Below are 47,978 nucleotides of genomic sequence, written 5' to 3'. Positions count from 1 at the left end.
GAGTATACTTAAGCATAGAAAAACAGAAAAGAAATATGGCATTCCATCAGCTACTGGTGCGCATGCAGCTAAGATTTATCAAACGATGGGACTGTCTTTAGCAAGCACACCTTTTGTTATTGTGGATAACTCAATGTAGTGCCCTGGGTTTTGAAGGAATCCTTATAAAATAAGGCTTTCACATTCAAAAGTGTCAAAGTCGGGAAAACTACTCCAATGATAAATCCGCTAGTACTGCATTGGTTTGCTGTTGCCGATATGCTTTAATCGCCTTTTTATATTCAGGATGATGATTACCAAGCAGACTTGCGGCAAAAAGGGCTGCATTTATTGCACCTGATCGCCCAATGGCAAAAGTCGCCACTGGCACACCTGCTGGCATCTGTACGATAGACAAGAGTGAGTCCTGCCCTGATAATGCTTTTGACTGTATTGGCACACCTAATACCGGAATTTCGGTTTTCGCTGCCAGCATTCCTGGCAAGTGTGCCGCACCACCGGCACCGGCAATAATTGCCTCTAAGCCTTTTGCTGCTGCTTTTTCTGCATATTCAAATAATAAATCAGGTGTTCGATGTGCTGATACCACCTGCACTTCATAGGGAATGTTTAATGCTTTTAACGTTTGTGTTGTATGCTGCATCGTTGGCCAATCAGATTTTGAGCCCATCACCACACCAATTAATGCTGTCATCGTTTTACCTCTTTTTCTAACAATCTCAATATCTGCGCACAAACCCACTCATAGACAAACTCAAAGGTTTGCTCACCCTTGGTGCTACAGTTTATATCGCATTGCTGTTCAATTTTATGATCAGTTTTTATATTGATAAGCTTTATTGTCAAAAAAAGCTTATCAGCAACCGCCGTACTATTCTGCCAAAAATTATCCAAGCCTTCCGTAGCGATTTCAACATCAAAAGACGGCTCACGCAAAGATGTCTGCATGTGTGCTAATTTTGCGTGAATATAGCCTTTTGTAATGTCTTTTTGCACCTTTAAGCGCACGATTGAAGAGCGGATATAATGTTGTAATGTTTGGCTGGCAACCTCTTTACTACGCGTTGCAATAAAATCAGCAATCGCTGTGTCAATCTCATCCACTAATGGTTGAATCTTCTCTTTTGCACTGAAAGTGTGTAATTTAATCTCTAAATAAGGATAAGCTGCTCGATAACCCAGGGTTTCATTATATTTATCTGCCAATGGTTTAATCTTTTGGGCAATATGCGCTTCTGAGGCACCTAACAACTGCCAATGATAACTATGCCTTAACGTGCGCTGATAAAGCATAAGCCTTTGTTTTACATCCTTTTCATACATGGCCATACACTCATTTGGTGGCCCTGGTAACATAAATAAATGTTTATCTTTAATACGAAGATAACAGCCATCAGCCGTGCCTAATGTGTTTGGCAAAACCAAAGCGCCTTGTGGGAAAAATGCCTGTTTCTTATTATTCTCTGGCACCTGTTGAAAACGCTTAGAGATCCTGTCATAAATACGCTGCCATGATGCTTCATTAAACACTAATGGTTTATCAGCAACCAAAGCAATCGCCTCAGCCGTTTTATCATCCTCTGTTGGCCCTAAACCACCTACTGTTATAACAACATCATGCTGTTGTAGTAAAAATGTTAATGCAGCAACAATATTATCCAGCTCATCAAAGCTTGTTACATGCATGCCTGTCTGAAGCCCAAGGCCATAGATTTCTCTGGCAAGGTGCGGGGTATTACTGTTGATGATATCCCCTGTGGTAATCTCATCGCCTGTTGCAAGAAATCCAACTGACAATGGCGTTTGGTCATTATTATTAAGTGGTTTAAGCGCGTCAACAAAAACACTGTCAGCACCCATTTCAATCAACTCATCTGCTTGTTTTTGTGTCATGATATCACTCCCATAGACAAGAATTCTCGAAAAATACTGTTTTAAAAATGCAACACGCTCTGGATTGAGAATATCGTTATTTATACCAAGCGCATAACAGTTTAATTGAGCATAGTGTTTTTTTTGTTGTGATAAAGAGCGCTTTTTATATGCATCAAAGTCCTTAATCTCTAATAGCATTGCTTGCGCGATTGGTAAATGATGTTTCGCTACTTCTTGTAAAACCGTCATAGAAAAACTAGAAAGCAAGAGCCTTGGAAAAAGCGCAGGATAGTCTTTTAATAAAGTGACTAGTGCCTTGGCAAGTTTTATTTCATAAGCCTTATCACAAAAAGCCTTTGCTTTAATCTCAAGGTTACTATAAAGCCAAGGTGTACTTTGCATCCAGTCAAGATAACGCTTAAGCGTTGGAATAGAATATTTTTTTTGTGCGACAGGCTGACTATCTAATACAGACATCTGATTAATTTCAGACCAGTTAAGATCTGTTAAATCAACATCAACATTGCTTAAGCGTTTTGCATTATTATCATGGAAAATAAACAACACACCATCACGGCTTAATTGTACATCAAGCTCAATCCAGGTATAACCAAGCTTTACGGCTTCTTGAAAGGCTGCCATTGTATTTTCTGGATAACATTTATTCGCGCCTCGATGCGCAATGTATCTATCAAGCTTCATTGCTATTCAATCTCAGATTGTTCAATAATGCTTTGTGGTAAGTCTTTTTTCATCTGTACACCCAGTGCTTTTAGCTGGCTTGCCTGCGCAATCAGGTTTCCACGGCCTTTGGTTAGTTTGTTTAGACTATTATCATATAAATCCTGTGTTTTGTGGATATGCTTTCCAAGGTTTTCAATATCCTCTATAAATCCACGAAACTTATCAAGCATCTTGCCAGCACGATCTGAAATCTCTTCAGCATTTTTATTAATCTGTTCATATTTCCATGTATTTCGAATCGTACCCAAGGTTGCCAAAAGTGTTGTTGGTGTGACGATAATAATACGCTTTTTAAATGCTTCTTGAAACAGCCTGTCATCGTGTTGGAACGCCAAGACAAAAGCTGCTTCAATTGGAATAAACATAAGCACAAAGTCAAGTGAATTAATACCTGATAAGTTTTCATAGCCTTTTTCTGATAGTAAACTTACATGCTGACGCACCGCTTCAATATGCTTTTTCAAACATTGCTGCTTTTGCATTTCACCATCAGCTTTTGTATAAGCATCATAGCTTACCAATGATACTTTAGCATCAACAATAACATCTTTACCATCAGGCAAATGCACAATCACATCCGGGCGGAATGTCTTTTGCTCATCATTTTTAAAAGACAATTGTGTATCATACTCATACCCCTTACGAAGTCCAGAGGTCTCTAATACACGCTCTAATACGACCTCACCCCAGTCACCTTGCAACTTTTTATCACCCTTTAATGCTTTGGTAAGATTCTGCGCCTCTTGATTCATCACCTGATTCAGCTCAAAAAGTTTATTAACTTCTTGCTTTAAAGAAGCACGCTCTTTTGCCTCATGAATATAGACATCATCAACTTTCTTCTTAAACTCGCTCATCTGCTGCTTAAACGGCTGCAAGACTTCTGAGAGGTTTACTTTATTTTGATTTGTAAATTTCTCGCCTTTTTCTTCAAAGATACGATTGGCCAGATTCTCAAACTGCACGCTTAAGCTCTGCTTTGCTTCTTCTAACAAAGCAAGTTTTTCTTTCGCACTTTTTTCATATTCACCTATATACTTTTTAAGCTCGGCAATTTCAACCTGCTGATTGGCATTTTTTTGTTGCAGTTGCTGTCTTTGTGCTTCAGCATTTGATTGATAGGACTCAAATCTCTCTTTTAGTGCATTTTGATCACTTACCAATCGTTCATTATCCTTTTCTAACGATTTAATATATTGCTGCTGTGTCGCATTGTCACTGTTAAGCTTTTGTGATTCTTTGTTATAAATCTCCAGTTTTTGCTTATCGAGGCTAATCTCCTGAGAAAGGCTTTCAACCTGGGCACATGTGTTTTTATGCTCTGTTTTTAATACCAAATAATCATCACTTTGTTGATGAAATTGCGCATTAAGTGCTTGATAATCTGTATTAAGCTTTGCGCAATGCGCTTGACTATCAGCTAGCTGCTGCGCTAACGCCTTATTGTGTATTGTTAATCTTGCAAGCTTACCTTTCAAGGTAAAAAAGCCCAAGAAAAAGCCCACAACACCAACGATCACAAGGTAAATAAAAATCATTGTCACTTCCCTATAAAAATATTCGTATCAAAAATGATATCTTGCGGCCTATACCTTATGCGCTTTGTTTTGCATTTTGCAGCATTGGGAAACCCAAGGCTCCACGCGTTTGATAATAAACCTGCGCCACACCACGAGATAACGCTCGCACTCTTAAGATATAACGCTGTCTTTCTGTTACTGATATTGCATGACGTGCGTCCAGTAAATTAAAGACATGTGAGGCTTTAAGCATCATTTCATAAGCAGGAAGTGCCAGATTTTTTTCTAAAAGCCTTACACTTTCCTTTTCTAAAAAATCAAACTCTTTCAGTAAATGTGGGACATCTGCCTCTTCAAAGTTAAAGTGCGACATCTCCACTTCATTCTGGTGAAAGACATCACGATAGTATACAGGTCCTGTGGCACTATTTGCCCATAAAAGATCATACATACTGTCAACATTTTGCAAATACATTGCCAAGCGTTCTAACCCATAAGTAATCTCACCTGTAACAGGCTTACACTCTAAGCCACCGACTTGTTGAAAATAAGTAAATTGTGTAATCTCCATTCCATTGGCCCATACTTCCCAGCCAAGCCCCCAGGCGCCAAGTGTTGGCGACTCCCAATTATCTTCAACAAAACGAATATCATACTCTAAAGGATCGATCCCCAAGGCTTTCAATGAGCCTAAATAAAGTTCCTGAAATTCTTTTGGTGAAGGCTTCATCACTACCTGAAACTGGTAATAGTGCTGGCCTCGGTTAGGGTTTTCGCCATACCGGCCATCTGTTGGTCTTCTTGAAGGTTGTACATAGGCTGCATTCCAGTGCTCAGGACCAATCGCACGCAAAAAAGTTGCCGGGTGAAAAGTACCAGCACCAACCTCCATATCCAGAGGTTGAACAATCACACAACCTTTGTCTGACCAGTATTGCTGCAACTTTAAAATAATCTCTTGGAAGCTTATCATCAATCATCCTAACGTTTTACTACTTTACTCCTTGGCAAGTATACCAAAAACAAAGCACCAGCAATACGTCCAATACTAAAAACGAATAAAAAATTTAGCCGTAAACACAACCCCGATATATGAAAGCTCAGCACCAAAATTTTTATAGGCAAAATCCATATAAAGCTCGGGGATTGGCAAAACCGGTGAATATTTAGCAAATTCAGACATGCGTTCATCATAGCCTGTAATAAGTCCTAAACGATAGCCAATATTCATCTGCATATTCTGAGATAGTTGATCAGTATAAACATTGCGTTGAATTCCGAAAACAAAGGCTCTATCACTAAAAGAATTTAACAGGGTTCCCACAAAGATGCTTTTATAAAGCCCGCCAATTAAATTATTAGACCATCGATCATCTTGCCTGCTTTGTGGGTTAAAATGCCAGGTAAACATACCAAGATATACCGCATTATCCGGTTGTGTGCCTTTAAGAAACTGCCAGAAATCTTTATAGTTCACTCCCAGTATCTGATCATCTTGCGATTTTGTGCTTTCACCATTTTTTTCTAGTGAAGTATTATCATTTTGGTTTACACTGTTGTCACTTGCAATCACCCATTGTGGAGAAACAAGTATGAATAGCAAAGCATATAAATAAAATCTTTTCATTACTTTTTACTTTATATTGTATGATACTAACTCTTAAAAAGTGCCCAATGGTCGCAAAAATTTTGATAAAAAACAACTATTTTGGTAACCTTTATTTTGATACAACAGGAAGTGACACCGTTGTGCTCAAGCTGTTAGATTGACTCAAGCTTGCATAAATTTTGGCAGAATTATAAACATGTATAAACCACAGGAGGTGCTTACCATGCGTGATAATAAACAATCTACAAATAAAAACGCAACGCTTTACCGAATGGTTACAAGTAAACATATTTGCCCCTATGGTATAAAATCTAAAGATCTTTTGAAAAGAAAAGGCTATGAAGTGGATGACAATCATCTAAAAACCAGGGAAGAAACCGATAAATTTAAAGAAGAACATAATGTAAAAACGACGCCACAAACTTTTATAGATGGTAAACGAATCGGTGGATATGATGATCTACTAATATTTTTTGGAGAAAATAAGCCTAAAAAAGAAAAATCATATACACCTGTTATAGCTGTTTTTGCTATCGCATTTTTATTAGCCTGTGCGACTAGTTATACATATAGATTAAGTTTGACATCTATAGTTAAACTATTTATGGGATTTAGTATATCTATTTTAGCCATGTTAAAACTTCAAGATATTGAAAGCTTTTTGAATCAATTCATCACTTATGATTTACTCGCCATGAGATGGCTGCGTTATGCATATATTTACCCCTTTGCAGAAGCGCTTGTTGGCATAGGGATAGTAGCAAGTATTTTGACTTCACTCATTGGTGTAATTGCAATCGTAATAGGTTTAATAGGAGCTGTCTCAGTCTATTATGCAGTATATATACAAAAACGTGAACTTAAATGTGCTTGTGTTGGTGGAAACAGTAAAGTGCCTCTTGGCTTTTTATCATTAACTGAAAATATAATGATGATAATTATGGGAATCTGGATGTTATTTATATAAATAAAACAAGCTTAGCGCTTGGCAAGAAACTGACGTTGAAAGAAACTTTCGACATCATCAACAAAATAATCAATTTCAGGGTGCGCAATAAATCGTGCATGCGCTGTATCATCAGCATTAACCAAGACTGTTTTCATGCCAAAGGCTTTAGCCGTAATAAGATTATGCGAAGAGTCCTCGAAAAATACTGCTTGCTGGGGATCAATTTTTAAATGCTCAAAGCAATATAAAAAGGCTTCTTCCTTGGGCTTGGGAATAAGCCCTGTACATTCCAAAGTAACCACATCTTCAAATATTGTATCTAATTTTAGTTTTTTCATCACACGGTGCGCATGAAAGCGCGAGCCATTAGTGAAAATAGATAAGTGCTTGCCTTGATTTTGTAAATAAGAAAGCTTTTCTAAAAGCGGATTATCCGGCTGCAAACGATCCAGAGGCAAATCATCGATTGCCGCAAGAAATTCATTTGCATCAATCCCATGATTTGCCATTAAACCATGCATCGTTGTTCCAAAACTATGATAATAATCTTCACGCAAAAAATCTGCTTCATGCCTTGAAATATCAAGCTTTTGTTGAATAAAATCAGACATATTCTCTAATTGCAAATCAAAAAAAGAACAACTTGATGGATAAAGTGTATTATCTAAGTCAAAAACATAGTGTTGAAAAGAAAAAGGCATTAGCGCACCTGATAGTTTATAATACCGACAATCATAACGTATTTCCCTTTATTTCCCAAGCCCGCATATCACTTTAATATCTCTATGCTATACAAGTTGGCTAATTGCCTGTGAAAACTTTTCCAAATAACGCTCAACAACTGTTTCAGAGCGCTGAAGCAGTACAATAAGCTCTTTTGCAAACCCTTCAATTAAAAGCTCAATTGATTTTGCATGTGGAATCCCTCGGCTTAAAAGATAGAACAAGGCTTGCTGATCTAACTGACCAATTGTCGCACCATGTGAACATATAACATCATCTGAATAAATCTCAAGCTCAGGCTTGGTATTGATTTCAGCTGTGTTTGTCAATTGAATATTTCGATTGTTCTGTAGCGCTTTAATACCATGAATACCTGGTGCAACATAGGCTTTGGCATTAAATGTTGCTTTTGCCTGAGCACCAACGATTCCTCTAAAATTCACATTACTGGTCGTATTTGAGGCTAAGTGATTGACATAGAAATGGTAATCTGTATGTGCATTATCAGACAAGGTATAGATCCCTTGTGCATCGAACAATGCTTGTTCACTATTGAGATTGACGATAAAGTCATAGCGTGTTAACGCACTGTTCGCTGACAACTGAAATGTTTTAAACTGCGCATTATTCTGTAGATCAATATTTACCGTATTGGTTAACAACACGCGCATCTGCGCTGGATCTGAGATCATATCATAAGTACATGAAGCATGTGCTTTTAACACATAATCAGTACATATATTTAATGCGGCATCTTTATCACTCAGGCTGATAAAACACTCATTAATCACACAACTTGAGGCTTTTGATAAGGTGATTTTATTGCGATAATTAATCACCTTATGATCACAGGCCTTTGTCTGCACATAATTTATTTGAATAGGTTTATCCAGTATGATATTTTCCTGAACCTTTATCTCTACGCCTGAAATGGCTAGCGCCTGATTCAACAGTATTGTCGTATGAAGCGGGCGTGTTTGGGCAATATCCAACAATGCGCTTTTCACCTCAACGCCATCTGGTGTCTTATCAAAAGCGATTTCACCATCCATAATAACAATATGATAAGCATCATGGGATAACGCTAATGTATCAAGATAATGATCAGCCTGGTTTTTTTCCGTTGTAAGCTTTACCATGTCGATATTATGCTTTTGATAAAGGCGTTGTAAATCTGTATATTTCCAATGCTCTTGTTTTCTCGTTGGCAGCCCTTGTGTGATAAAATCATCCCATAAGCTTTGACGCAATACCATCGCATCAGCAATATCATGGAAAACATCTTGTAGCGATTTTTCTAAATTTAGCATTTTAGACGCCCTTATTCATTAATCCAGGCATAGCCTTTTTCTTCTAATTCAAGCGCTAATGACTTATCACCTGATTTTACAATTTTCCCATCAAACAAAACGTGAACAAAATCTGGTTGAATGTAATTTAACAAGCGCTGATAGTGTGTGATCACAATAAATCCTCTTTGACTGCTGCGCATATGATTTGCTCCCTTTGATACGATTTGCAGCGCATCGATATCCAATCCTGAATCAGTTTCATCCAACACGCAAAGTGAAGGCGCCAGCATCATCATTTGCAGCATTTCATTGCGCTTTTTTTCACCGCCTGAGAAGCCTTCATTCACACCACGTTTCATGTATTTATTATCCATTTTTAAAATTTCCATATTCTCACGCAATTGCTTCATAAACTGCATCGCATCAAGCTCACTCTCACCCTTTGCTTTACGCACACTATTAACGGCAGTTTTCAAAAATTGCGTGTTACTGACCCCTGGAATTTCAACAGGATATTGGAAACCCAAAAAAACACCTAATGCTGCACGTTCAGATGCATCCAACGCCAAAAGATCTTTCCCATTAAACAAAACCTGACCTTGAGTAATACTATAGCCTTCTTTGCCAGCTAAAACATTACCCAACGTACTTTTTCCTGCACCATTTGGCCCCATAATTGCATGGATTTCACCGGATTTAACCGTCAAATCAATCCCTTTTAAAATCTTTTTACCTTCAACACTTACGTGTAAATTTTTAATTTCTAATAACATGTATCTTCACCGTTTTGATTAATTAACCAATCGCCCCTTCCAAACTGACTTCCATTAGCTTCTGCGCTTCTACTGCAAACTCAAGTGGTAGCTTCTTGAAAACATCTTTACAAAACCCATTGACAATCATCGCCACAGCATCCTCTTCAGACATCCCACGTTGACGACAATAAAAAAGCTGTTCATCAGAGATTTTTGAAGTTGTCGCTTCATGTTCTAATTGCGCCGTTTTATTTTTATTTTCAATATAAGGGTACGTGTGCGCCCCACAATCATGCCCAATTAACAAGGAGTCACATTGTGAAAAGTTACGCGCATTATCCGCAGTCGGTAAAATACGCACCAAACCACGATAAGCATTTTGTGCATGGCCTGCTGAAATCCCTTTAGAGATAATCGTACTTTTCGTATTTTTACCCATATGGATCATCTTAGTACCGGTATCAGCTTGTTGTGCATGTCGTGTTAATGCAACAGAATAAAACTCACCAACACTATTATCACCACGCAAGATCACCGATGGATATTTCCAGGTAATCGCCGAGCCTGTTTCAATCTGTGTCCAGGAAATCTTGGCATTATCACCCTTACACAAGCCGCGCTTGGTGACAAAATTATAAATACCACCCTTACCTTCTTTATCTCCTGGGTACCAGTTTTGCACCGTTGAATATTTGATTTCAGCATCTTTTAATGCAACCAGTTCTACAACGGCTGCATGCAGTTGATTTTCATCACGCATTGGTGCTGTACAGCCCTCAAGATAACTCACATAGCTGCCTTCATCGGCAACAATCAAGGTACGTTCAAATTGCCCCGTGTTAGATGCATTGATACGAAAATAGGTTGATAACTCCATCGGACAGCGAACACCTTTTGGAATATAAACAAATGAGCCATCACTGAAAACAGCTGAGTTTAGTGCGGCAAAATAATTGTCAGCTTGCGGGACAACCGAGCCTAGATATTTTTGTACTAATTCTGGGTACTTTTGCACGGCCTCTGAGATTGGGCAAAAAATCACACCGGCCTCTGCAAGCTTTTCTTTAAAAGTCGTGACCACAGAAACCGAGTCAAAAACGGCATCAACGGCAACCCCTGCTAACATTTCCTGTTCATGTAGCGGAATACCAAGCTTGTTATATGTATCCAAAAGCTCAGGATCAACTTCATCCAAAGATTTTGGTCTGTCTTTATCTGACTTTGGCGCAGAATAATAACTAATTGTTTGATAATCAATCGGTTCATATTTAACGTGTGCCCAGGTTGGCTCTTTCATCTCAAGCCATTTCTGATAGGCTTCAAGCCGCCATTTAAGCATAAATTCCGGTTCATTTTTTTTCGCCGAAATCTGTGCAATTACTGCCTCATTAAGTCCAACAGGAAAAGTTTCCTGCTCGATATCTGTCGTAAAACCGTGTTTGTATTCCTGATCGATTAATTTATTTATTTTCTCATCAGCCATTGTGATTAATCTCTTGATTTCTTTGCGTATCAGCCAGCGCTTTTAGTGAAAAATCACCAAGCGCTGCTCTTACCTTGTGGTTAATTAACAGCCAGTGGCTATGCATCTGACAGTGAATCATTCGACAACGATTTTCATCATCGACACAACATTCTGTAAAAGCAATGGGACCATCGATTGCTTCGATAATATCCACCATTGAAATATTCTCTGCCTGCCGTGCCAGCACATAACCGCCTTCTGCACCACGTTTTGCTTTTAACACCGCCTTTATGCTTAATAGCTTTAAGAGCTTGCGAACAGTCGGCAGATTTAATCGTGTCATCGCCACTAATTCAGTTGCACTAAAAAGCCTTTGTGGATCATTTGCCATTTTCACCACAATCATCACGGCATAATCAGCAAGTTTACTGACTCTTAGCATAAAATAGTACCGCTTTGGTATCATATGCGCTAAGGTTAATTTCTTTTAATGGTTATGTCAATCAATAAAACCAAAGGATTCCGTGATTTTATTTACGATCAAAATTCATAATCAATGGACATCAACAACGTTTTTTAATATCATTCGCTTTAGGTTATTTTTAAAACAATTTAAAAGAATAGAAAATGATGCAATATCCACAACGTTTTGATGTTATCGTCGTCGGTGGCGGTCATGCCGGCACTGAAGCGGCAGCAGCTGCAGCACGCATGGGGGCTAAAACGCTGCTTTTAACCCATAATATCGACACATTAGGACAGATGTCTTGTAACCCTGCAATTGGCGGTATTGGTAAAGGTCATCTTGTCAAAGAAATTGACGCTTTAGGTGGCATTATGGCTAAAGCGATTGACAAGGCCGGAATTCAATTTCGCACCTTAAATGCCAGAAAAGGCCCCGCTGTGCGCGCAACACGTGCACAAGCTGATCGCACGCTTTATAAAACAGCTGTACGAAATATGCTTGAAAACCAGGATAATTTATCTATTTTCCAGCAAGCCGTTGATGACTTAATTATTGAAAATGAGACGGTTAAAGGTGTTATCACACAAATGGGGCTTGCCTTTTATGCTAAAACTGTAATCCTAACTGTTGGCACTTTTTTAGGTGGCAAAATTCATATTGGTTTCAACAACTATCAAGGTGGCCGTGCTGGGGATCAACCTGCAAACGCTTTGGCAGAAAAACTGCGTAAGCTTCCTTTTAACGTTGCCAGGCTAAAAACAGGAACACCACCTAGAATCGATAAACGAACGGTTAATTTTGCTGTGATGTCCGTACAACCTGGTGATGATCCCGTACCTTGTTTTTCATTTTTCAGCAAGCCAGATCAGCACCCACAGCAGCTACCATGTCATATCACCTATACCAATACAAAAACCCATGAGATCATTGTGAACAACCTTAATCGCTCGGCAATGTATGGCGGTGTGATCGATGGTATTGGCCCAAGGTATTGCCCCTCTATTGAAGATAAAATAGTACGTTTTGCGGATAAGGACCGTCATCAGATCTTTGTTGAACCTGAAGGCTTAGACAGTATTGAATTGTATCCAAATGGGATGTCTACATCTTTACCTTTTGATGTACAGATTGAATTTATTCAAAGCATTGAAGGTTTTGAAAACGCATTTATTACACGCCCAGGTTATGCCATTGAATATGATTTTTTTGATCCACGTGGATTAAATGCAACGCTTGAGACAAAATATGTTAAAAACTTATTTTTTGCCGGACAGATCAATGGTACAACAGGTTATGAAGAAGCTGGCGCACAAGGCATTATTGCTGGGATTAATGCGGCATTAATCATCCAGGGAAAACCTGCCTGGTCACCTAAACGAAGCCAGGCATATATTGGGGTATTAATTGATGATTTAATTACCAAAGGCACACAAGAGCCTTATCGGATGTTTACCTCACGCGCGGAGTATCGCTTAATTTTAAGAGAAGACAACGCTGATGCACGTTTATGCCCGATAGCAATTGAATTTGGCTTGTTAAACGATGCGGATACGAAAGCTTTTTTACATAAGCAAAAACTAATAGAAGAAGAGACTTCCCGTCTTAAAGCAAACTGGGTGGTACCTGGTAGCGAAAAGTCTCATAAGTTAGCCCCAGTACTTGGCCAACAAATCACACGCGAGAATTCATTATTTGATCTTTTAAAACGTCCAGGTACTTTTTACAAGGATCTGGCAAATATTGATGCATTAGGGCAATTTATCGACCATGCTGCGGCGATTGAACAAATTGAAATTTCAGCCAAATACGCAGGCTATATCGATCGACAAAGCCAGGAAATCGCCTCAGTACTTGCACTTGAAAACAGTATTATCCCTGAAAATTTCGACTATAATAAAGTGTCAGGCTTATCCAATGAAGTTCGCCAAAAATTGATTGAACAAAAGCCTCACACACTTGGACAGGCATCAAGAATTTCAGGGGTGACACCTGCTGCGATTTCTTTATTGACCGTATATATGAAAAAGCTTGGGTTTATTAAGGCGCAGAAGCTTACAGGGTAAGGGAAAAGGATGAAAAAACATTACTATGCAACCTTGACATTAACCGGTATTTTACTGCTGGCAGGTTGTGCCACCACAGCAAAATATCGAGCAAATCTTGATAAATGGCGTGGACAATCGATTGAAACCTTTGTCAAAGTCTGGGGATATCCAGATAAAACCTTAGAGCTTCAAAACGATCAAACGGCTTATGTTTATTCGGATCGTGAGATTGTCAGCACCCCTATTACACAAATGCCAAGTAACCTTACCACGGTACAAAATGGTGATAAGACAACCGTTATCACAACACCCGGTACAATCGTCGGCGGGCAAACCTATTCTTTATCTTGTGTCACCTGGATTGTGTTTAATAACAAAACAAAAAAAATTATTGATACAACGTTCCGTGGTAATAATTGCGTATCTTATTAAAAACCAACACTGGGCCCGGTAATAAAATCATCCAGACTTTGCAATGGCCCAAGTGGTCTTATTTCATCAACATAGGCTTTTTTATTTGGCTGACCAGACCAAAGTTTATAAACGACTGTATCCTCTTCAATCACGAAAACCGCCTGAAAAGACCAGCCTGTTGTCAGTATTTCCTTACGAAATCCAGTTAAATCCAAAAACGCATTACCAACGCGCTTTTCATAATCGTAGCTGACATCCACAACATAAGCATAGCATCGATCAAATTTTTTCAGACATTTCTCAACGGTTGGTGGAATGTTTTTGCCCGTACTAAAAGGATCAAAGCGTGTACGTGTATCTAAATAGCTTTCAATTTTTACATTGTTCTCAACATAAGGGTCAAACCCAAGCTGCTTTAGCTGCACTACCGTGGTTTTATCCGGCGTGATTTTTTCATAAAGTGTTTGCACTTGATCAAATGAATGCCATTGGTCATTTTTTTGTGTTTCTTTCGAGGGAAGTAAAAAGCTGCAACCTGCCAGCAATACCAGCATGGAACTAAGCATTATAAAGCGACTGATGTTAGCAGCAAAAGATATTTTCATCTTAATAATCATCTATTTGTTCTTATATCCAAGTATAGATGTATTCTCTAATTTTGTAATTTCTGCTTAATTTGAAATGTATGGTCTAACACAACGAAACCTGCATCCATCCCAACTTGAATATCGCCCATTTTATGTGCCAGGCCAAGTGATTTTGCTGCATTGGTGCTGGTCATTTTCACCAGTTCAGGCAAGCTGCACGCACTAAATTTTAACATCGTTGCTAAAGCTTTATTCATCGTTAATACACTGCCAGCCAAAACACCATTTTCAAGTCGCGCCTGATTACCTTTTACAAGTACTTTTTGCCCGCCAAGCTCAAACACACCTTCACCCACACCTTGCGCTGAAATTGCATCAGTAATCAAGATGATATGATCAGCCCCTTTAATCTCATAAACCATCCTTACCGTATCATCGGCTAAATGCACACCATCAACAATAAGCTCAACAGCAACATCTTTAGCCATCAAAAGCGCCATGGCAGCACCAGGATGACGATGATCGATACCAGACATGGCATTAAATAAGTGTGTTGCCTGCAAACAGCCTTGATCAATTGCATTTTTTGCCTGTTTTGCCGTACAATTCGTATGCCCAATTGAAGCGATGACTTGATTATTCTTACACCAGCTGGTCAAGCTTTCAGCGCCCTCAATTTCAGGTGCTAACGTCAGTTTTCTAATTTGGCCTTTTGCAGCATACTGCCATCTTTCAAGCTTTTCAAGTGAAAAGCGTTGTAAATAATCCGGGTTTTGTGCACCAATTTTATCTGGTGAAATAAAAGGGCCCTCCAGGTGAACCCCAAGTATTTTTGCAGCGTCTTTAGTGCTGTTAGTTACTGTCTGATATTGTGCAACAGCCTGTAAAGCATTAAATATTGCATCCTCACTTTGTGTCATTGTCGTGGCTAAAAAACCCAAAACACCTTGTTTTTTCAATGCTTGTGCGATCACATCAAGCGCATCCACTTTTGCATCCATGACATCACAGCCGTTTGAGCCATGAATATGAATATCAATAAACCCAGGCATAATAAGATCAGTACTCTGGCAATGATGTACAGGTAAATGTTTATATTCTTTTTCAATATCACCAATCGCTGCTATTTTGCCTTTTTCAACAGCAATAGCACCGGCTATCACACCTTTTGTTGTGATGATACGCTCACTGGTTATCACATAATCTCGCATTTTACACCGTCTGTGTTACTTTATTAAGATTATCAGGCTGATCCGGGTTAAGTCCCCGGGCTAAAGAGAGCTTTGCGGCCATCATATAAAAACTTTGAATACAAATAATCGGATCAAGTATCGGATGAAGCGATGCTGGCATTGGTAAATGATAGCTTACCTGTGCTGTATTAATATTCCCAGGCATGGCCAACATAACATCAGCGCCCATCGCACTCATACGTTGCGCAAGCTCAATGACTCGCCTGGCAGTTGCATCATTTTGCGCAAATACAAGCGTTGGGAATGCTTTTTTAACCAAGGCAAAAGGGCCATGCAAGACTTCAGCACTACTAAAAGGCTCCGCATGTAAGCTTGAGGTCTCTTTTAATTTTAATGCAGCTTCTTGCGCAATGGCATAACCATAACCTCGTGCGATCACATAGGCATCTTGTGCTTTTAAAAAAGCATCAATTGCATAAGACCAGTCTACCTGTACTGCTTTATCCAGATAATCAGGCAAATCAGCCAAAGCCCTTATCAATAGATCATCGTTGGTATAAAGCGCGATAAATTGCGCTAAAGCGGTTAAGCTTGTGATATAACTTTTGGTTGCCGCCACGGCTTTTTCATCTGCTGCATGTAAGGGTACAACAAATTTTGCCGCTTGAGCCAATGGGGAATCAACAACATTAACAAGTGCAATCGTTGTCGCCTGTTGTCTAACACTTTCAAAGCTTTGTACCAGATCAGGGCTTTTACCTGATTGAGAGATACCAATAAAAAGGCTGTTATTGGTTTTTGTCTGGCTTTGATAAGCCGTATAAACAGAAGGTGCGATCGATGCCGTAATAAGCCCAAGCTGTGTTTCAAGCAAATACTTTGCAAACGTTGCCGCATGATCTGAGCTGCCTCTTGCCACAGTTGCAGCAAAATTAATTTGATCACTTTTAAGATACTGGCATATTTCATACCAACGTTTTTCATTTTCTTTTAACTGCAAGGCAACCTTTTCTGGCGCACTTCTTGCCTCTTTGGCCATTAACGTGTCATGCATTTATTATCCCCTTTTTAAGTTATAAAGACACTTTAGCAAGTTTACACGGCATTGTGTATTTATTTTTATTTATCAACAAAACAGTGTACTTGTTTTTTAATTTCAGGTAAGGTTTCCAAAGACTAATTAAAAGCGTTGATAATCATTATGTTACACTGGTTTCCTGGCCATATGCATAAGGCAACCAAGGAGCTCAAAAAAATCATGCCACAGATTGATGTGGTGATTGAAGTGGTTGATGCCAGAGCACCTGAAGCAACCTCTAATCCGGTATTACATGAAATTTCCGTGGGTAAGCCTGTAATAAAAATATTATCCAAAAAGGATCTTGCTGACCCTGACATCACAAATCAATGGCTTGAAGTCTATCAATCAAAGGCGCTGGCTTTTGATACGCTTCATGATAAAAAACACCTGCAAAAGATTATTCAGCTATGCAAAAAACACACACCAGGGCGTGGCAGTATTTTAAAGCCGATTCGCAGCGTTGTCTTTGGGATACCAAATGTCGGCAAATCAACGCTTATCAATGCTTTGGCGAAAAGAAAAATCGCCAAAACCGGCAATGAACCAGCAGTCACCAAAAAGCAGCAAAAAATTGAAATTGAAAGGCATTTTTATTTAAATGACACTCCAGGGATTATGTTTCCAAGCCCAAAAGATGAGGCCTGCGGCTATAAGCTTGGTGCAATTGGTTCGATTCGAGATACGGCAATGGATTACCCATCTGTGGCGTATTTTTTATTGGAATACTTGCAGGTACATTACAAATCTTTACTGACAAAGCGCTATAATATCGATACGGACCTTGATTTAGATCAGATGATAAAAGCCATTGGTCAGTCCATCGGCCAGCAGAATTTCCATACAATTTCTGAGAAAATTGTCCAGGATTTTCGCCATGGCCGTATGGGACGTATTTCTTTAGAAACCCCTGGTAACGATTAAGCTGTATAGTAACTAAGATTACTGAAATTATCGCCGTCTTCGCTTGGCGGGGACCCACGTGATTAGCGTAAGTCAACTCAGGTGGTTATGGCCACAACGAAAAGATAATTTTTTTAGCGCTTCTGACGTTGGATAGGCTTTTGCATACGGCCACAGCCGTTATTGGTGAGGAATAATCTTAGCGTGGATTCCCGCCAAAGCTTTGCTTTTCGGAAATGACGGTATCTGGAAAACAGACAGTGTGTAACAGCAAGAAAAAATAACCAAAACCTTCATCAAATCGTCCAAACTGACCAAGCCTTATTTACTTCTTATGCAATCTGCGCAAATATTGGTATTAAGCAGGAAAAAACATAACAAGGGGAAAAGGTATGGCGTTATCGCGAGAAGCTCAAACATGGCATGAACAGGCAAGAGAATATTATCAAAGGGTAGATGAGTTTGTTTTACAGTATATCACCGATCGTGGTGAACCTATGCCAGAGCATGCTCAAGACTCCATCAATCGCCTTCGTGTTGCAGTGGCAGTACTCTGTGAGGGGCCAAATAGTGACCTTGATCCTGAATTTCAGCAATCTAGAGTGGATATGCTTGTAAGCATGCCAAGCGATGAAACAGGAAGAAATGAAACATTACTCTCATTTTTAGTAACCTCAGACCGACAAGGTGAAATTGAAGACGGCCAATCAATAACAGCATTCTTTCAGATATACGATGACTTCAGAAAAATACGTCAGCAAACAGATACTGAGCTTGCAACCAACATGCTTCAGTGGTACGCCACCACACTTGCTTATCCCAGATTAAGCGCACACTTTGGAGTTGAAAAGCCTACTCAATATAACATAAATCAGGCAGCCCAGGCATTAGCAACTGCCTGGATAAGAGAACATCATTCAGCTTTAGAAGAAGAAGTTAACTTTGATGACAAATCTGCCGAAGAAATTGCTTTATTTACCCAGGCAATAAAAGTGCTGCATAACGTTAATCCTGAGCTTGTTAATGATGACAACATTCAAGCATTACTAGCATTAGAAGTTCCTGAAGATATTCCTAATTATTTGGCTTATGCCAATACGCTAAGCAACATACCTCCAGCTGCTGCAGAGCAATTTCTTATTCAATATGGCTTACAACAAGCAGCACAATCAAATAACCCAGATTATATTCTTGAGTATGCCAACACACTTGTTGACAATGGCAATGACAATAACTTTGCTAATGCTGCCAACAAGCTATTAATCACCTATGGCTTACAACAAGCCAAAGCTGCAACAAGTGATCAAAATAAAATAGCGATTGCAGATAAACTATTAGTGCAACTGGGAAATGCACAAGATGATAATGCGCTTAGAGAAGTTCTTTGCAATGCTGAGCGTGCAATGTCACACCATACAAGCTTTTTTCGCTCACGTTCAGCCTTTTTTGGTGATGGTCCACGTGCTTATCAAGCTGCCAAGCCTTTTTTTGATCGGGCTGCTCAAAACCTAAGAATTAATGGTGAACAACAAGACGCAGTTATTAAAGAAAAACCGCAAGGTGCAGGGGGACAGATCAGTATAGCTTTTGAAGATCAAGAACAAGAAACGCTTTTTTTAAGCTATGCTGAACAAGTCAGCCAGCTTCATGATCTAGAAGTCAACCAGCAATAACCGCAAACCAGCGATTCTACTATTTTGGCCATTACTGTTTTAGATTCCCAACGCTCACCACATGGATCATCGCCAAGCGATGATGACGGTTGAAAAGCGCAACCCACCTTAACGCTCGGCAGTAAATAATATAATACTTTTAACCGGTACCACTTCATCTAATATAAGCGGAGATTTTGTGCCGTTTGCATATAACGCAGCTGCTTTACCGCCATCAAAATTGACGGCTATTTTAAAATCTAGCTTTAAATATCTCGCCAGTAATTGGGTAATCTTGGCTGCCTGCATTAATGTCACATTATCAAAAAAGAGAATAAAAAGTCTGCCATTTTTATCCTGCGCATAAACAATACGCCTTGCCATAGCCTTATCATCTACAGGCTTGATGTCACCATTTTGTATTAATACAGGACCTGTTTGAAAGGCACTATAAGCATGCTGATAAGCCCCTGATCTTGGCAGTAAAGTTACTTTCCCCGCCTCATTAATTGTGACGATACCTGATAACAGAGAATTTTTAACAAACCTTGCATATTTTCTTTGATGATTGATCAATAAACCATTGACAACAAACCCTTCACGGTAAAATCCACCGTTGCTGGCAACCACCGCCTGCATTTGCTTTGCAATATCACTTAGGTTTTTAATATCATCTTTATGTTGAATATAAAGTGTTGCATGATAATTTGAATTTAGCGCTACCATATTTACCCATACAGGGAAATGCTTGTATTGATAGGCTTTAAATTGATAGAGAACACCTAAGTTTTGATCAAGCTTTTGACTTGATTGCAAATCAAGCTGCCAGGCAAAGCCGCCTGTGCCCATAAAAAGTAATAGAAAAAAGACAAGCTTTCGCATAAGCTCAGCTTATAACGCTAAACCAATACGCTTGGCCACCAGTTTATAATGACCGATAACATCACCTAAATCTTCTCTGAAGCGGTCTTTATCAAAAACCTCTTTGGTATCCTTATCCCATAATCGACAGCCATCAGGAGAGAATTCATCCCCCAATAAAAGCTCACCATGAAAACGGCCAAATTCAAGCTTGTAATCAACTAAGATTAAGCCCGCCTGATCAAACATTTGCTGTAAGATAGTATTTATCTTTAAGGTAATTTCTTTCATCTGATCAATTTCAGCTTGATCTGCCCAGCCAAAACAAAGAATATGTGATTCGTTGATCATCGGATCACCCAAGGCATCATCTTTCAAGAAAAACTCAAATACCGGTGTTTTAAAAACTTCTCCACGATGAAGACCTAAGCGCTTGCAAATACTTCCGGCTGCAACGTTTCTTACCACACATTCAACGGGAATCATCTGAAGCTTTTTCACCAAGCTATCACAATCATTTAAGGTTTGGATAAAGTGTGTTTTAATCCCTTCATGATTAAGCTTTTGCATAATATAGGCATTAAATAAATTATTCACCCGCCCTTTATCTTTTAAGGCTGAAACCTTAACACCATTAAAAGCACTGGCATCATCTCGGTATGTGATCACCACTTCATCTATTTTATCACTATGGTAGACTGATTTTGCCTTACCTTGATAGAGTAATTCACCTTTCATTATTCTCTTATCCGTCGGTTTTATCTGTATTTGTTTTACTTACATTTATCTGCTGCATGGACTGATCACTTTTTCCATTGTCATCCGGCTTTGTTATCGGGATTGCTTTACCAATCATCACCAAAATATCACGCCCCTTTTTGACAGGTAGAAGTTTTTGTTTTGTATCAAACACGGAAACACGAAGCTGTTTTTGTTCTTCACGGAAAAAGTTTCGCCAATTGCTCATATCACTAAAAAGTGCACCATTTTGCGTATAATCATATAAATACAACAAATAACTGTGATTCTGTTTATCTTTAACCAAGATCGTTTTATTTTTTTCATCATAGGCAAGATAGGTAAACCCTGCTTTTTCAATGGCTTGTTTTAATGCTTTTTCAATGGTTTTTTGATCACCAACAAATACAAGTGAAGCAACTTTTTTATTGCTATATACCTGAAATTTAAAACCAAGCGATGAGCTGATAAAACCAAAGCCTGAAGAAACCAGCATACTTTGTGTGACGGTTTTGCCTTTAATTCTGTTGTTTATATTTTCAATAACCTTATTGCCATTTTTTGATGTCACAGGCTTTTCATTCATATCAAACAATGAAACTTCTGTTTTTCTAAAAGCATTACTCACATGCGCCAAAAACACATAGTAAGACTGTTTTACGGCTTTATCACTAATCACAAAACGTCCATTTTCCTTATCAATCTGGCGAAGTTTTATGTCCTCTTTTTGATTTTCCAACGCTTTTTGCACCAATAGCCAACTGATTTCATACGGCTCATAAATTGTTAATTTCGCCTGGTTATCGTGATCAAAATCAAGTTTTGTATCGACAATATGCAGCTGATTCTGCTGCAAATAGGCAATATTATACGTATCCTCATACCCAGGTGGCAATAAGGCCTGCTGGGATTGTTGGTATTCAGGTTTTGTAAATGCCATACCCGCCTTTTCATCAGGCATAACAAGCTTTGGTGTGATTGTTGGATCACTTGAAATCGACTTTGGAATCTCAAGCGGTTTATTTTGGGTGACACTGTCACGTGCATAATCAAAATCACGATTACGAAAAAAGGAGGATGTGGACGAACAACCAACAAGGCTTATCAGCGCTGCGGCAACAACCGATGCTGAGCGTAGTTTTCTAAATTCCATTAAACACCAATATCTTACAATTTTAGGCCATTATACATAATTTGCCGGCACGGGCGAATCGTTTTGCAGGGATTTTCTCAACAAGCAGGTAAATTTACCGCAAGCCCACCTAATGACGTTTCTTTGTATTTGGCAGACATATCCCTACCTGTTTCTTTCATTGTCTTGATCACCTTATCAAGACTGACATGATGCTTGCCATCGCCCAATAAAGACAATTTTGCACTGTTAACCGCCTGCACAGCTCCCATAGCATTTCGCTCAATACAAGGGATTTGCACCAGGCCACCAATGGGATCGCATGTCAAACCAAGGTTGTGCTCCATACCCATCTCAGCGGCATTTTCCACCTGCTCGACACTGCCACCTAATAAGGCACAAATGCCCGCTGCCGCCATAGAACACGCCACACCGACCTCGCCCTGGCAACCTACTTCAGCTGCTGAAATAGACGCTCCTTTTTTAAACAATATTCCAATGGCTGCCGTTGTTAAAAGGTAATCTATTATTTCTTTTTCACCGGCATCAGGGTGTGTCTTTAAATAATGCTTTAACACAGCAGGAATAACACCTGCCGCACCATTTGTTGGCGCGGTAACCACTTTACCTCCTGCTGCATTTTCTTCATTAACAGCAATCGCAAACACATTAAGCCAGTTGCTATCGCTAATATCAACATTCATCTCTAATAAACGCTTTTGCAGTTTTTCTGCACGGCGATTAACCAAAAGCCCGCCTGGTAATTGCCCTTTATGTTGAAGCCCATTCTCAATGGACTGATTCATTACCTGCCAGATATTCAACACACCAGATTTTACATCTGCTTCATCCTGGTGCGCACACTCATTGGCCATCATCACTTGGGCAATTGAGAGATTATGTTGTTTACATATATTAATAAGCGTTTGCGCGCTTTGAAAACCAAATGGAACATCATAGCCATCAACTGGTGCTGGGTCATTTTGCTGTTCAATCTCAAACTCATCTAAAATAAAGCCGCCACCGACTGAGAAATAGGTGACATAAGCAAGTATCTCCTGGCCATTAAACAAGGTAAATTTCATGCCATTTGCATGTTGAGGCAGCGTTTTTTTATAGTGGAAAACAACATCCTCATCCGGATTAAATGCAATTGTTTTCACCCCTAAAAGTTTTATTTTTTTTGTTTTGATAATATCTTCATAACAAGCTTGGGCTTTACTAATTTCAACACTATGCGGCTGGAAGCCTGCAGCACCTAATACCACCGCATAATCTGTTTTATGCCCTTTTCCTGTCAAAGCCAATGAACCATATAAATCTACTTTAAAATGCGTTGTTTTTTCCAGCAAAGCCTGATGATTGGTTAAAAACCGAAAACTTGCACGCATTGGCCCCACCGTATGTGAAGATGACGGCCCAATCCCAATTGAAAATAAATCAAAAATACTAATATTCATTTAAAACTCCCCAGCATTCTTCTTTTGTGATGCAACAATAAAACAGTAGGCGAGAAAAGTAAAATCATTTACAATGCTAATAAAAAAATTCTCATCACCTATGCGCAAGAACACATTTTTCATTTCTATGCAGAAGGTCTTACCTCAGGCGTTATTATCACGTATTGCAGGCATGCTTGCAAACACCAAACAATCTTCGGTCAAAAATTTTCTGATCAAACTTGCCATCAAAAGGTTTGGCATAGATCTCAGTGAAGCTATCCGGCAATCCCCTGATGATTATCAAAGCTTTAATGATTTTTTCACCCGAAAACTCAAACCCGAAGCCCGTTTAATTGACCAGGATAAAAATACCATCACCTCCCCAGCTGATGGTGAGATGACGCAATGCGGTAAAATACACGATAAGCAATTAATTCAAGCCAAAGGTAAAGGTTTCAGCGTTGACCACTTAACAGCACAATCCTCTACCACCAGTTTCACGGATTTTGCAACCATTTATCTCTCCCCAAAGGACTACCATCGCGTTCATATGCCAATGGATGGACGCTTAACAAAAATGGTTTATATCCCAGGCAGGCTTTTCTCTGTTAACGCATTAACAAGCCAACACATCGATGCGCTTTTTGCTAAAAATGAACGCCTGGTATGCTATTTTGAAACCAGCATTGGTGAGATTGCGGTAATATTTGTTGGTGCAATGCTTGTTGCTGGCATTGTGACAAGCTGGCATAAAATGGTCACACCAAACTATATGAAGACAATAGAAAGTTGGGATTACTCACAGCAAAATATCTGTTTTGCAAAGGGAGAGGAAATTGGTTATTTTAATTTTGGCTCCACCATCATCTGTTTATTTCCAGATAACCATGCAACATGCATCAATCAGGAAAAGCACGTTCAAATGGGGCAGATAATCGCCAAGATCAGTTAGTCCTAATTCATATCTGCTGGGCGGCTATACAGCCGCGCAGCATTGCATTTAGCCTTGTAATGTCTAGCTTACAACCGTATACTGCTGTGATGTTTTCAAACGCCAGCAACGGCTTAAAACATTATATTTATTAAGACTTTTCTGGCGGAACATTTTCATGAAATTATCACGTTTTACCGTTTTTTCAACCGCACCGGATTTCAGTTTGATATCAAAACGATTCGCCCATTTGCGAATTGTACCATGCTTAAAACCCAGCATCTTCTCAGCATCCTGATAAGTCATCCCTTCATCGGCACAACGCTGCAGGACTTCACGTGAAGAACATGAAAAACGTTGCTGGATAATATGCTCGAAACTTCCTGTATATTGATTTGCCATGTTTTTTCCTCTTTTTATACTCGACCAACTTGCTGTTAACTGCCATATTAAAAAAGCAAGATTAAGAAAAGCTTAAGGCAAACAAAAAAAATTAATTTTCTTCGCCAAACTTATTTTCAATCAATGCTTTAATCGCCTTGGCAGCTTCAACTTCATCTGAACCTGACACGGTTACTTTAACTGAAGTCCCGCATCCTGCTGATAACATCATTAATCCCATAATACTCTTGCAATTAGCCGTTAATCCGTTTTTCATTATACGCAAATTAATATCACTTGCAAAGCGAAGTGACAAACTCACAAGTTTTGATGCAGCACGCGCATGAAGCCCCAACTGATTGCAAATCACCAGATCTATCTCAATCACTCTATATTTCCTTGTTGTAAAACAATACAAGCACGCGCAGCGTCATGTACTTTCTGAGAAATATCATTCAAATCACTATTTTGATAATACGTTAATGCTTTTAATAGCATTGGCATATTAAGCCCACTAATAACCGATAAATTTGTTGTATCTGTGAAAAACTGGGTAATATTTGTCGGTGTCGCCCCAAACAAATCCGTTAATACCAAAAAACCATCGACTTCAGGGATCATTAAAAACGCCCCTTTAACACGCTTTAATAGCCTTTTTTGGTCATACGCACAAGAAGAAACCGCTTGCACATATTGGCGATCAAACTCAACCAGGCGTGAAGCTACATCTAACATTGCCTGACCGATTTGCCCATGTGTAATCAGCACAACACCAATCATTTCCCCAACTCCCTATGTGTAACAGTAATATCAGCAAAAACACTACCCAAATGTTTTTCTAAACGATCAACGATAAAAACCGAACGGTGTTGGCCACCTGTGCAGCCAATACCAATTTCAATATAGTCTCGCCCTTGCGCTTGATGCTGTATACACCATTTATTCAAAAATAATGCGATATCTTGTATCATTGCTTCAACGCTATCTTGATTTGATAAGTAATCAATCACAGGCGCATCTTGACCGGAATAAGCGCGTAATGCCTTGTCCCAATAAGGATTCGGCAGGCAGCGTACATCAAAAATATAATCTGCCTTTTTTGGCATGCCATATTTAAACCCAAAGGAAAACAAATGAATTTCAGTACTTGAATATTTTTGCGTAAGCGTTGACTGTAAGCGCTTGACGATAAGCGTTTTAAGCTTTTGTACGCTAAGCGTTGTGGTATCAACCGTATAATCAGCCATTTGCGCATAATGCGCTAGAGCACTTACTTCAGCCTTAATCGCTTGAGGTAAATGCTTGATTGTTACTGAAAACGGATGACGCCGACGTGTTTCACCATAGCGCGCTAATAAAACCTCAGGATCTGCCGTAACAAACCAGCGCTGTATTGTAACATCCACACTTTCAACCAGGCGATCAAGATCAGTGAGATTTTCACTGGATAACGAGTCCGATGACAAAGAAATCGCCGCTTTAATGCCACCTGCTTTATTTATCTGTTTTAGATAGTCAATCGTTTGCACTAACAAAAAACACGGCAAGTTTTCAATACAAGTAAAACCTTGATCTTCCAGAACATTTACTATGGTTGACTTTCCCGCACCTGAGACACCTGCCACAATAATTATTGAACTTTGCGATGGATCCACGTCAAGCTTATACATATCTTGCAATCATCATGCTAACAGTTTAACAAAACTTTATCAGCAACAATACTACTTTTTACTATTTTGCACACAGCTTCTCCTTATGTTGTTTCTGCACCTCATCAAGCCTCATACGCATCTCACTTAAGCAGTGATAGAAAATAATTGGCTAACACTAAATCTTCTGGCTTTGTTATTTTAATGTTGCGCTGATCGCCCTCTACCAGAATTGGCTGATGATCCAAAGCTTCTACCGCTGAAGCATCATCAGTAACTGTAATATTATTTTGTAGACAAAAATAATACGCCATTAAAAGTGTGCGATAACGGAAGACCTGAGGTGTCTGCGCCAAATAAATATACGCGCGATCCAGTGTTTTATCGATGGCAAAATCCTGATTTGCCCTTTTTACCGTATCAGTGGCCTGTACAGCCAGTATGCCACCGACCTGGTTTTGTGCACGTATGAGTGCATATAAACGCCGAATATCATCTAATTGAACGCAAGGCCTTGCTGCATCATGGACAAATATCCAGTCATCATCCTCAGCAAAATTTTTAAGCCCCATCAGTGCATTTCGCACACTATCACGCCGCTCAGCACCACCATAACACAGCTTTATTTTCTCATTATTGCAATGGATTGAGTCTTTCCAATAAGGATCTTCTCTTTGAACCGTCACCACGATAAGGTCAAAAAACGCACCTGATAACAACTGGTTTAACGTCGTATCCAATACTGTCAGACCATTATCAAGCTTGAGATACTGTTTTGGTATTAAATGGTTCATCCGCCGTCCAAAACCACTGGCTGGAACAATGGCTATTCTTTTCATGCGTGATCTTCTTTTAAGTCAATTTTCGCTTTATTATTTTTAGGCACAAATTGATAGAATAGCTCACCTTCTTTAATAAGCCCAAGGTTCTTGCGTGCCAACCCCTCAAGGACTTCATCACTATGACGCAGTGATAAAATCTCATCATACATCTTATTGTTACGAAACTGAAGTTTTTCATTTTGCCGCGCCTGGTTTGTCACTTTACTTGAAAGTGCGCGCACGGCAAAAAGACCAGAGCGACTCCACCACAAATCATACTGCAGTGCGCCGATAAGCACAATTAAAACGCCAATAAAGATGAAATAACGATTAATCATTCCGTTTTCGGTTTGCTTGTTCCTTTGTCATTGCTGCTGCTTTGCTTTTCATCTTCAACAATGACGATTGCATCTTCAATTTTTGCTTCTTTTTTGATGTTTTCTTTCTCATCAATCACTTCAACCACTTCCTGTTCAACATCAAAAGCTCCCGTTTGCAACTGATCCTGTACTTTTTTGTCATGGTTTTTGTGTGTTTCGTCTAAAGCTTGCTGATTATCTTCTGACACGAAAGGCTCAATAACACTTTCCTCATCTGGTTCATCCGATGTTTCTGACACACCATCAATAAAATTAAACGCCTTAATGCCTGGGTAAATTGCATATTCACCCAATTCTTCTTCAATTCGCAATAATTGATTGTATTTGGCAATACGATCAGCACGCGATAAAGAACCTGTTTTGATTTGCCCGGCACCAGTTGCCACAGCAAGATCAGCGATGGTTGTATCTGACGTCTCACCTGATCGATGCGAGACAACCGATGTATAACCAGCTTCTGCAGCCATTGCCATTGCCTCAAAGGTCTCACTTAACGTACCTATTTGATTGAGTTTAATTAAAATAGAGTTTGCAATATGTTTTTCTATTCCTTCTTGTAGGATCTCACTGTTTGTCACAAAAAGATCATCCCCGACAAGCTGAACTTTATCACCTAAGCGCTCAGTCAAAAGCTTCCAGCCTTCCCAGTCGTTCTCTGCCATCCCATCTTCAATAGAGATAATTGGGTATTTATCAACCCATGCAGCCAAATAATCAACGAACTCAGCGGACGTTAGAGTCTTATTTTCTGAGGCCAAATGATATTTCCCATCACGATAGAACTCACTACTGGCTAAATCTAATGCAATATAAACGTCCTCACCTGGTGTATAGCCTGCTGCCTTGATCGCTTTTAACAGCATCTCTACAGCCATTTCATTGGAAGGCAAATCCGGCGCATATCCGCCTTCATCACCGACACCGGCGACACTATAGCCATGATCAGCCAACACTTTTTTCAAAGTATGAAAAATTTCAGAGCCACAACGAAGTGCATCAGAGAAACGCTCAAAACCAACTGGCATGATCATAAATTCCTGCATGTCAACATTATTATCCGCATGCTCTCCACCATTGATTACATTCATCATAGGAACAGGCATAATATATTCTTTTGAATTCATCAAATAGCGGAAAAAAGGCTTTCTTAAATGTGAAGCACCTGCTTTAGCACAGGCAAGTGAAACAGCCAAGATTGCATTAGCACCTAAGTTCCCTTTGTTTTCTGTACCATCAAGCTCAATCATGGTTTTATCGACAAGTCGCTGATCCAGCGCATCAATACCAATTAAAGCTGCTTTGATTTTTGTATTAACATTTTTAACTGCCTTTAGAACACCTTTACCCAGATAAACAGCGCTATCGCCATCGCGAAGCTCTAAAGCCTCCCTTGTACCAGTAGAAGCACCAGATGGAACGGCTGCTCGACCAAAAGCACCTGATTCCAATATAACATCAGCCTCAATCGTTGGATGGCCACGAGAGTCCAGAATCTGTCTTGCGACAATATTTGCAATTTTTGACATCATAATGTTAACCTTACTTTTTTATTACATTGCTTTTGTTACCTGTGCATAAGAATACCAATATTCATCCTAAAATCCTAGGATTTTATCCTATTGCTGTATCTTGTTCTTCATACCATTGATCAAGCTTTTGCTTTAACTTATCCAAACCGGTTTTTTTTGTCGATGAAAAAAGCTGAAAACTGATATTCTCTGAGGCTTTCAACTGATTGAGATAATCGCTGAGTAACCGCTCTGCCTTGGCTTTCTCACTGTTGTTTAATTTATCTGCTTTGGTTAATAAAATATGCAGATTCAACCGGTGCGCAATAGCAGCCTCGACCATCATACAGTCAAATGACTTGATTGGATGGCGTGCGTCAACTAAAAGCACAACACCTTTTAAACATTGTCGCATCGTTAAATAATGCTCTAATGTTTGTTGCCAGTTTTGTTTTACCTTTTCTGAAACTTTGGCATAACCATACCCTGGCAAATCAACCAGGCGCTTATTATCACCTAAATCAAACAAATGGATTAGTTGTGTTCGCCCTGGGGTTTTACTCACTCTTGCCAATGATTTTTGATCGGTCAGTGCATTTAACGCGCTGGATTTCCCGGCGTTTGATCGCCCAGCAAATGCTACTTCTATACCATAATCCTCCGGCAGCTGTAAGAACTTTGCCGCCCCCATGATGTATGTTGCTTTTTCATATTTCATTAAAGTGCTTCTTTTTCAGTGTTTTTAACAAATTGCGACATGCGGTATCGATCATTAAATAAACCCGATCAAATCCATTATCAAAATATGGATCAGGGACATCATCATAAGCGATCTCTGGGGCATAGTCTAATAGCTTGGTCACCTTATCCATGTGCGCTAAACTTGGCGCGATGGTTTTCATATCCTGAATGTTTTTATCATCCATGGCAATAAGGTAATCAAAGCTTATAAAATCTTCAACAACAAGCTGACGCGAGTGCAAATCAGAGATATCACAGTCAAAACGATGTGCTGTTTCCACCGATCTTGCATCTGCCAGATCGCCTTTATGCCAGATATCAGAATGTGTTCCGGCAGAGTCAATCTCAAACAATGCCTGTAATTGCGCTTGCGCCACTAATGTACGAAAGATACCATGTGCTGTGGGTGAGCGACAGATATTCCCCATGCAAACAAACAATAATCGTATTTTTGTTAAGTCTTCTGTGTCATGGTTCATTTTATTTTTGGCTGTTATTGCATTAAACGGTTTCACTTTGTAGCCTTTGCCAATAATTTGCCACTATCTTATTACATTTTGCATAATTATTCATTTGCTTTGTATCATTTTCACTAAAAGCATGTAAGAAGTTTTGTACCTGCCATAATTTGCTTTCATATAAAAATCGTACCGAGTTTGTCTTTCGTAAACTTGCCGGATAACCACCTGGTGCACTTTTAAACCAGTCATCCAGCTTGGCAATATCATTGCCAGCGACAATGCTTAAACGCATACAAGCACGTGTAATGGCAACATAAAACAATCGTCGTTCACTTTCTATTTGTGTCGGTGTTGGCTTATCATCACCAAAAAAGCTTCCCTCTGTCATATCAAACAACACCACATGGCGCCATTGAAGCCCCTTGGCCCGGTGTATTGAGGAAATTATCAGCTTATGATCTGTTTTTTGCTGCTGATATCCTAATTGGGCAACTTGCTGCAGTTTAAAGCAATAATCGATAAAATCTTCCGTGCTTTTTTGCTGGGATCTGGCAAATTCATTTAGTGCGCTCACCACATCTTCATCCGAATAAATCTGGTTGTGGCTGGCTTTTTTACGCAAAAAATTTTGCAAATCAAACTGCGTTTGTATGGCTTGTAACAGTTGATATGCAGGTTTTGTTACCGGCATCTGACAAACCGCTTGCCAGGCTTGTGCATACCTTTGAATATTTTCTTGCTGATAGTGCGGAAAGTCATGTTGTTTAAGCAGCGTTAGAAAGGCACTGCTATCATCAGGCGTTTGTGCAAGCATGCCACTTAACTGTTTTAATTGTATGCTATTTAAATACAAACTTGGATAACTTAACATGGCAGTGATAAAGCGCCGCCTTTCTTCAAGTGATCGCTTATATAACCCCAAAGCATGAGAAGACAATAATAAATAGCCAAGTAATGCCTGAGTAATTTTCAGCTCAAACACCCCCGATGATCCCATTACCTCATAGGGTAAGCCATTCTTCAAACAGCTAAGTTCAAACAAAACACCACAGCTATATTTTCGCACCAGCACTACCGTATCATCATACTTGTATTTTCCTTGCTTTACATCCGTTTTAATTTTTTGTATCAGCGTAGATACCTGCCTTTTGCCATAGATATCAATATCGGTTTGTTTGCTCCCAACAGGCCAGGAAAAACAATGTTTCTTATGACGGTTATCATTGTATTGAATCACCTCATTTGACATCATCGATAGCAAATGGCCATAGCGAAAAGTATACGATAAATGATAATGCGTTAATGCAGGAAATGTTTTTGCAAAGCCTTGCAACATATAATAGGGTTTTGAACCCCGCCATTCATAAATGGTCTGATCGACATCACCCACCGCCATGACATAAGCATTTGCCGCAATTGTTTTTAAAAGAAAATGTTGCGCAGAATTAATATCCTGGTATTCATCAACGATGACATGTTGATAGTTTTGCTGGACTTCAGTGGCAAGTTTTTTATTTTTATGCAGCAGCAATGCAGGCTCATAGATTAAATCATCAAAGGTTTTAAGTTGACGTTCTTGACGCAAACGCTCAAAAAGCTGGTAAAACACTTCTACTTTAGTACGTTCTTCAGCGGTTAATTTTTTGCTAAGACTTCCCTGGGAAAAATGGCCAACTTCTGATTTTAGTAATGCAATGTAGTTGCTATAAAGCTCAATTTTCTCTGTCGTAATCTCATCATAGACTTGCAGTAACTGATGTGTTTTTTGTAAGGCAGATCGAACAAGCCGTTCAACCTCAACACTTTTTGTGACAAGCGCGCGCTTTGGCAAATAGCCACAATTTTCAAAATACTGGCTTAAAGAAAATCCAAAGGCATGGAATGTTTTTACCTGAATAATCCCTGCAATATCGCTGCCTAATGCTTGAGATAGCCTTTGATAAAACTCATTACACGCGGATTTGTTGAACATGACCACTAAAATTTTGCTGGCAGGCACGTTTGATTTAAGTAAAAACGCAATCCGACCTATCAGCGTTTGTGTTTTTCCACTTCCAGCAACCGCAGAAACTAAAGCATGACGAGTTAAATCATGTTTAATTACGCGTAGTTGCTCATGGGTATATTTAGGCATCAAATGAATATTTTGTGTATTCTGCATAATAATCGATTACCTTATCGCATTTGCTTTGTGCGCTTTACCATAGGATTTTTGCTGAACAATCTTACCTGAAAGAAGGCATATAGCAACTTTTATAAAAAGCATGAGCATTTTTCCTAACACACCACACAAAAGACCAAAATCTGCCAGAATAAATTTTAGGTAGCTAAACAGCTTAAAAGGTTTTTGATATTGTATAAAAAAACGCAATGGCAACGTAAAAAACATCACGATACTTACCCCAACGATAATGGCACATAAGTGACTTACCCAGATACGATAGGCATCGATCAGCAAATATGCCGCAGCACCAAGAATAAAAAGCCAAAGGCAAAAACAAAGTACTTTGATGCTTGTAATCATAAATATTTAAACCACGAAGATATATTTGTTAAGCATTGTAGCTGGATTGGCCAGCATTTAGCAATTATACTTGCCTGAATTTTGAAGTTATACTAAACTGCTAGGCTTGTGAGAATAAATAAAGAAATAATCAACCAACAATGGAAATACAAAAAATTCTTGATGTTGCCACCGACGCCTTAGAATCTGTTAAAGCAGAATCCATTTCTGTTATGGATGTTGAGCATTTAACGGATTTAATGAGTCATGTTATCGTGTGCACTGCGACCTCAACGACACATGCTAAGTCCTTGGCACAAAAACTGCAAAAATCCGCTAAGGAAAATCATATCGAGATCCTTGGCATCGAAGGGCAAGATAAAAGTGACTGGATCCTCGTCGATTTAGGCGATGTTGTTGTGCATATCATGTTAAAAGAGACACGCGACTTCTACCAGCTTGAAAAATTATGGGATATCAAACCAAGCACACGCCAAACCAATGAATAAAACTATTGGCAACCCGGCAGACGCTTGCTAGCCTTTCTTACATCATTATCATATCCGCATACAAAAAGGAATAGATGTGCAAAAAAGAAGATTAAGCAAAATCACTTTAGTTTATGGCATTATCACGGCGTTTTTATGCCTAATAAGCTATTTTTTTATTGATCGTATACTGGCACTATTTATTCAACAAAACCTGCTTGATTATCGATTTGTATATACCATCGGAAAGCTCTTAGGCAAAATTTTTGACCCTTCTGTCTGGGCTGTTGTATTTATCATTTTATTCTTATGCACAATGTGGCAGTTTTTTATTTTAAAAAAACCGAACAAGCGCTTATATGTATTTACGCTATCGCTTTTTATTGCCATTGTGGTTGCAAGTATTTTAAAATACACTTTAGCACGCTATCGACCTGACTTATATCTTCAGTATGGTCAATATGGCTTTCACTGGTTTTCAAGACAACATGACTTTAACAGCTTCCCATCAGGTCATGCTGTCTTAAATTTTGCAGGCTTGTTAGCGCTTGGGTATTTTCTAAACAGAAAAAAATGCACTTATATTTTCATTGCCCTTGCTCTTATTATCACCCTATCGCGTGTGATGATGGATGCACACTTTTTAAGTGATATATTCGCAGGAAGTTATATTGGGATATTTTCCTACCTTTGGGCAAAGTCTTTGCTTGAACCTAAAGATTAACGTATAGATTAATCAGTTTTACTTATCATTATTATCAGAAATAAATCATGAATTTCTTTTGCCAAGTGATAAGTCCTCTCATATGATGAGAGATCAGCGCATTTAATAGTTTATAAGTAGTAAGGAAGGATTTAGTAAGATGGCAGCAGTTTTATTTTTAGTTATTATTGGGTTACTCATTGTTGCACAACTACGAGGTGTAAGTTTTAACATCCGTGCGGTTAGTGCGCTTATTATTGGTGTTGTATTTGGTATTTTAATTAAAACAACCGGCTTTGATTATCATAGCGACACATTAACGCAATTATTAAAGTTATTTAGCAACACCTATATAAACCTGTTAAAAATGCTTATCATACCACTGGTTTTCACGGCAATTGTGCATGCTATTGTTAATCTTCGTCACCATGAAGGAAGTTATCTGACTAAAATGGTCGCAAAAGTTATCATAATCCTGTTACTTTTGACAGGTATTAGCGCCGTTATTGGTGGTTTTGTGGGCAAATGGATGCACATTGGCATAAATCGCGAATTTATCGGGACACTAACAATGCCTGCAGATAAGGATCACAGCATTGTTTCAACAATCTTAGGCATGCTGCCAAGTAACCCTGTTAGTGCAATGGTTAATAATAATGTGATTGCCGTGGTTATATTTGCCGCTTTTCTTGGTGTGGCCGCACTTCGTTTGCATAAACAGGAAAAAACAGCTGCTGAGCCCTTCATCCAAATCATTCACTCAACTTTTTTTGTTGCCAAAAAGCTTGCCAGCATGATTATCGCTTTAACACCCTATGGTGTCTTTGCGCTTATGTCGACCATGACAATACAGCACGGTCTTAGCACTTTATTACAGATGCTAAACTTTATTGAAGCCATGTATATTGCCATGTTTATTGTAATTATCATGCACACCGTTTTAATCACATTAACAGGCACAAACCCGATCACTTATTACAAACATGTCTGGCGTGCCTTATTGGTTGCCTTCTCAACACGCTCAAGCTTTGGCACCCTGCCTGTTACAATGGATGCATTGGCAAATCGTCTAAAAGTCTCTGAAGGTGTTGCGAATTTTGCGCCAAGCATTGGGGCAACTTTAGGGATGAATGCCTGTGCGGGTGTGTATCCGGCAATGCTTGTTATCATGACTTTAGCAATCATAGGACAGCCGATTACCTGGCAGATCATTTTATTGGTTGGTGCGATCAATATGATTGCCTCATTAGGTGTTTCAGGCATCCCAGGTACTGCCTTTGTCGCCGCAGGTGTCACCTTTGCAACACTGGGGCTACCATTTAATATTATCGCACTTGTTCAAGGTGTCGATCCTATCTTGGATATGGGAAGAACAGCGACCAATATCAATGGTGTAATGACCACCGCAGTTATTGTTGATAAAACGACAAAGCTATAGCTAGATTCAAAATTCAAAATTCAAAATTCAAAATTCAAAATTCAAAATTCAAAATTCAAAATTCAAAATTCAAAATTCAAAATTCAAAATTCAAAATTCAAAATTCAAAATTCAAAATTCAAAATTCTTTTTGAACAGTGTAACCCACTCCACGAATCGTTTTAATATATTTATTATTAATCTTCTTGCGGATATTATGAATGTGGACTTCCAGTGTATTGGAATCAACCTCTTCATCCCAGCCATAAAGCTTCTCGACAAGCTTTGTTTTAGATACAACACGTCCAACATTCTCCAACAAACAGGCTAACAAGGCAAACTCACGCCTTGAGAGTTTAACAAACTCACCATTATTGGTAAGCGTCTGTGCAGCAGGGTCCAACTCCAGGGTTTCAAATTTAATCTTAGGGTCAGCACGTCCGGCTGAGCGGCGAACCAACGCGCGCATTCTGGCTAAAAGCTCACTAAAGTCAAACGGTTTTGTTAAATAGTCATCGGCACCTGAATCTAACCCTTTTACCCGATCGTCAATAGCATCTCTTGCCGTTAATAGCAATACCGGCACATGGTTGCCCTTGTTTCGGATGCGTTTAACAATGCTGATGCCATCCTTGCCTGGTAAGCCAATATCCATCACCACCGCATCATAAGGTTCAGTTTCCAGGGCCTGCTCGGCCATGCGGCCATCTTTCATTAAATCAACCGCATAGTTATGCTGCTTTAATCCCTCAACAATACCCTCACCAAGCATTACATCATCTTCAACAACCAAAATACGCATATTATCTCTTAATATCAACAATGACTTATCCTTTATCTTAGCGATGAAGGTGCTGGAGATAAATAAAAACTTATTAAAGCTACTTAACTGCAGTGATTCACTTCCCGCTTTTGTATATTGCTTTTCAAGCGCTTATCTCACTGAAGACGACCTAAAAGGAATATGTTTTAGTTGTGGCCATAACCGCCTAAGGTAAAATGAACATTAATTGGACGATTAGTCCAGCACTTGCTATCAACATTACTTAAAATTCAATAAGGAAAGTGGCAAAATCATTTGGTAGTAATATATAATATCAGCATTAAATCTAAATGAGCAATGCGCATGAATAAATCAATTACGCTTATCACCTGCATGACGCTGGTAGGTATCTCACATGCAAGTGATTTCACCTGTAACAATACCTTACTAAAAACACCGATCACACCTTTTAAAGAAATACACGAGTTAAACTTTACCAACTGGGCAGATTACATGTCACCCAAGCTTATTCCTTGTTTTAACAAACTATCCAATACCAATATTCGCTTGAGCTACACCACCGATGATAATATGACTCGAGCCAAGGTAATGACAGGTGCTTCTGGGTTTGATGTTATTGAACAAGGCGCTTTGTATCTACCTTCTGAGATCAAATCTGGTGCTTTGGTTAAACTTGATAAATCAAAGCTTCCCAACTGGCAATATCGTAATAAAGCCATTTATGATAAAATTTCACAAATCAATGATCCAGGCAATCAATATGCCATCGTCTATACTTATGGTACAACGGGCATTGCCTATAATGAAGACAAACTCAAAGAAGTCTTTGGTCACAAAGTTGTACCCAATAGCTGGCAGTATCTGTTTAACCCTAAGTATCTAAAGCAATTAAAAAAATGTGGTGTGTCTTTATTAGATGAGCCTGAACAGGTTTTTGGGAATTATTTCCATTACGCAGGCATTGATCCAAATACAACAAGTAAAGCAGATTATGAACGCGCTGCCTTGTATTTAATTAAAAATGTCCGTCCTTATATTAAATATTTTGATAGCAATAAATATCAAAATGATTTTACTGCAGGTAATCTTTGTGTGGTTATGGGCTACTCGGGTGATATGGTGCGAGCGGTGGAGCGTGCTAAGGAAATCTTCCCTGACACACATTTATATTATGTCTTGCCCAAAGAAGGAACGAACATCTGGTTTGATATGCTAATGATTCCAAAGGGTGCTACAAACCTTGATGCTGCTTATAAATTTCTAAATTTCAACATGGAGCCTTATATTGCTGCCATGAACAGTAACTACCTGTACCAGCCTAATGCAGTTATTGATAATAAACAATATTTAAACCAGTTAATGCAGGATCCCAATGTCACCCCAACAGATGAAATGATTAAAAAAATGTATGTCTTAACCATTCACTCACCTAAGCTTCAGGCTTTCATCAGCAAAATGTGGATGTATGTAAAATACGGCATTGAATTTACACCGCAATATGCCAAATAGCATCTAACTGATCACGCAAATATTTCCAGATGTCATCATTCTCACAAAGCGAAGCTTTGGTGGGAATCCACGCAAAAATTACGCCTCATCAACATCAGTTAAAGCCACATGCAAAAGCCTATCCAAATCAAAGGATACGTTGATCATTTTAGCCATAACCGCCTTAGTTTACTCATGATCATCACGTGAATCATCGCCAAGCAATGCTGACAAAGGCTATTGTCCTTGCGTACCCGTCACAGCCGCTTGGCGGCTGTCCACGTAAAAGTTATTCCTAAGCAATAACGGTTAGGGCCGTGTGCAAAGGCTGATCCAACTGCAGCAAACCTAAAAGGATAGCTTTTTGATTATGGCCATAACTGCTTTAGATTCATAACGCTTATCACGTGGGTCCCCGCCAAGCAAGGACGACGGTCCTTTGATAAGGAGTGCCTTTTGGGTTTGGCCATTACCGCCTTGAGTTACCAACCATAGTCACGTCGATCATCGCCAAACAATAATGACAGCCCTTTAATAACAGGTCAACGCTCAAAATAGTGAATCAAACAGGAAATAAGTGCTGTGATTAAGAAAATCAATAAAAACCCTGACAGACTCTGCACACTAATCACACCACCAATTGCAGAGATTGCCGCAATTGTTAACATGACACCCGCACCAGAGATTGCACCAGCGGTTCCGGCAAGTTCAGGAAAAATGCTTAAGCATCTGCCAAGAAAAATTGAATACAAAAGTCCTGCAGAAAAAACGGATAAATACACGTCAACCAGCAAAAGTAATAAATCACCTGATATCATAAGGCTTAGCAACAAACAAACTATATTCACAATAAGCATTAATGAAAATGCCAAGCGCATGATAAAACGCTCACCTTTTTGAATTAATAAACGCCGGGTAAGCGTGCCTGCCAAATAAAAAAGCCCAACGCCTAACGCTAAATAACCATAAAAAACAGCTGAATAGCCCAATTTTGTCTGAATATAAAAAGGCCCTAATATTGAGAAGAAAATCATAATGCCATATAAGATACCACACTGTAAGACTGCCGAGACAAACTGCAGATTCGATAGAATTTTTTTATAATTGCTGGCTATCAATTTAAGTTTAAGTGGCTTTTTATGACCGTAGGCTTCTGGCACATAAGCATACATGGCAAAAAAAATAATAACGCAATAAAGTGCTAAAAAGCCAAAATTTGCCTGCCAGCCAATATAGTGCTGTAAATAACCGCCGATAAAAGGGGCAACAATCGGCCCTAACCCCCAGATAATCGTCATTGTCGATGAAACTTTCATGATTTCTGTTGCGCTAAATATATCGGAAGTTTGCGCGCGATTTATACTTGCCGTTGCCCCAACGGCAATTCCCATTAAAAAACGCAACACAATTACACCTAGAATACTTGTTGCCATCATCACTAAAATTGCCAATATCACAAAAAGCAACAAATTCGCTAACATCAATCCACGACGTCCAAACCGCTCGGCTAATGTGCCAAACAACAGCATACCAATAAAGCTACCCATCATAAATGAAGATACCGTCCATTTAATCATCAGTGCTGAGGTTTGAAAGTAGCTTTGCATATAAGGAAATGACGGTGTATAAAGATCAATAGCAACACCAAAAAATGGGGTACATAACAATATGGCAAAAAGCGCTTTGCTTTTAGCGACAGAATCCAGCATATAATAATCAACGTTTACGAATAATAGCCCCGATCATAAATGAAATATGTTAAGACGCCAATACAGGACGGGCAAATTCTATGGTTAATCAATGATTTTATATATGAACAAACCTAAATCTTATTATGGTCGGGACGGCGGGATTTGAACCCACGACCTCTAGCGCCCCATGCTAGTGCGCTACCAAGCTGCGCTACGCCCCGAAAAATCCCAAATATTCTATCATATAGAAAAGAAATTGTGACACATATGTGCTAAAAAAATCACTTTCTTTTGCGAATCTCCCAACAATGATGAATATTAGGCCGTCTGGCAAAATCCCGTGACAGGCACTGATGATCAATATTCTCACATTGATAGTTTTGTTGAATTGTACTATCCAGTGTGAATTTTCGATAGTTATTAGAAAAATATAACACACCATCATCCGCTAAAAGCTTCATTGCCAACTCAATAAGTACCACATGGTCACGCTGCACATCTAGTGTATTTTGCATGCGTTTTGAATTTGAAAATGTTGGTGGATCAAGAAAAATAACATCAAATTGATTTGGTGTTTTATCTTTTCTTTGCGCAGGCTTATTGTGCGATGATACCTTTTCTTTCAGCCAACTTAAGCAATCTGCCTGAATAAACTGGTAAGCTGTACTTTGTAAATGATTCAATGAAAAATTGCGCTGCCCCCATTCTAAGTAAGTCTTAGACATATCAACGCTCACCACAGATTTGGCATGATTAAGTGCCGCATGCACACTTGCGGTACATGTATAGGCAAATAAGTTCAACAGATACTTCTTATGGGAAGCTTTTGCAACAATCTTGCGCATTTTTCGATGATCAAGAAAAAGCCCTGTGTCTAAATAATCACTGAAATTCACATAAAATAAGGCATCATGCTCTTTGACAACGTGAAAATTATCCATGGTATTTAATTTTTCATATTGCTGCTTGCCGGCTTGTTTCTGCCTTGTTTTGACATAAATGTGCTGATAAGGTACATCAAAAAGTTTATGGATATGATGAAGCATTTGATATAAACGTTTTTTAGCCAGAACAGGATCCACATTTTTACCGGCTTGATATTCTTGAACATGAACATAACGGTTATATAAATCAACTGCAGCAGAAAACTCAGGAATATCAGCATCATATACACGAAAGCATTCAATTGCATTTTGTGCCGCCCATTTTGATAACTGCTGATAATTCTTATACAGACGGTTCTTAAATGCCAAGTGCTTGTCATCCTCTGTAATAGATTTATCTGCCAAACGCTTTGTTTTTTGTGTCACAGATTCTTGCTTCATGACCCATTGATCATCAATATGAAATTTAAAAAGCGTTGTAGGAATTTTTCCGTTAAAAAATTTATTTTGTCTGTAACTGCGAATACCAAGCTGTTTTGTTGCATCATAAGCTGCGCTAAAAATACAAACTTCCCAGCCGTAAAAAGACGCAATTAATCGCTTGCCAAATTGCTGAAACAGGCGATTAAGCTTATCATCCTGATCGTGATATAATCGCTGACCATAAGGTGGATTTGTGACGATAAGTCCATTTGAATATCCTGTTTTCGCGCTTAATGATTCAATTGCTTGAACCTGTAGATCGATATAGTCATTTAAGCCTGCCCGATCAATATTCTCCCGGGCCTTATCAATAACTGACGCATCATAATCATAACCAATCAGCGTGATTTTTTTATCACTTTTAAACGCTTTTTCCTGCGCTTGTTGATGAATACCCTGCCAAAGTGTTGCATCAAAATTTTTTAAATGTTCAAAAGCAAATACTTCTCGGTGTATGTTGGGCGCAATATTGTAAGCCATCATTGCCGCTTCAATTAAAATCGTACCTGAACCGCACATCGGATCAATAAGTATCGGTGTCGGATTCTGCTGTAATTCACTCTGCCAACCACTTCGCAATAAAATTGCACTGGCTAAGGTTTCTTTAAGTGGTGCCTGGCCTTGTGATTGTCTATAGCCTCGTCTGTGAAGACTTTCACCTGATAAAGACAAATAAACAAACACTTCATTCTTTTGAAAATGCAAAGCAATGATAACCTCTGGATTTATTGAATCGACATTTGGCCGCTTACCTTCTTTGTCACGAAACTGGTCAACCACGGCATCTTTGCCTTTTTGCGCGGCAAATTGCGTATTATTAAATGCGCTGTGTTTTCCTGAAACCGTGATTTTGAATGTTTTATTGACATCAAAATACATACCCCATTCAATACCATAAACACATTCATAAAGGTCATTGGCCGACTCAATCGGATCTTTTGCAAGTTGCCAATACACTTGATTGGCCAGGCGAGAATAAAGGCAAATTTTATAAGCAACTTCTTGCGAGGCTTCAAAAAAGACACCCGCCAGTTTTTCCTGCACATTTTGTGCACCTAATGCAATCAACTCATCACAAAGCAGGCGTTCGACAGATTTTGCACAACTGGCAAAAAGCATTTGTTTTTTATGATTATCCAGGGTATCCACGATTAAGTATCATCTATAAAAGCAATAAAATTGCCGCCTATTATATACCACTCACAAACCATTACCACATTTCTTGATTTACTTTTTGATCATAAATTTTTTCTATCGCGACTATAAAAGTTCTTCATTACGAACAAGCTTGCTATTTTTTTATACTAAGCACACGTACAGTCAAGTCATCACATCTAATCGTACTTGAGGTACAAAAACAAGCACATTTACATTATCAACCACAATAAATGAGATGTGTTTTTTAAAATTATAAACAGGAGAGAAATTATGAAAACAGTTAAAAATATCGGTTCTATCTTAGTCGTTATTGCAAGCATTTTGGGTGTTATTTTTGCAGCAGTAAGTTTTTCTTACTCAATTACTGCCGCAATTTTTGGTATTATTCTAAGCCTTATCATGCTTATTATGGGACTTATCAGCTTTGCCAGTGCAAAATCGTTAGCAAGCTCACTGTTTGTTTTAACTTTTGTCATCGCGTTAATTACAACAAGCTTTAGTGCGCATATTGTTAACAACGCGATGATTTTGATGATTATCGGTAGCGTTATTGGGTTTATTGGCGCAATTTCTTTAACGTACAACCCCAATAAAACCGCTTTACATATTTAATTTCACACTATATCACCCCTGAATCTTTCAATTAAAATCCTCATAACCCTATTTGTGATATTATCGCCAATCGTTTATGCTATGCAAAACTAATTATCACTCTTAAACAAATGGATAATGATCACTTAAATCGTCATCTACATTTACGTGCTTATGCTTGTATTGATCAAAAAAATTTAATTAGGAACCTTGATACGCTTAAAGCGCTTCACCCAAATAAACAAATTATTTTAATGTTAAAGGCAAATGCGTATGGCCATGGACTATTAAAGATTGCCGAGCTTTTAGATGGTCGGTGTGATTATTTTGGCGTGGCAAGCGTTGAAGAAGGTGTCAAGCTTCGAAATCATGGTGTTATCAAAAGCCAGATCATGATTTTTTCGGGTTTTTTCTGTGCCAAACTATCCCAGGCACTAATTGAATTTAAATTAATTCCTGTAATACACAGCTTATATCAGATTGACGATCTTAAAAACTATCTGAGACAGGAATTTGCAGAAATCTGGCTTAAAGTAAACACCGGAATGAATCGCCTTGGACTTAATCAATATGATTTTGAAAAAGCATATCAGCAACTTGCAAAAAAGCACACGATTAATGTGATGACGCATTTAGCAGAATCTGAAAATCCAGATCCACGCTTTACACAACAACAATTAGCCTGCTTTTATCAACGGATCCGTAATAAAAACTTCCAGCATATCAGCGCCTTTAATTCTTCTGCAGTACTTTTTCACCCTTTTGAAGATCATACAGATACAATTCGGGTTGGTCTGGCGCTTTATGGTGCATTAACTTTATCCAAGACACAATATTCAAAACCCTTAGCACCTGTGATGAGTCTTTATTCGCGCATTATTGCAATTCAACATTTAAAACCCGGGGATTCCGTAGGCTATAACCGCCAATATATTGCAGATAAGATAAAAAAAATCGCAATCGTATCAATTGGCTATGGCGATGGCTACCCACAGATGACACCAAATGGTACCCCTGTAATCATCAATAATCAGCGTTATCCAACAGTAGGGAAAGTCTCAATGGATCTTATGGCGGTGGATATTACCAATGCACCAGAAACGATCACGATTGGCACCTCCGTAATGCTCTTTGGCTCAGCACTTCCTATTGAAGAAGTTGCGCACGCTATAGGCACCTCACCTTATGCATTAATGACAGGAATAAGCCCTCGCGTTCAAAGAGTCTATGAATAAAATTTGCCTTTCTAATTAGTAATATTTACATTTTTCATCGGCAGTTTTTATATAAACACCCTACGACCAGTCAGCTTGTCAAGCTGAAATAACCCCATAGATATCCAATAGAAAAAAAGGTCACCATAAATCATTTGTACTTTAAATATACAGAATATAGATATAACACCTTGCGTCCTTATCTTACAAATCAAGAAAAATATCTGACAAGATTTCAGCAAAATACATGATAATAATATGTGTTTGTCTATTCCTATTTTAATTACTCTTTGACATACTATCATATGTTGAAGGCGTTTTGTGTGTAACTGCCAAGGCGGGCAAAAGTTTTGATGCCAACTTAATAATTGATATCAAACAGCATAAATGTCTAAGCAAAAGTGATAAAACAAGGAGAAAGGCCGTGTCAAATGCTAAAAATTCCACGCTCAGTAAAGTAACTCACCCAAAGCAACCACATCACTACCAGGAACCCGATGATGCAACCAAAAAAACGATAACTGCAACTGCAAGCGAATCTGAAGATGATGATTTTGATACCGAAAATGATGATGCAAGCTTTGATATGGAAGAGGATACACAAGAACAACATGACTTCTCTCATAGCGAATATGATGCAACACGTATGTATCTTGTTGATATTGGTTATAGCCCTTTATTAACAAAAGAAGAAGAATTTCATTATGCAAAGCTTGTCCAAAGTGGTGACAAGAAAGCCAAAGATACAATGATTGAAAGCAACCTTCGCCTGGTTGTTAAAATTGCCAAGCGCTATAAGCCTCGTGGTAACAGCATGAGTTTTCTGGATTTAATTGCTGAAGGAAACCTTGGTTTGATTCGCGCTATTGAAAAATTTGACCCTGAACTTGGTTGGCGTTTTTCGACTTATGCAACCTGGTGGATAAGACAGAACATTGAACGTGCCCTTTTAAATCATCAGCGAACAATTCGCGTGCCTGTACACATCTTAAAAGAGCTTAACGTCTATTTAAGGGCCGCGAATGAGTTAACAAAACAACTGGATCATGAGCCAACCCCAGAAGAAATTGCCGATTTTATTGATCGCCCTGTTGAGGATATTCGCAAAATTCTGAATTCAACAGTTCAAATGGAGTCCTTGGATGATACCTATGATGATTCAAATCGCAGCATGGTTGAAACCATTGCCGATGAAAATGCGCAGGATCCTGAGAAAATTCATTTAAATCAACGTGCTGCTAAATTTATTGACGCCTGGCTTGATGAGTTAACTGACAACCAACGAGCCGTGTTATCTATGCGCTTTGGTTTACGAGGCTACGATCCACAAACACTTGAGGAGACTGGCGTACAGGTTGGCTTAACACGAGAACGGGTTCGCCAAATTCAAGTCGATGCACTTAAAAGATTACGCGTGATTGCAATAGCAAATGGTATCGACCCAAATATTTTTCTAAGATAATTTCTCTTTTATATTTTCTGTATACCACTGATAAAATGGTTGCTGATGTACCATCCATAAATAATTTTGTCTTTTTTCTATTTTATTTTCTTTAGCAAAAAGGCTAAGATAAACATTCAGCAAAAATATAGGTAATAAATATTAACATGGGGTTTAACATCCATAAAATAAAAGGTTATGCGTGGATTGTCGTTCTTTTAAGCGCTTTTTTACTGTTTTATAAATACATTATGCAAGTCTATCCTGGGCTTATTGCCAATGATATTATGTCCCTTTTTCACATATCACCAGCACAAGCAGGCTCACTCATTGCTTCAACTTTCTGGACTATTGTTATTACACAACTATTCTCAGGACTCATTCTAGATCGGTTTGGCTTTCGGCTTATAAGCGCTTTATCACTTGTCATTACGGCATCAGGGCTTCTTTTATTTATTTATGCAGCAGACAGTGGTGATTTATTTCTTGGCTATGCCGGCCGCATTATGATTGGCTTTGGCATTTCTTTTGCAACAGTCAGCTATATTAAAGCCGTTTCTGTCTGGTTTCCACCACATAAATTTGCCTTTGTGACAAGCTTTCTCGCCTCAGCAGCAATGCTAGGTGCTATTGCGGGTCAAGCGCCGCTAGCCTATTTAATTCATCACAGCGGCTCCTGGCAAAAAGGTTTGACCATTTGTGCTTTTATTGGCTTAATTGGCGCAGTCCTTTATTTCTTTATCATCCGTGATAACAACCCAAAATCACAAATACATGCTGAGAGTGAAACACATACCACATTTAATTTCCAGGCAATCAAAGCCGTATTTTTAAATAAAAACAACTGGTTATTAACGCTTTATTCTGGTTTAAGCTTCACCACAATTGATGCCTTTGCCGGTTTATGGGGTAATAATTATTTTCGTGAACAATATCATATTTCAACCTCACAAGCTGCCAGCATTATCTCGATGATTTTTATTGGTCTTGCGATTGGTTCTCCTGTTATTGGTAAAATCTCTGAGCATTTAGATAGAAGAAAACCTGTAATGCTTAGTTTTCACATTATTGCAACCATTATGCTTGCAATCGTACTAACCTTTAAAACAACCCCGTTTATCGCCTCTTTATGTCTTCTTATCTTTGGATTTTGCCTGGGCATTTATATGCTGACTTTTGCCATTGGTCGACGCATCAACAGCATTGCAGTGACAGCCACCGTTGCCGCTTTAATCAATACAGGGGAGCCCGTATTAGGGGCGATTTTTGATCCGCTAATCGGTTATTTTTTAGAACTTCACTGGCAAGGAAATTATATCAATAAGGCCGGACAGATTGTCACTTATGCCAAAGGTGCTGTACCTGATAATGCAATTAAGCACTTTGCGGTTTCCTCTTACCACTTTGCTTTTCTAATTTTAACCGTTAGCATGATATTGGCATTTATCTTACTTTGCTTTGTCAAGGATAAGGCCTATAACAAAACAGATAAAGCCATATGAATCTGATTGATCAATATCAGCATTGCGTTAAAGCACAAAACCTCCAACAAGATGACTTACAGCTTAGTGCAATTAATAAATTACAGTTGATTGCTCAACAATTGCAAATAAACAATGTAAAGGCGCGATTTTTTAAAAAAAAATCCAATATCAAAGGCCTTTATCTTTGGGGTGGCGTTGGGCGTGGCAAGACTTTTATTATGGATTTATTTTTTAATGCACTGACCATTGAGCAAAAACGCCGTCAACACTTTAATCACTTTATGCAGGAAATTCATCAGCGCTTACAAATGCACAAAGGGCAAAAAAATTCCTTACAACAAGTCGCCAATGATATTGCTGCACAAACACGAATTATCTGCTTTGATGAATTCTTTGTTGAAGATATTGCAGATGCTATGATTTTGGGAAGGCTTTTTCAGTTACTCTTTGCCAAAGGTGTCACTTTAGTTGCCACGTCAAATATTCCACCTGAAAAACTTTATCAAGGCGGGCTTCAAAGACATTTATTTCTCCCGGCCATTGATAGTTTAAAAGCACATGTTGAGGTTTTTAATTTAGACCAGGGCATTGACTATAGGCAAAATCAGCTTAGATCGACACAAAACTATTTCTTCCCTTTGCCCCAAGCAAATATACAACTTGCCGATAGGTTCAAACACACAGCCAGTGATATGGTTTTATATGATACTGAGATTATTTTAGAAGAGCGTTTGGTTAATGTATTAGGCGTTGATGAAAAAGCAATCTGGTTTGATTTTCATGCGATTTGTGGCCATGCACGAGGTGTAAGCGATTATATGGCTTTAGCAAAGAAATTTGATGAAATTTTTATTAGCAATATCCCAATACTTAACACAAAAAATGAAGACCAGGCTCGGCGATTTATTGCCATGATTGATGAGTTTTATGATGAAGACAAAATTGTTATCATTGCCGCTGAAACACACTTTAACGAACTGTATCAAGGGGAACGCCTTGCCTTTGAATACCAGCGAACTGCCAGCCGCCTTCATCAAATGCAAGACATTAACTATTTCAAAAGAGATCAACGCTTATTTTAACGAATACAGCCAGCCTGTTTAATGCTCCTTTGGTTGCCAGCTTTTGGCGATGATCGTGTTGAGATCTTCATCGTTTTCTTTCAATGTGATCTCTATATCACCTGCTTCAGGATTAAAGCTTGCCATGGCCTGGATAATCTTATTAAGCTCATGATGATATAGGATTTCATCCTCGGTCATAATGGCATCGACCTGGTTTTGCTCGTCATCAAACCAGCCCTGAAGCTTGATGGTATCTTCATCCGCAAGGTT

General features: G+C 38.8%; 46 protein-coding genes, 1 tRNA gene and 1 pseudogene. 15 read left to right on the top strand and 33 right to left on the bottom strand.

What is annotated here, in order from left to right; genetic code table 11:
* Positions 1-208: 208 nt before the first annotated feature.
* The 5 genes from purE to DNK84_RS05950 all read right to left on the bottom strand — a co-directional run bounded on the left by purE (position 209) and on the right by DNK84_RS05950 (position 5,766).
* Positions 209-694, bottom strand: coding sequence for a 5-(carboxyamino)imidazole ribonucleotide mutase (gene purE, locus DNK84_RS05970; RefSeq protein WP_119343635.1), 486 nt, complete (start codon positions 692-694; stop codon positions 209-211).
* The gene (locus DNK84_RS05965) at positions 691-2,577 is read right to left on the bottom strand and encodes a glycerophosphodiester phosphodiesterase family protein (protein ID WP_119343634.1); all 1,887 of its coding nucleotides are present in this window, start codon (positions 2,575-2,577) and stop codon (positions 691-693) included. The genes purE and DNK84_RS05965 overlap by 4 nt, the downstream gene beginning before the upstream one ends.
* A gap of 2 nt (positions 2,578-2,579) precedes the next feature.
* Positions 2,580-4,157, bottom strand: a complete 1,578-nt coding sequence (gene rmuC, locus DNK84_RS05960) for a DNA recombination protein RmuC (RefSeq protein ID WP_119343633.1) — start codon at positions 4,155-4,157, stop codon at positions 2,580-2,582.
* Positions 4,158-4,212: 55 nt separating this feature from the next.
* Entirely contained in the window at positions 4,213-5,112 is a 900-nt protein-coding gene (glyQ, locus tag DNK84_RS05955) for a glycine--tRNA ligase subunit alpha (protein WP_119343632.1), read from the bottom strand.
* Between the two features lie 75 nt (positions 5,113-5,187).
* A complete protein-coding gene (locus DNK84_RS05950) occupies positions 5,188-5,766 on the bottom strand; it encodes a hypothetical protein (protein WP_119343631.1) in 579 nt (192 codons plus the stop codon).
* A 205-nt stretch (positions 5,767-5,971) separates the two neighbouring features.
* Here DNK84_RS05950 and DNK84_RS05945 point away from each other — a divergent pair, with 205 nt between their 5' ends.
* On the top strand, positions 5,972-6,715 hold the full coding sequence (locus DNK84_RS05945) for a MauE/DoxX family redox-associated membrane protein (RefSeq protein ID WP_119343630.1): 744 nt from the start codon (positions 5,972-5,974) through the stop codon (positions 6,713-6,715).
* A gap of 11 nt (positions 6,716-6,726) precedes the next feature.
* On the opposite strand, the gene DNK84_RS05940 is transcribed toward DNK84_RS05945, so the two are convergent.
* The 5 genes from DNK84_RS05940 to DNK84_RS05920 all read right to left on the bottom strand — a co-directional run bounded on the left by DNK84_RS05940 (position 6,727) and on the right by DNK84_RS05920 (position 11,374).
* Complete coding sequence (locus DNK84_RS05940; RefSeq protein WP_119343629.1) at positions 6,727-7,398, bottom strand: pyrimidine 5'-nucleotidase; 672 nt, start codon at positions 7,396-7,398, stop codon at positions 6,727-6,729.
* Between the two features lie 87 nt (positions 7,399-7,485).
* Complete coding sequence (locus tag DNK84_RS05935; protein WP_119343628.1) at positions 7,486-8,730, bottom strand: SufB/SufD family protein; 1,245 nt, start codon at positions 8,728-8,730, stop codon at positions 7,486-7,488.
* Positions 8,731-8,741: 11 nt separating this feature from the next.
* Entirely contained in the window at positions 8,742-9,485 is a 744-nt protein-coding gene (gene sufC, locus DNK84_RS05930; RefSeq protein WP_119343627.1) for a Fe-S cluster assembly ATPase SufC, read from the bottom strand.
* A gap of 22 nt (positions 9,486-9,507) precedes the next feature.
* A complete protein-coding gene (sufB, locus tag DNK84_RS05925; protein WP_119343626.1) occupies positions 9,508-10,950 on the bottom strand; it encodes a Fe-S cluster assembly protein SufB in 1,443 nt (480 codons plus the stop codon).
* Complete coding sequence (locus DNK84_RS05920; RefSeq protein WP_162902265.1) at positions 10,943-11,374, bottom strand: SUF system Fe-S cluster assembly regulator; 432 nt, start codon at positions 11,372-11,374, stop codon at positions 10,943-10,945. The genes sufB and DNK84_RS05920 overlap by 8 nt, the downstream gene beginning before the upstream one ends.
* A 188-nt stretch (positions 11,375-11,562) precedes the next feature.
* On the opposite strand from DNK84_RS05920, the gene mnmG reads away from it, so the two are divergent.
* A complete protein-coding gene (gene mnmG, locus DNK84_RS05915; protein ID WP_119343641.1) occupies positions 11,563-13,461 on the top strand; it encodes a tRNA uridine-5-carboxymethylaminomethyl(34) synthesis enzyme MnmG in 1,899 nt (632 codons plus the stop codon).
* Between the two features lie 9 nt (positions 13,462-13,470).
* Positions 13,471-13,875, top strand: a complete 405-nt coding sequence (locus DNK84_RS05910) for a hypothetical protein (RefSeq protein WP_119343624.1) — start codon at positions 13,471-13,473, stop codon at positions 13,873-13,875.
* On the opposite strand, the gene DNK84_RS05905 is transcribed toward DNK84_RS05910, so the two are convergent.
* The 3 genes from DNK84_RS05905 to DNK84_RS05895 are packed head-to-tail and all read right to left on the bottom strand — an operon-like array spanning position 13,872 to position 16,691.
* Positions 13,872-14,462, bottom strand: coding sequence for a hypothetical protein (locus tag DNK84_RS05905; protein ID WP_162902264.1), 591 nt, complete (start codon positions 14,460-14,462; stop codon positions 13,872-13,874). The genes DNK84_RS05910 and DNK84_RS05905 overlap by 4 nt on opposite strands.
* 47 nt (positions 14,463-14,509) lie before the next feature.
* Positions 14,510-15,655, bottom strand: coding sequence for an N-acetylglucosamine-6-phosphate deacetylase (gene nagA, locus DNK84_RS05900; RefSeq protein WP_119343622.1), 1,146 nt, complete (start codon positions 15,653-15,655; stop codon positions 14,510-14,512).
* A 1-nt stretch (position 15,656) separates the two neighbouring features.
* A complete protein-coding gene (locus DNK84_RS05895; RefSeq protein WP_208123260.1) occupies positions 15,657-16,691 on the bottom strand; it encodes an SIS domain-containing protein in 1,035 nt (344 codons plus the stop codon).
* A gap of 147 nt (positions 16,692-16,838) precedes the next feature.
* Between DNK84_RS05895 and ylqF the strand changes: the two genes are divergently transcribed.
* Both ylqF and DNK84_RS05885 read left to right on the top strand, forming a co-directional pair.
* Positions 16,839-17,639 carry a ribosome biogenesis GTPase YlqF gene (gene ylqF / locus DNK84_RS05890; protein WP_119343621.1) on the top strand — a complete coding sequence of 267 codons (801 nt, stop codon included), beginning with the start codon at positions 16,839-16,841 and terminating at the stop codon, positions 17,637-17,639.
* A 371-nt stretch (positions 17,640-18,010) separates the two neighbouring features.
* A complete protein-coding gene (locus DNK84_RS05885) occupies positions 18,011-19,291 on the top strand; it encodes a hypothetical protein (protein WP_119343620.1) in 1,281 nt (426 codons plus the stop codon).
* Positions 19,292-19,399: 108 nt separating this feature from the next.
* On the opposite strand, the gene DNK84_RS05880 is transcribed toward DNK84_RS05885, so the two are convergent.
* From DNK84_RS05880 to DNK84_RS05865, 4 genes are all read right to left on the bottom strand, one after another.
* Entirely contained in the window at positions 19,400-20,152 is a 753-nt protein-coding gene (locus tag DNK84_RS05880) for a phosphodiester glycosidase family protein (RefSeq protein ID WP_119343619.1), read from the bottom strand.
* Between the two features lie 9 nt (positions 20,153-20,161).
* Positions 20,162-20,869, bottom strand: a complete 708-nt coding sequence (purC, locus tag DNK84_RS05875; RefSeq protein WP_456236412.1) for a phosphoribosylaminoimidazolesuccinocarboxamide synthase — start codon at positions 20,867-20,869, stop codon at positions 20,162-20,164.
* Positions 20,870-20,876: 7 nt separating this feature from the next.
* Positions 20,877-22,022 (bottom strand): hypothetical protein, encoded by a 1,146-nt coding sequence (locus tag DNK84_RS05870; protein WP_119343617.1) that lies wholly within the window; start codon positions 22,020-22,022, stop codon positions 20,877-20,879.
* A gap of 77 nt (positions 22,023-22,099) precedes the next feature.
* Positions 22,100-23,461 (bottom strand): L-serine ammonia-lyase, encoded by a 1,362-nt coding sequence (locus tag DNK84_RS05865; RefSeq protein ID WP_119343616.1) that lies wholly within the window; start codon positions 23,459-23,461, stop codon positions 22,100-22,102.
* A gap of 73 nt (positions 23,462-23,534) precedes the next feature.
* Between DNK84_RS05865 and asd the strand changes: the two genes are divergently transcribed.
* On the top strand, positions 23,535-24,395 hold the full coding sequence (asd, locus tag DNK84_RS05860; RefSeq protein WP_235826839.1) for an archaetidylserine decarboxylase: 861 nt from the start codon (positions 23,535-23,537) through the stop codon (positions 24,393-24,395).
* 63 nt (positions 24,396-24,458) lie between these two features.
* Here the strand turns inward: asd and DNK84_RS05855 are convergent, their stop codons facing one another.
* The 11 genes and pseudogenes from DNK84_RS05855 to DNK84_RS05805 all read right to left on the bottom strand — a co-directional run bounded on the left by DNK84_RS05855 (position 24,459) and on the right by DNK84_RS05805 (position 32,839).
* Positions 24,459-24,776, bottom strand: coding sequence for a hypothetical protein (locus DNK84_RS05855; protein WP_119343615.1), 318 nt, complete (start codon positions 24,774-24,776; stop codon positions 24,459-24,461).
* Positions 24,777-24,867: 91 nt separating this feature from the next.
* Positions 24,868-25,143, bottom strand: coding sequence for an HPr family phosphocarrier protein (locus DNK84_RS05850; RefSeq protein ID WP_119343614.1), 276 nt, complete (start codon positions 25,141-25,143; stop codon positions 24,868-24,870).
* Positions 25,140-25,535, bottom strand: coding sequence for a PTS sugar transporter subunit IIA (locus tag DNK84_RS05845; protein ID WP_119343613.1), 396 nt, complete (start codon positions 25,533-25,535; stop codon positions 25,140-25,142). Before DNK84_RS05845 ends, DNK84_RS05850 begins: the two co-directional genes overlap by 4 nt.
* Entirely contained in the window at positions 25,532-26,425 is an 894-nt protein-coding gene (gene rapZ / locus DNK84_RS05840) for an RNase adapter RapZ (RefSeq protein WP_119343612.1), read from the bottom strand. Before rapZ ends, DNK84_RS05845 begins: the two co-directional genes overlap by 4 nt.
* A 122-nt stretch (positions 26,426-26,547) precedes the next feature.
* Positions 26,548-27,243 carry a 2-C-methyl-D-erythritol 4-phosphate cytidylyltransferase gene (ispD, locus tag DNK84_RS05835; protein WP_119343611.1) on the bottom strand — a complete coding sequence of 232 codons (696 nt, stop codon included), beginning with the start codon at positions 27,241-27,243 and terminating at the stop codon, positions 26,548-26,550.
* Positions 27,240-27,563 carry a septum formation initiator family protein gene (locus tag DNK84_RS05830; protein ID WP_119343610.1) on the bottom strand — a complete coding sequence of 108 codons (324 nt, stop codon included), beginning with the start codon at positions 27,561-27,563 and terminating at the stop codon, positions 27,240-27,242. The genes ispD and DNK84_RS05830 overlap by 4 nt, the downstream gene beginning before the upstream one ends.
* A 209-nt stretch (positions 27,564-27,772) precedes the next feature.
* Positions 27,773-29,131: pseudogene (gene eno / locus DNK84_RS05825) on the bottom strand (phosphopyruvate hydratase); the annotation flags it as partial.
* An 85-nt stretch (positions 29,132-29,216) separates the two neighbouring features.
* Entirely contained in the window at positions 29,217-29,831 is a 615-nt protein-coding gene (gene yihA, locus DNK84_RS05820) for a ribosome biogenesis GTP-binding protein YihA/YsxC (protein ID WP_119343608.1), read from the bottom strand.
* Positions 29,821-30,369, bottom strand: coding sequence for a low molecular weight protein-tyrosine-phosphatase (locus DNK84_RS05815; RefSeq protein WP_235826838.1), 549 nt, complete (start codon positions 30,367-30,369; stop codon positions 29,821-29,823). The genes yihA and DNK84_RS05815 overlap by 11 nt, the downstream gene beginning before the upstream one ends.
* On the bottom strand, positions 30,356-32,476 hold the full coding sequence (locus DNK84_RS05810; protein ID WP_119343607.1) for an ATP-dependent helicase: 2,121 nt from the start codon (positions 32,474-32,476) through the stop codon (positions 30,356-30,358). Before DNK84_RS05810 ends, DNK84_RS05815 begins: the two co-directional genes overlap by 14 nt.
* A gap of 9 nt (positions 32,477-32,485) precedes the next feature.
* A complete protein-coding gene (locus DNK84_RS05805) occupies positions 32,486-32,839 on the bottom strand; it encodes a hypothetical protein (protein WP_119343606.1) in 354 nt (117 codons plus the stop codon).
* Between the two features lie 140 nt (positions 32,840-32,979).
* Here DNK84_RS05805 and rsfS point away from each other — a divergent pair, with 140 nt between their 5' ends.
* The 3 genes from rsfS (at position 32,980) to DNK84_RS05790 (ending at position 35,447) form a co-directional block, all read left to right on the top strand.
* Positions 32,980-33,327 carry a ribosome silencing factor gene (gene rsfS / locus DNK84_RS05800; protein WP_119343605.1) on the top strand — a complete coding sequence of 116 codons (348 nt, stop codon included), beginning with the start codon at positions 32,980-32,982 and terminating at the stop codon, positions 33,325-33,327.
* Between the two features lie 76 nt (positions 33,328-33,403).
* Positions 33,404-34,030, top strand: a complete 627-nt coding sequence (locus tag DNK84_RS05795; RefSeq protein ID WP_119343604.1) for a phosphatase PAP2 family protein — start codon at positions 33,404-33,406, stop codon at positions 34,028-34,030.
* 139 nt (positions 34,031-34,169) lie between these two features.
* Positions 34,170-35,447, top strand: coding sequence for a cation:dicarboxylate symporter family transporter (locus DNK84_RS05790; RefSeq protein WP_119343603.1), 1,278 nt, complete (start codon positions 34,170-34,172; stop codon positions 35,445-35,447).
* A gap of 118 nt (positions 35,448-35,565) precedes the next feature.
* Here the strand turns inward: DNK84_RS05790 and DNK84_RS05785 are convergent, their stop codons facing one another.
* A complete protein-coding gene (locus tag DNK84_RS05785) occupies positions 35,566-36,249 on the bottom strand; it encodes a response regulator transcription factor (protein ID WP_328587418.1) in 684 nt (227 codons plus the stop codon).
* Positions 36,250-36,582: 333 nt separating this feature from the next.
* On the opposite strand from DNK84_RS05785, the gene DNK84_RS05780 reads away from it, so the two are divergent.
* Positions 36,583-37,719 (top strand): polyamine ABC transporter substrate-binding protein, encoded by a 1,137-nt coding sequence (locus DNK84_RS05780; RefSeq protein ID WP_407920607.1) that lies wholly within the window; start codon positions 36,583-36,585, stop codon positions 37,717-37,719.
* Positions 37,720-38,240: 521 nt separating this feature from the next.
* Here DNK84_RS05780 and DNK84_RS05775 read toward each other — a convergent pair.
* From DNK84_RS05775 to rlmKL, 3 genes are all read right to left on the bottom strand, one after another.
* The gene (locus DNK84_RS05775) at positions 38,241-39,407 is read right to left on the bottom strand and encodes an MFS transporter (RefSeq protein WP_119343600.1); all 1,167 of its coding nucleotides are present in this window, start codon (positions 39,405-39,407) and stop codon (positions 38,241-38,243) included.
* A 126-nt stretch (positions 39,408-39,533) separates the two neighbouring features.
* A tRNA-Pro gene (locus tag DNK84_RS05770) sits at positions 39,534-39,610 on the bottom strand.
* Positions 39,611-39,670: 60 nt separating this feature from the next.
* Positions 39,671-41,875, bottom strand: coding sequence for a bifunctional 23S rRNA (guanine(2069)-N(7))-methyltransferase RlmK/23S rRNA (guanine(2445)-N(2))-methyltransferase RlmL (rlmKL, locus tag DNK84_RS05765; RefSeq protein ID WP_119343637.1), 2,205 nt, complete (start codon positions 41,873-41,875; stop codon positions 39,671-39,673).
* Between the two features lie 309 nt (positions 41,876-42,184).
* Between rlmKL and DNK84_RS05760 the strand changes: the two genes are divergently transcribed.
* From DNK84_RS05760 to zapE, 5 genes are all read left to right on the top strand, one after another.
* Positions 42,185-42,526, top strand: a complete 342-nt coding sequence (locus DNK84_RS05760; protein WP_119343599.1) for a hypothetical protein — start codon at positions 42,185-42,187, stop codon at positions 42,524-42,526.
* A gap of 110 nt (positions 42,527-42,636) precedes the next feature.
* Complete coding sequence (gene alr, locus DNK84_RS05755; protein ID WP_119343598.1) at positions 42,637-43,740, top strand: alanine racemase; 1,104 nt, start codon at positions 42,637-42,639, stop codon at positions 43,738-43,740.
* 403 nt (positions 43,741-44,143) lie between these two features.
* Positions 44,144-45,181, top strand: a complete 1,038-nt coding sequence (gene rpoS / locus DNK84_RS05750) for an RNA polymerase sigma factor RpoS (protein WP_268876893.1) — start codon at positions 44,144-44,146, stop codon at positions 45,179-45,181.
* A gap of 146 nt (positions 45,182-45,327) precedes the next feature.
* Positions 45,328-46,662, top strand: coding sequence for an MFS transporter (locus tag DNK84_RS05745; RefSeq protein WP_119343597.1), 1,335 nt, complete (start codon positions 45,328-45,330; stop codon positions 46,660-46,662).
* Positions 46,659-47,726 carry a cell division protein ZapE gene (gene zapE, locus DNK84_RS05740; RefSeq protein WP_119343596.1) on the top strand — a complete coding sequence of 356 codons (1,068 nt, stop codon included), beginning with the start codon at positions 46,659-46,661 and terminating at the stop codon, positions 47,724-47,726. The genes DNK84_RS05745 and zapE overlap by 4 nt, the downstream gene beginning before the upstream one ends.
* Positions 47,727-47,744: 18 nt before the next feature.
* Here the strand turns inward: zapE and DNK84_RS05735 are convergent.
* Positions 47,745-47,978: hypothetical protein (locus DNK84_RS05735; RefSeq protein WP_162902263.1), on the bottom strand; the 234-nt coding region annotated here is incomplete at its 5' end.

It is taken from the genome of Facilibium subflavum (assembly GCF_003574485.1).
Taxonomy (GTDB): domain Bacteria; phylum Pseudomonadota; class Gammaproteobacteria; order Francisellales; family Francisellaceae; genus Facilibium; species Facilibium subflavum.
The sequence above is the reverse complement of the archived record's forward strand: the minus strand, read 5'-3'. Positions and strand labels throughout refer to the sequence as shown.

Excerpts from the sequence above, each read along its gene's own strand:
- DNK84_RS05920 (WP_162902265.1), bottom strand. The coding sequence starts at position 11,374 with ATGCTAAGAGTCAGTAAACTTGCTGATTATGCCGTGATGATTGTGGTG.
- nagA (WP_119343622.1), bottom strand. The coding sequence starts at position 15,655 with ATGCGAGATTATGTGATAACCAGTGAGCGTATCATCACAACAAAAGGT.
- DNK84_RS05780 (WP_407920607.1), top strand. The coding sequence starts at position 36,583 with ATGACGCTGGTAGGTATCTCACATGCAAGTGATTTCACCTGTAACAAT.
- glyQ (WP_119343632.1), bottom strand. The coding sequence starts at position 5,112 with ATGATAAGCTTCCAAGAGATTATTTTAAAGTTGCAGCAATACTGGTCA.
- rmuC (WP_119343633.1), bottom strand. The coding sequence starts at position 4,157 with ATGATTTTTATTTACCTTGTGATCGTTGGTGTTGTGGGCTTTTTCTTG.
- DNK84_RS05855 (WP_119343615.1), bottom strand. The coding sequence starts at position 24,776 with ATGGCAAATCAATATACAGGAAGTTTCGAGCATATTATCCAGCAACGT.
- ylqF (WP_119343621.1), top strand. The coding sequence starts at position 16,839 with ATGTTACACTGGTTTCCTGGCCATATGCATAAGGCAACCAAGGAGCTC.
- DNK84_RS05965 (WP_119343634.1), bottom strand. The coding sequence starts at position 2,577 with ATGAAGCTTGATAGATACATTGCGCATCGAGGCGCGAATAAATGTTAT.
- alr (WP_119343598.1), top strand. The coding sequence starts at position 42,637 with ATGGATAATGATCACTTAAATCGTCATCTACATTTACGTGCTTATGCT.
- DNK84_RS05880 (WP_119343619.1), bottom strand. The coding sequence starts at position 20,152 with ATGCGAAAGCTTGTCTTTTTTCTATTACTTTTTATGGGCACAGGCGGC.
- DNK84_RS05865 (WP_119343616.1), bottom strand. The coding sequence starts at position 23,461 with ATGAATATTAGTATTTTTGATTTATTTTCAATTGGGATTGGGCCGTCA.
- yihA (WP_119343608.1), bottom strand. The coding sequence starts at position 29,831 with ATGAAATATGAAAAAGCAACATACATCATGGGGGCGGCAAAGTTCTTA.
- DNK84_RS05845 (WP_119343613.1), bottom strand. The coding sequence starts at position 25,535 with ATGATTGGTGTTGTGCTGATTACACATGGGCAAATCGGTCAGGCAATG.
- rsfS (WP_119343605.1), top strand. The coding sequence starts at position 32,980 with ATGGAAATACAAAAAATTCTTGATGTTGCCACCGACGCCTTAGAATCT.
- DNK84_RS05775 (WP_119343600.1), bottom strand. The coding sequence starts at position 39,407 with ATGCTGGATTCTGTCGCTAAAAGCAAAGCGCTTTTTGCCATATTGTTA.
- DNK84_RS05895 (WP_208123260.1), bottom strand. The coding sequence starts at position 16,691 with ATGCATGACACGTTAATGGCCAAAGAGGCAAGAAGTGCGCCAGAAAAG.
- DNK84_RS05935 (WP_119343628.1), bottom strand. The coding sequence starts at position 8,730 with ATGCTAAATTTAGAAAAATCGCTACAAGATGTTTTCCATGATATTGCT.
- purE (WP_119343635.1), bottom strand. The coding sequence starts at position 694 with ATGACAGCATTAATTGGTGTGGTGATGGGCTCAAAATCTGATTGGCCA.
- DNK84_RS05810 (WP_119343607.1), bottom strand. The coding sequence starts at position 32,476 with ATGCAGAATACACAAAATATTCATTTGATGCCTAAATATACCCATGAG.
- DNK84_RS05760 (WP_119343599.1), top strand. The coding sequence starts at position 42,185 with ATGAAAACAGTTAAAAATATCGGTTCTATCTTAGTCGTTATTGCAAGC.
- rapZ (WP_119343612.1), bottom strand. The coding sequence starts at position 26,425 with ATGTATAAGCTTGACGTGGATCCATCGCAAAGTTCAATAATTATTGTG.
- sufC (WP_119343627.1), bottom strand. The coding sequence starts at position 9,485 with ATGTTATTAGAAATTAAAAATTTACACGTAAGTGTTGAAGGTAAAAAG.
- asd (WP_235826839.1), top strand. The coding sequence starts at position 23,535 with ATGCTAATAAAAAAATTCTCATCACCTATGCGCAAGAACACATTTTTC.
- purC (WP_456236412.1), bottom strand. The coding sequence starts at position 20,869 with ATGAAAGGTGAATTACTCTATCAAGGTAAGGCAAAATCAGTCTACCAT.
- DNK84_RS05745 (WP_119343597.1), top strand. The coding sequence starts at position 45,328 with ATGGGGTTTAACATCCATAAAATAAAAGGTTATGCGTGGATTGTCGTT.
- zapE (WP_119343596.1), top strand. The coding sequence starts at position 46,659 with ATGAATCTGATTGATCAATATCAGCATTGCGTTAAAGCACAAAACCTC.
- DNK84_RS05950 (WP_119343631.1), bottom strand. The coding sequence starts at position 5,766 with ATGAAAAGATTTTATTTATATGCTTTGCTATTCATACTTGTTTCTCCA.
- ispD (WP_119343611.1), bottom strand. The coding sequence starts at position 27,243 with ATGAAAAGAATAGCCATTGTTCCAGCCAGTGGTTTTGGACGGCGGATG.
- DNK84_RS05910 (WP_119343624.1), top strand. The coding sequence starts at position 13,471 with ATGAAAAAACATTACTATGCAACCTTGACATTAACCGGTATTTTACTG.
- DNK84_RS05940 (WP_119343629.1), bottom strand. The coding sequence starts at position 7,398 with ATGCCTTTTTCTTTTCAACACTATGTTTTTGACTTAGATAATACACTT.
- sufB (WP_119343626.1), bottom strand. The coding sequence starts at position 10,950 with ATGGCTGATGAGAAAATAAATAAATTAATCGATCAGGAATACAAACAC.
- DNK84_RS05945 (WP_119343630.1), top strand. The coding sequence starts at position 5,972 with ATGCGTGATAATAAACAATCTACAAATAAAAACGCAACGCTTTACCGA.
- rlmKL (WP_119343637.1), bottom strand. The coding sequence starts at position 41,875 with ATGCTTTTTGCCAGTTGTGCAAAATCTGTCGAACGCCTGCTTTGTGAT.
- DNK84_RS05805 (WP_119343606.1), bottom strand. The coding sequence starts at position 32,839 with ATGATTACAAGCATCAAAGTACTTTGTTTTTGCCTTTGGCTTTTTATT.
- DNK84_RS05905 (WP_162902264.1), bottom strand. The coding sequence starts at position 14,462 with ATGAAAATATCTTTTGCTGCTAACATCAGTCGCTTTATAATGCTTAGT.
- DNK84_RS05870 (WP_119343617.1), bottom strand. The coding sequence starts at position 22,022 with ATGGAATTTAGAAAACTACGCTCAGCATCGGTTGTTGCCGCAGCGCTG.
- DNK84_RS05885 (WP_119343620.1), top strand. The coding sequence starts at position 18,011 with ATGGCGTTATCGCGAGAAGCTCAAACATGGCATGAACAGGCAAGAGAA.
- mnmG (WP_119343641.1), top strand. The coding sequence starts at position 11,563 with ATGCAATATCCACAACGTTTTGATGTTATCGTCGTCGGTGGCGGTCAT.
- DNK84_RS05790 (WP_119343603.1), top strand. The coding sequence starts at position 34,170 with ATGGCAGCAGTTTTATTTTTAGTTATTATTGGGTTACTCATTGTTGCA.
- DNK84_RS05830 (WP_119343610.1), bottom strand. The coding sequence starts at position 27,563 with ATGATTAATCGTTATTTCATCTTTATTGGCGTTTTAATTGTGCTTATC.